This is a genomic window from Mesorhizobium sp. M1A.F.Ca.ET.072.01.1.1, from assembly GCF_004023325.1.
Lineage (GTDB): Bacteria > Pseudomonadota > Alphaproteobacteria > Rhizobiales > Rhizobiaceae > Mesorhizobium.
The window spans coordinates 1-41,204 of the sequence record NZ_RZSF01000021.1 but is presented as its reverse complement, the minus strand read 5'-3'; the positions used below and the strand labels follow the sequence as shown (position 1 = coordinate 41,204).

General features: G+C 58.8%; 32 protein-coding genes and 7 pseudogenes. 29 read left to right on the top strand and 10 right to left on the bottom strand.

What is annotated here, in order from left to right:
- Positions 1-292 precede the first annotated feature (292 nt).
- A complete protein-coding gene (locus EOA32_RS05555) occupies positions 293-1,090 on the bottom strand; it encodes a calcium-binding protein (protein ID WP_128371114.1) in 798 nt (265 codons plus the stop codon).
- Positions 1,091-1,746: 656 nt separating this feature from the next.
- Complete coding sequence (locus tag EOA32_RS05550) at positions 1,747-2,808, bottom strand: ChuX/HutX family heme-like substrate-binding protein (RefSeq protein WP_128371113.1); 1,062 nt, start codon at positions 2,806-2,808, stop codon at positions 1,747-1,749.
- 276 nt (positions 2,809-3,084) lie between these two features.
- Here EOA32_RS05550 and EOA32_RS38405 point away from each other — a divergent pair, with 276 nt between their 5' ends.
- The 13 genes and pseudogenes from EOA32_RS38405 to EOA32_RS05490 all read left to right on the top strand — a co-directional run.
- Positions 3,085-3,237: a hypothetical protein gene (locus EOA32_RS38405; RefSeq protein WP_189406925.1), complete on the top strand. Its 153-nt coding sequence runs from the start codon at positions 3,085-3,087 to the stop codon at positions 3,235-3,237.
- Between the two features lie 174 nt (positions 3,238-3,411).
- Positions 3,412-3,732, top strand: coding sequence for an iron-sulfur cluster assembly accessory protein (locus tag EOA32_RS05545; protein ID WP_071073088.1), 321 nt, complete (start codon positions 3,412-3,414; stop codon positions 3,730-3,732).
- A 15-nt stretch (positions 3,733-3,747) separates the two neighbouring features.
- Positions 3,748-4,965 (top strand): cysteine desulfurase NifS, encoded by a 1,218-nt coding sequence (gene nifS, locus EOA32_RS05540; protein WP_128371112.1) that lies wholly within the window; start codon positions 3,748-3,750, stop codon positions 4,963-4,965.
- Positions 4,962-6,170 (top strand): homocitrate synthase, encoded by a 1,209-nt coding sequence (gene nifV, locus EOA32_RS05535; RefSeq protein WP_128371111.1) that lies wholly within the window; start codon positions 4,962-4,964, stop codon positions 6,168-6,170. The genes nifS and nifV overlap by 4 nt, the downstream gene beginning before the upstream one ends.
- Positions 6,167-6,547 (top strand): nitrogenase stabilizing/protective protein NifW, encoded by a 381-nt coding sequence (gene nifW, locus EOA32_RS05530; protein WP_128371110.1) that lies wholly within the window; start codon positions 6,167-6,169, stop codon positions 6,545-6,547. The genes nifV and nifW overlap by 4 nt, the downstream gene beginning before the upstream one ends.
- A 184-nt stretch (positions 6,548-6,731) precedes the next feature.
- Complete coding sequence (locus EOA32_RS05525) at positions 6,732-7,580, top strand: electron transfer flavoprotein subunit beta/FixA family protein (protein ID WP_128371109.1); 849 nt, start codon at positions 6,732-6,734, stop codon at positions 7,578-7,580.
- Positions 7,581-7,595: 15 nt separating this feature from the next.
- The gene (locus EOA32_RS05520) at positions 7,596-8,705 is read left to right on the top strand and encodes an electron transfer flavoprotein subunit alpha/FixB family protein (RefSeq protein ID WP_128371108.1); all 1,110 of its coding nucleotides are present in this window, start codon (positions 7,596-7,598) and stop codon (positions 8,703-8,705) included.
- A gap of 10 nt (positions 8,706-8,715) precedes the next feature.
- Positions 8,716-10,023, top strand: a complete 1,308-nt coding sequence (locus EOA32_RS05515) for an FAD-dependent oxidoreductase (protein WP_128371107.1) — start codon at positions 8,716-8,718, stop codon at positions 10,021-10,023.
- 10 nt (positions 10,024-10,033) lie between these two features.
- Positions 10,034-10,327 (top strand): ferredoxin family protein, encoded by a 294-nt coding sequence (locus EOA32_RS05510; protein ID WP_128371106.1) that lies wholly within the window; start codon positions 10,034-10,036, stop codon positions 10,325-10,327.
- Between the two features lie 213 nt (positions 10,328-10,540).
- Positions 10,541-12,232 carry a nif-specific transcriptional activator NifA gene (nifA, locus tag EOA32_RS05505; RefSeq protein WP_245499168.1) on the top strand — a complete coding sequence of 564 codons (1,692 nt, stop codon included), beginning with the start codon at positions 10,541-10,543 and terminating at the stop codon, positions 12,230-12,232.
- Between the two features lie 76 nt (positions 12,233-12,308).
- Positions 12,309-12,476, top strand: a pseudogene (locus EOA32_RS05500) (glycine C-acetyltransferase); the annotation flags it as partial.
- Positions 12,477-12,521: 45 nt separating this feature from the next.
- Positions 12,522-13,556 carry an L-threonine 3-dehydrogenase gene (gene tdh, locus EOA32_RS05495; RefSeq protein ID WP_128371104.1) on the top strand — a complete coding sequence of 345 codons (1,035 nt, stop codon included), beginning with the start codon at positions 12,522-12,524 and terminating at the stop codon, positions 13,554-13,556.
- A gap of 354 nt (positions 13,557-13,910) precedes the next feature.
- Positions 13,911-14,248 (top strand): annotated as a pseudogene (locus EOA32_RS05490) (IS110 family transposase); the annotation flags it as partial.
- A 254-nt stretch (positions 14,249-14,502) separates the two neighbouring features.
- On the opposite strand, the gene EOA32_RS05485 reads toward EOA32_RS05490, so the two are convergent.
- Positions 14,503-15,459: an omptin family outer membrane protease gene (locus tag EOA32_RS05485; RefSeq protein WP_245499166.1), complete on the bottom strand. Its 957-nt coding sequence runs from the start codon at positions 15,457-15,459 to the stop codon at positions 14,503-14,505.
- A gap of 1,168 nt (positions 15,460-16,627) precedes the next feature.
- On the opposite strand from EOA32_RS05485, the pseudogene EOA32_RS40520 reads away from it, so the two are divergent.
- Together EOA32_RS40520 and EOA32_RS39650 are read left to right on the top strand one after the other, a co-directional pair.
- Positions 16,628-16,720 (top strand): annotated as a pseudogene (locus EOA32_RS40520) (nucleotidyl transferase AbiEii/AbiGii toxin family protein); the annotation flags it as partial.
- A gap of 44 nt (positions 16,721-16,764) precedes the next feature.
- Positions 16,765-17,421 carry a hypothetical protein gene (locus EOA32_RS39650; protein ID WP_245499169.1) on the top strand — a complete coding sequence of 219 codons (657 nt, stop codon included), beginning with the start codon at positions 16,765-16,767 and terminating at the stop codon, positions 17,419-17,421.
- A gap of 314 nt (positions 17,422-17,735) precedes the next feature.
- Here the strand turns inward: EOA32_RS39650 and EOA32_RS05470 are convergent.
- From EOA32_RS05470 to EOA32_RS05460, 3 genes and pseudogenes are all read right to left on the bottom strand, one after another.
- Positions 17,736-18,125 (bottom strand): annotated as a pseudogene (locus EOA32_RS05470) (DUF374 domain-containing protein); the annotation flags it as partial.
- A gap of 5 nt (positions 18,126-18,130) precedes the next feature.
- Positions 18,131-18,376 (bottom strand): DUF4170 domain-containing protein, encoded by a 246-nt coding sequence (locus tag EOA32_RS05465; protein ID WP_128371100.1) that lies wholly within the window; start codon positions 18,374-18,376, stop codon positions 18,131-18,133.
- A 75-nt stretch (positions 18,377-18,451) separates the two neighbouring features.
- Positions 18,452-18,781 (bottom strand): annotated as a pseudogene (locus EOA32_RS05460) (inositol monophosphatase family protein); the annotation flags it as partial.
- Positions 18,782-19,271: 490 nt separating this feature from the next.
- Between EOA32_RS05460 and EOA32_RS05455 the strand changes: the two are divergent.
- The 9 genes and pseudogenes from EOA32_RS05455 to EOA32_RS05415 all read left to right on the top strand — a co-directional run bounded on the left by EOA32_RS05455 (position 19,272) and on the right by EOA32_RS05415 (position 28,339).
- The gene (locus EOA32_RS05455; protein WP_128371099.1) at positions 19,272-20,630 is read left to right on the top strand and encodes a Fic family protein; all 1,359 of its coding nucleotides are present in this window, start codon (positions 19,272-19,274) and stop codon (positions 20,628-20,630) included.
- A 149-nt stretch (positions 20,631-20,779) separates the two neighbouring features.
- A pseudogene (locus EOA32_RS05450) lies at positions 20,780-20,995 on the top strand (homogentisate 1,2-dioxygenase); the annotation flags it as partial.
- A 156-nt stretch (positions 20,996-21,151) separates the two neighbouring features.
- Complete coding sequence (gene nifB / locus EOA32_RS05445) at positions 21,152-22,633, top strand: nitrogenase cofactor biosynthesis protein NifB (RefSeq protein WP_128371098.1); 1,482 nt, start codon at positions 21,152-21,154, stop codon at positions 22,631-22,633.
- 33 nt (positions 22,634-22,666) lie between these two features.
- Positions 22,667-22,861, top strand: coding sequence for a 4Fe-4S dicluster domain-containing protein (locus EOA32_RS05440; RefSeq protein WP_128371097.1), 195 nt, complete (start codon positions 22,667-22,669; stop codon positions 22,859-22,861).
- Between the two features lie 95 nt (positions 22,862-22,956).
- Positions 22,957-23,262: a nitrogen fixation protein NifZ gene (locus tag EOA32_RS05435; protein ID WP_128371096.1), complete on the top strand. Its 306-nt coding sequence runs from the start codon at positions 22,957-22,959 to the stop codon at positions 23,260-23,262.
- A gap of 15 nt (positions 23,263-23,277) precedes the next feature.
- A complete protein-coding gene (gene nifT, locus EOA32_RS05430; RefSeq protein WP_128371095.1) occupies positions 23,278-23,490 on the top strand; it encodes a putative nitrogen fixation protein NifT in 213 nt (70 codons plus the stop codon).
- Between the two features lie 42 nt (positions 23,491-23,532).
- A complete protein-coding gene (locus EOA32_RS05425) occupies positions 23,533-24,417 on the top strand; it encodes an SIR2 family protein (RefSeq protein WP_128371094.1) in 885 nt (294 codons plus the stop codon).
- Positions 24,418-24,620: 203 nt separating this feature from the next.
- The gene (locus tag EOA32_RS05420) at positions 24,621-26,381 is read left to right on the top strand and encodes an ABC transporter ATP-binding protein (RefSeq protein ID WP_245499167.1); all 1,761 of its coding nucleotides are present in this window, start codon (positions 24,621-24,623) and stop codon (positions 26,379-26,381) included.
- Entirely contained in the window at positions 26,381-28,339 is a 1,959-nt protein-coding gene (locus EOA32_RS05415; RefSeq protein WP_128371092.1) for an ABC transporter ATP-binding protein, read from the top strand. The genes EOA32_RS05420 and EOA32_RS05415 overlap by 1 nt, the downstream gene beginning before the upstream one ends.
- A gap of 367 nt (positions 28,340-28,706) precedes the next feature.
- Here the strand turns inward: EOA32_RS05415 and EOA32_RS05410 are convergent.
- Positions 28,707-30,309, bottom strand: a pseudogene (locus EOA32_RS05410) (MFS transporter).
- 511 nt (positions 30,310-30,820) lie between these two features.
- Here EOA32_RS05410 and EOA32_RS05400 point away from each other — a divergent pair.
- Together EOA32_RS05400 and EOA32_RS05395 are read left to right on the top strand one after the other, a co-directional pair.
- Positions 30,821-31,507: a transposase gene (locus EOA32_RS05400; protein WP_245499165.1), complete on the top strand. Its 687-nt coding sequence runs from the start codon at positions 30,821-30,823 to the stop codon at positions 31,505-31,507.
- Positions 31,508-31,825: 318 nt separating this feature from the next.
- Positions 31,826-32,128 (top strand): DUF982 domain-containing protein, encoded by a 303-nt coding sequence (locus tag EOA32_RS05395; RefSeq protein ID WP_041008960.1) that lies wholly within the window; start codon positions 31,826-31,828, stop codon positions 32,126-32,128.
- A 231-nt stretch (positions 32,129-32,359) separates the two neighbouring features.
- On the opposite strand, the gene EOA32_RS05390 is transcribed toward EOA32_RS05395, so the two are convergent.
- The 3 genes from EOA32_RS05390 to EOA32_RS05380 form a co-directional block, all read right to left on the bottom strand.
- Entirely contained in the window at positions 32,360-33,388 is a 1,029-nt protein-coding gene (locus EOA32_RS05390) for an LLM class flavin-dependent oxidoreductase (RefSeq protein ID WP_128371091.1), read from the bottom strand.
- Positions 33,389-33,521: 133 nt separating this feature from the next.
- On the bottom strand, positions 33,522-34,616 hold the full coding sequence (gene hisC, locus EOA32_RS05385; protein ID WP_128371090.1) for a histidinol-phosphate transaminase: 1,095 nt from the start codon (positions 34,614-34,616) through the stop codon (positions 33,522-33,524).
- Positions 34,617-35,175: 559 nt separating this feature from the next.
- The gene (locus EOA32_RS05380) at positions 35,176-36,606 is read right to left on the bottom strand and encodes a dicarboxylate/amino acid:cation symporter (protein WP_128371089.1); all 1,431 of its coding nucleotides are present in this window, start codon (positions 36,604-36,606) and stop codon (positions 35,176-35,178) included.
- Positions 36,607-36,810: 204 nt separating this feature from the next.
- Between EOA32_RS05380 and EOA32_RS05375 the strand changes: the two genes are divergently transcribed.
- From EOA32_RS05375 to EOA32_RS05365, 3 genes are all read left to right on the top strand, one after another.
- The gene (locus EOA32_RS05375) at positions 36,811-38,712 is read left to right on the top strand and encodes an ATP-binding protein (RefSeq protein ID WP_245499164.1); all 1,902 of its coding nucleotides are present in this window, start codon (positions 36,811-36,813) and stop codon (positions 38,710-38,712) included.
- Entirely contained in the window at positions 38,709-40,082 is a 1,374-nt protein-coding gene (locus tag EOA32_RS05370; RefSeq protein WP_128371088.1) for a sigma-54 dependent transcriptional regulator, read from the top strand. Before EOA32_RS05375 ends, EOA32_RS05370 begins: the two co-directional genes overlap by 4 nt.
- A 392-nt stretch (positions 40,083-40,474) precedes the next feature.
- Positions 40,475-41,204 (top strand): LacI family DNA-binding transcriptional regulator (locus EOA32_RS05365; RefSeq protein WP_128371087.1); only part of this gene is annotated, 730 nt, incomplete at its 3' end.

The following is a 41,204-nucleotide window of genomic DNA, read 5'->3' as shown; positions in this document are numbered from 1 at the left end:
GAGCACCGAGGTCGGCATCTTCCCCAATGAGGCCATCATGCGCCTCGTCGGCGCCGCTGCTGCTTGAGCAGAACGATGGGCCGTGCAAAGGCCAAGATAATAAACCTTCTCTTCAGCCCTTTCCGCACATCAGTCTGCAGGCAGTGGCACGCTGATCTTCCGGCCTTTGCAAGGGCAAGCGCGACAGCCGCGCCGTCATCTAACCACAGAGGCGATCCGCGCGAACCAAAGGGGCGGTTTATCTACGCGGTAGCGCATCGCGTCCTATCCGATCCAAAACGGTTCCCGCGGATCAGACGAAGTTAAAGTCCCACGCGCTCAACCCAAGCCCGGCCAGATCCGCGACACTGTGGACATTACCGAGATGAGCAAAATCCTCGGCATGGTTATTGGAGCTGACGTAGGCCAGATTCCCTGAACGGGTTAACGGATTATAGTAAACGATAATGTCGCCGGTATGCTCATTGGAGATCGCATCCGCAGCCTGGGAGCCGTTGCTGAACGAGTTGGTGAGCACGACGACATGCTCGCCGTTCGCGCCCGCGGCGTCGCCGCTGTAGAAGGTGTCAACTGGATGGCCAGACCGTGAGCTGGCGTGGTTGACGAAGTTCGCGCCAAAACCGTCGCTACCGAGGCCGACCGCATCGAAGGCCAAAGTGTCGTCCGCCGGGTTGAAATCCAAGATCGAGGTATTATCCGGGTCCGGCCCGAAAAGCGGGTCATATCCAGGGATCGGGTTGTGGAATTGGAACACAAACGTGTCGTTGCCTGTGCCCCCGGTCAGAAAATCCCTTCCGTCACCAACAAAGAGCGTGTCGTTACCCGGCCCCCCATAGAGCTTGTCATTATCCTCAGCAGTGATGTGCGGTCCGTCTCGCCCGCTGTCGCCGTAGAGGTAGTCATTGCCCTCCTCGCCAAAGACATGATCATTTCCTGTGCCACCGAAGACTCGATCATTGCCGGGCCCCGCCGAAATGGAATCGTTACCGGCAAGAGCGTCAATCCAGTCATTGCCGTCGGGATCTGTGATCACATCGTCACCATTGGTGCCGAAGAGGGTATTGTCGCGCGGACTACCATGGATAGCCATCAGAGACACTCCTTAATCATGCGTCCCCACGCCACCTGAACCTTTTCATATCTCTCCTCAGGTTATCGGCAAAATTGATTGTTCCGATTCAACATATTTACGCGATGGATGTATCATCCTCGGGTGCGCCATGGCGCCACCAGGTCGTGCGCGCAATGAGGCGAGGCGGGTGCCAGTGGATGCCGGAAAACACGCGCGGCCCGAGGGCGTCCTGCTCTCCCGCTCTGCCCACCGGGTGCTGTCGCCAGATTAAGAGTTGTTCCGCCTGCGGATCAGATCACAAGCAAGCAATGGCCTAACCAAGGACCTTAGTGCTTTGAGGACGGCACTTGAACGAAGCATGGACCTCGTTTTGCAGCACGGCCGCAATGTTGGACGGACTGACCGACAAAACAACCTTCGCCGACAGCTGACGCACGTGGCCGACATCGGTCAACCTTCAGCGGAATTCGGGTAGTATCTCGTCGAATTCGAGCGGCGACATGTCTTTCCCCGCCAAGCGCGCAGTCGATTGCGACGATCGAACGATCTGTGACAGTACGGAAGCAATAGCTACGCGCTCACTCGCTCCGCAGGCAAAGCGATGGCCAGCAGAATGCCGAGCTCCGGCGCGAGCGCCGAGCGAAAACGGAAAACAACATGCAATGGGTCTTGCCTCATGCAGCGGTCGGACCGGGAATGCGTGGCAGGGTCTCGGCCAGAAACCGCCAGTCCTCGCGCTCGCCTTCGCCTTCGCGGCGCTTACCAAAGAACTGGACGATCATCTTGCCATCGGCGTCGTAGGCTTCGAGCGAGGTGACGTGACCGTCCTTGGTCGGCTTGCGAACGGCCCAGATCTCGCGGACGTGGTGGGTCCCGAGATGCAGATGGAAGGTCTCGTCGAGCACATTGATCCACGGCCCGATTGTTTTGACCCACTTGATTGGACCGGAATGGATCTGGATGCAGCCACGATTGCCTACAAAGCACATGATCGGCATTTCATCTTCGGCCGCCTGTTGAAACATGGCGCCGATGGCGTCCTTTTCGAGCGCCCAAGCGTAAACCTCGCCGACCATACGCACCGCCTCGCGGCGGCTGAGCTTCAGTCGCTTCAACATGTCGAAGAACTGATGCACGTCCGTCAGCTGGCTCCAGCACTCGCGTAGATCCTGCACCGTGGTGGCTTGGTCAGGGACCTCTGCGTCATCGTTGGCTCCGCTCGCCTTGAATACTATGATCGGCTCCTGGTTCGAGGATTCCAGGTCAGCCACCAGCTTCTGATAAGCATCGAGATTTGAGGCGGGTCCGAGTTGCACCTTGTGCATCGCCTTGCCGGCGGCATCAAAGAATTGCAGGCTACGGCTAACGTCCTTGCCATTGCGCTTCTCGACAGCAAAGCCATGCGCCCACACTTTCGGGAAGATGCGCAAGTCGATGTCGTCGCCAAGGACCAGAGCATGCTTGTTGCCGGTGATCACCTTGTCGTAGACGCCGATCTTTTCGTGCACCGCACTTTCATTGCGGGTATGCGCCACCACCTCGCCGACCGCCTCGAGGCCGGTCAGCAGATCATTGACACGCGGCTCGACACGAATTGCGCCCTGACCGCAATGCGCGGCGACCAGTTCCGCTTCCGAAATGCCCAGTCGGGCGGCGAGATCGTGCTCACGGATCTTAGGATTGTCTTGCTGCGCCCGCCGGATTTCGTGCGGCGATGGTCTCTCGCGCTGGTCCATGTGTTAACGACCTTCATCTGCTTGTTGAGGATCAGCTGCCCTGCCGGGTGGTCGGTCGACTGAGCGCAGCGTGGTGCGCGATGCCGACCTCCTGCTCGTCCAGGAGCAGGGTGCTGCTGGCGAGAGTGCGTGATCGCCATCGAAACCGGGCGTGTCGTCTGAGCGGCGAGGAGCCGATTCCACCGGCGCAGAGCGGTTCTGACCCAGCTCTGACATGTTGCCCCAGCCCTGACATGTGGCTTGCTCCATTCGATCGATCGCGAGGGCACTCGCAGCATGATTGTTGTCTCGGCGGTTTTTGCCGCAACCGCCAATAAGCGCTTCAAAAGTCGTGCCAATTCGCCTGAACAAGCGCAAAAAAAGTTCCGCACGCTCATCAATGATTTATGTGAGAGTTCAGTGGGAACCGAGGCCGGACACTTTGTGTGACGTACTCGACAAACCCGACAGTGCGTGTCGGTTGCCCGACCTCTTTTCAGCCAACAAGATTGATAGCGCCTCTAGAGGGATCGCGCCGTGTTGAGACGGTTTTTTCCTCTTTGGCACGGTCCCTGCAGCGTGATCCGCAAAGACGTTCGTCACGGATTGAGGAGATATCTTGCTATGATCACGCTCACCGACAATGCTGTTGCCGCCGTCAAGACCGCTCTTTCCCGCACCAGCGAGCAAGCGGAGGGCTTTCGCATTATGGTCCAGACCGGCGGCTGCGCCGGGTTCAAATACATAATGGGCCTGGAGAGCGTCTCGCGCCAGGGCGATGTGATCACGGAGACAGATGGGATCAAGCTGTTTGTGGACGCAGACTCCCAACCCCATGTCGCCGGCATGACCGTCGACTTCGTCACCGGGCTCGACTCTTCCGGCTTTGTCTTCGACAACCCCAACGCGCGGGACAAGTGCGGCTGCGGCAAGTCCTTCAGTTAACTGAGGACTGTTCGTATGAGGCCTGTCTACCTCGACAACAACGCAACGACACGGGTCGATCCTGACGTTGTGCAAGCGATGTTGCCGTACTTCACGGATCAATTTGGCAACCCTTCGTCGACGCATGCTTTTGGCGCCTCAGTCGGTGCGGCGATAAAAAAGGCGCGGCGGCAGTTGCAGGCGCTGATCGGCGCGCAGTTCGACGATGAGATCACCTTCACCTCGGGCGGAACAGAAAGCGACAATGCAGCGATCCTTTCGGCGCTCGAGGTCACGCCCGACCGAACCGAGATCGTGACGTCCGCGGTCGAGCATCCCGCCGTATTGGCGCTGTGCGCGCATCTTGAGCAGACTCGCCGCGTCAAGGTCCACAGAATCCCCGTGGATCGTCGTGGCCGGCTTGACCTCGATGCCTACAAGGCAGCCCTCTCGCCCCGTGTGGCAATCGTCTCAGTAATGTGGGCGAACAACGAAACCGGTACGATCTTTCCCGTGGCCAAGCTCGCCGAGTTGGCCAAGGAAATTGGCGCCCTTTTCCATACCGATGCAGTGCAGACGGTCGGCAAGCTTCCGATGGACCTGAAATCGACCGCTATCGACATGCTGTCGCTCTCCGGCCACAAGCTTCATGGACCCAAAGGGATCGGCGCACTTTGGATAAAGCGTGGCGTGCACTTCCGCTCGATGATCAAGGGAGGGCACCAACAGCATGACCGGCGTGCCGGTACCGAGAACACGCCCGGCATAGTCGGGCTCGGCACGGCAGCCGAACTCGCCTTGAAATTCATGGATGACGCGACGACACGGGTAAAGTCGCTGCGCGACCGCCTGGAAGATGGCATCCTCCAGCGCATCCCAAACACCTGTGTCACTGGCGATCCGATGGAGCGGTTGCCAAACACCGCAAACATCTCCTTTGAGCATACCGAAAACGATGGAATCCCACATCTGCTCAGCCGCGTGGGCATCGCCTGTTCCTCCGGGTCCGCCTGCACCTCCGGCTCAATGGAACCCAGCCATGTCCTGAGCGCGATGAAGATGCCACACGGGGCAGTTCGCTTCTCGTTTGCGCGCGATAACAGCGAAGAAGACGTCGACCGGGTGCTTGAGGTCATGCCGGCAATCATGGAGAAGTTGCGTGACTCTCCCGGTCCTGGGCCGCGTGGGCGAAGTCCCGAAGACGTTCGATCCGGTCTATACCTGAGCGGCAGCAGAACAGGCTGCCATTCATGAGCCGTGATGTCTTCCTCAACGACACGACCTTGCGCGACGGGGAGCAGGCGCCCGGTGTCGCCTTTACGACGGCGGAAAAGCTGGAGCTCGCCGAGTCTCTTGTGGCCGCCGGCGTCCCAGAGATCGAGATCGGCACCCCGATCATGGGCGCCGACGAGATCGAAACAATTCGCGCCGCGGTCGCGCGGCGTCTCCCGGTTCGGCTCATGGCCTGGTGCCGGATGAAGGCGCGGGATCTCGACGCAGCGATCGAGAGCGGCGTCGGCGCCGTCAATCTGTCGCTGCCTGCATCGGACATTCAACTTGGCGCCAAGCTCGGCCTCGATCAGGCGGAAGCGCTCCAGCTCATTGAGGATATAGTGAGGCGGGCAGTCGCCGGTGGCTTCTTCGTCGCTGTGGGCTGCGAGGATGCCTCGCGGGCCGATCGGGATCATCTTGCCCGCGTCATCGAAACGGCTGCCCGCGCCGGCGCAAGCCGCGTTAGGCTGGCCGACACGGTCGGCATTCTCGACCCTTTCTCGACTTTCGAACTTGTCGCCCACCTCATGGCGAAGTCTGAAATCGACCTCGAATTTCATGCGCACAACGATCTCGGCCTTGCGGCCGCCAACACGCTGGCCGCGATCCGCGCAGGCGCACGCCATGCGTCCGTCACCGTCCTCGGGCTCGGCGAGCGTGCGGGTAATGCCGCGCTGGAAGAGGTGGCGGCCGCGATGGCCGTCATCGACGGCGCGGATACCGGCATCGAGCTGACCGCATTGCCCGACCTCGCCGCCCAGGTGGCTTGCGCCGCCCGCCGGCAGACGGCGGCTATTAAGCCTGTCGTCGGCGCCGATGTTTTCACCCACGAATCCGGCACTCACGTCGCAGGGCTGCTGAAGGACTCGCGCGCCTATCAGGGGCTCGACCCGGCACTCGTGGGCCGCTGCCGGCGTATCGTCATCGGTAAGCATTCCGGCGCCACCGCAATTGCCCGTGTGCTGAGCGAAAGCGGTCGCGATCTCGACCCGGATTTGGCAGCCGCAATCGTGGCTCGCGTCCGCCGCAAGGCGGCCGAGACCAAATCGATCGTGACAGCAACTCAACTGGTCGAGCTCTACGATGGAATGTGCAGCGAGGCACGCCTCGCGGATGTCACCGGTCCAGGCCAGTTCGGCGACGAACATGGCGACGCCACAGTTGTCCGACCAGCGAGATTGCAATGAATTGTTCCCCTGACGGCCGCCCCATCGACGTTACCGACATCCTCGCGCGACTGAAGGGCCTGTCGGCCGCGGAGGAGTTCTTCGCGCTCCTTGGGGTCTCTTATGATCCAAACGTGCTGAATGTCTCACGGCTTCATATCATGAAGCGCGTGGGCCAATACCTTGCCGAAGAAGATCTATCCGGTCTGCCCGACCAGGTGGTCGCCGCGCGGGTGCGCGCAACGCTGCAACGCGCTTACGAGGACTTCGCGACTTCCTCTCCGCTTACGCACCGGATCTTCAAGGTGCTCAAAGACCACGATCCGAACAAGCCTGCCAGGCCCGGCCGCACCTTCGTCCCGTTCGAGTCCGTACTGAAGCGGTTCGCAAAAGAATGAGCGCGACATGGTTGCGACGCGACAATGTCGAGAAGCCGACAAATCGTGTCATCACGAACGCCTCCCCTGGAAGGAACCAACCGAGCCTCGAGGAATAGGAGCACGCAGAACAGTTGGCACGAATGATGCTGCCAAGGATCAACTGCCAAGCCCGCATCCCGATAGAAGCCTAGCGAGACCGCCAATGCACATCGTCGTCTGTATCAAGCAGGTGCCGGACTCGGCACAGATACGGGTCCATCCCGTCACGAACACGATCATGCGCCAGGGTGTGCCTACCATCATCAATCCTTACGACCTATTCGCCCTCGAAGAAGCACTCAGACTGCGCGACGCTTATGGCGGCGAGGTCACCGTGCTCAGCATGGGCCCGCCCATGGCCGAGGACGCATTGCGCAAGGCGCTCGGTTACGGCGCCGACCGCGCGGTGCTCTTGACCGACCGCTATTTTGCCGGCTCCGACACGCTGGCGACCTCCTTCGCTCTTTCCCAGGCTATCGCGAAGGTTGGCGAGACGTTCGGCACGCCAGACATCGTCTTCACCGGTAAGCAGACGATCGATGGCGATACCGCCCAAGTCGGGCCCGGCATCGCCAAGCGTCTCGATCTCCTGCAACTCACCTATGTCGCGAAGATCCCCTCCGTTGACCTGGCTGCGCGCGAGATCAAGGTCGAGCGCCGCTGTGAAGGCGGCACGCAGATGCTGAAGAGCAGGCTCCCTTGTCTCATCACGATGCTGGAAGGCACCAACGAGCTCCGTCGGGGCTCCCTCGAGGACGCTCTATGCGCCGCACGCAGCCAGGTCTTGAAATGGAGTGCGGCCGACGCCGGCATTGATGACCTCACCAGATGCGGCCTGCGCGGCTCGCCGACGGTCGTCAAGCGCGTGTTCGCCCCTACTGCGCGCGCGGAAAAAGCAGCACTTATCGACACAGAGATGACCTTACGCGATCTCGCTGACGAACTCATCGCCGCGATCTTAACCCGCCAGCCGGCGCTGGAACAGGAGCTCGCCTTCAACGGCGGCGCGTGACGGCAAGGAGAGACGATGTCGACCGCGAACCGAGAACCCCCCCGCCCTGCCGCCGGCCGTGCCGGCACAAAGAAGGAGCTGCCCGAGCGTTTCAAGGACTACCGCCACGTCTGGGTCTTCATCGAGCTCGAGCGCGGCCAGGTCCATCCCGTATCATTCGAATTGCTCGGTGAAGGTCGCAAGCTCGCCGACAAGCTTGGCGTCGAGCTTGCGGGGATCGTGCTCGGACCGCCGGGAGAGACCACCCACTCTGCGGTAGCCGAGGCTTTCGCTTACGGCGCCGATCTTGTCTACTACGTCGAGGCGCCGCTGCTTGCAGACTATAGGAACGAGCCTTTCGCCAAGGCGATGACGGATCTGGTCGATACCCACAAACCCGAGATCCTGCTTCTCGGGGCGACCACTCTCGGCAGGGATCTTGCCGGTTCGGTCGCGACGACGTTGCAGACAGGGCTTACAGCCGACTGCACCGAACTCGATGTGGATACCGACGGTTCGCTCGCCGCGACCCGTCCGACTTTCGGCGGTTCCTTGTTGTGCACGATCTATACGCTCAATTACCGACCGCAGATGGCGACAGTGCGACCGAGGGTCATGCCCATGCCGCAGCGGGTGGATAAGCCGGTCGGGCGTGTTATCCGGCACCAGCTATCGGTAGTGGAGGACGACATCGTTACCAAAATCCTCGGCTTCTTGCCGGATAGCCAGTCGGCAAAGGTGAATCTTGCTTATGCCGACGTTGTGGTTGCGGGAGGTCTCGGTCTAGGCGCGGCGGAGAACCTGCAGCTTGTGAAGGATCTCGCGCGAGCAATTGGCGCAGAGCATGGCTGTTCGCGCCCGTTGGTCCAGAAGGGCTGGCTGTCGGCTGATCGGCAGATCGGCCAAACTGGCAAAACCATCCGGCCGAAGCTTTACATAGCGGCCGGAATTTCCGGCGCCATCCAGCACCGGGTTGGCGTCGAAGGGGCGGATCTCATCGTGGCCATCAACACCGACCCGAACGCGCCGATCTTCGATTTCGCCCACCTTGGGATCGTCACCGACGCGATCCGCTTCCTGCCCGCACTGACGGAAGCCTTCACCAGGCGGCTGTCGCCCCACAATCGCGATAAACTTGCGAGCTAGAGAACTGGACATGATCGAAGAAAAATTCGACGCCATTGTTGTTGGAGCCGGTATGTCCGGTAACGCTGCTGCTTACATCATGGCAAGCCAAGGCCTAAAGGTGCTGCAGTTGGAGCGAGGTGAATATCCGGGCTCCAAGAATGTCCAGGGTGCAATCATGTACGCGAACATGCTGGAGAAGATCATCCCGGATTTCCGGGATGATGCGCCTCTCGAGCGGCATTTGGTTGAACAGCGGCTTTGGGTGATGGACGACACATCCCACACCGGGATTCACTATCGGTCGGACGACTTCAATGAGGCCAAGCCCAACCGCTATACGATCATCCGCGCCCAGTTCGACAAATGGTTTTCGCGTAAGGTGCGCGAGGCCGGTGCGACGGTTCTGTGCGAGACGACCGTGACGGAACTCGTGCGCGATGCCAAGGACAAGGTGGTCGGCGTCCGCACCGACCGGACCGGCGGAGAGATTTTCGCCGACGTTGTCGTTCTTGCAGAAGGTGTCTCCGGACTGCTTGGCACGCGCGCCGGGCTTCGCGAGATGCCGAGGCCGAAATCCGTGGCGCTCGCGGTCAAGGAAATGCATTTCCTGCCTGAAGAGGTCATCGAGCAGCGGTTCGGCCTCAAGGCCGGTGAAGGCTGCGTGATCGAGGCCGTGGGTACAATCTCGCGCAGCATGGCCGGGCTCGGCTTCCTTTACACCAACAAGGAGTCGATCTCACTGGGCATCGGCTGCCTTGTTTCGGATTTCACTGCGACGATGGAGAGCCCATACGTCGTACTCGATACGTTAAAAAATCATCCTTCGATCCGGCCTCTAATCGCCGGCTCAGAGGTGAAAGAATATGCCGCGCATCTCATTCCCGAAGGTGGCTACAAGGCGATTCCGCAGCTTTTTGGCGACGGTTGGGTGGTGGTCGGCGATGCCGCACAATTGAACAACGCCGTCCACCGCGAGGGTTCGAACCTCGCCATGACCTCCGGCCGCATCGCCGCTGAGGCAATCGTGCAGGTCAAGAGCCGCAAGCGGCCCATGACCAGACAGAACCTTGCGCTCTACAAGACCATGTTAGACAAGTCTTTCGTAATCAAAGACCTGAAGAAATACAAGGACATGCCGGCCCTGCTCCACACCAATTCACGAAATTTCTTCACCACCTACCCGCAGCTGATGTCGCAGGCGGCCCAGAACTTCATGCGGGTCGACGGCACCCCGAAAATCGACAAGGAAAAGGCGACCACTACTGCCTTCATCAAGGCGCGTTCGCGCTGGGGGCTGCTGAGCGACGTGGTCCGCCTGACATTTGCCTGGCGCTAGGAGACACGAAATGACAATCCCAGCGTCACGCATCGAGGAGAAGCTCTACCAGAATCGCTACTTGGTCGATTCGGGGCGCCCGCATATCAAAGTGCGGCCACACCGGAAGCCAAGCGCCAACCTGCTCGCGTTGACCCGCGTCTGCCCGGCCCAATGCTATGAATTGACCGACGAGGGCCAAGTGGAGATCACCGCCGACGGCTGCATGGAGTGCGGCACCTGTCGGATACTGTGCGAGGCCAGTGGTGAGATCGAGTGGAATTATCCGCGCGGCGGCTTCGGTGTGCTCTTCAAGTTCGGATGACCCCGGCACGCGCGCGCCGTTGCCAGAGCCGATACCTGGAACTGTTGCGATTGCAACATGACAATTTGCAATTGAACAGGGGCTCGTGAATACTAGGATGTCGCGAGTCGAAAGAAAGGCGCTTTGGAAGGGGCACCTTACAACCCCTGAGGTGTTTCCATGGGTCAAGTAATGCGGGATGGGCTTCGCGCCGCTCCGCCACCTATCAAAGCCATGCACGAGCCGAACATCCCGCGCAGGGGAATCTATGAGATATCCGAGATCCTGACCGCCCCCACGCGGCTGGAGATCACGCTTGCCAATGTCGTCAACGTACTCTCCTCGTTTGTGCAAATGCGTCATGGAGCAATCGTCGTCCTGGACGCGGAAGGCGAGGTGGAGATTGCCGTAACCTCCGGCAACAACCACGCACCTCAATCGGACCGGCGGCGCGTCATACCGCAGGCCGTGGTAGACCGGATCGTCGCTACGGGGAGGCCGCTCGTCATACACGATGTCAGCAAGTCCGAACTATTTCAGGCTGATCTTCAAACGGCTTCGAGCCGCGCCACCATGCCGGTTACCTTTATCGGAGTGCCAGTAGAGGCTGAGGATGAAATGCTCGGGACATTGTCGATCGACCGTGTCGGGGACGGCGCCGCCAGCGTGTGTTGCGACGAAGACGTACGCTTCCTGACGATGGTCGGCAACCTTGTCGGCCGGACCATCCGCCTCCATCGCATCCTGAGCACAGATCGTCAGCGGCTTGTCGAGGAGCAACGGAAACCGGAGAAATCCCTTGATGAAAAGGAGACCCGCCCTGCCCGGCATTCGCATGTCAAAATCGACGGGATCATCGGGGAAAGTCTCGCACTCAAGCAGGTGCTTGAAACCGCCGCGGTCGTAGCAAGGACTAACTCCACCGTGCTTTTGCGGGGTGAAAGCGGCACCGGCAAGGAATTCTTTGCACAGGCCATCCATAAGCTTTCACCTCGCAGTAAGAAGGCTTTCGTCAAACTGAACTGTGCCGCGCTGCCTGAAAGCGTTCTGGAATCGGAGTTGTTTGGGCATGAAAAGGGCGCCTTCACCGGGGCTGTCGCGCAGCGCGCCGGCCGTTTCGAATTGGCGAATGGCGGAACCCTGTTGCTTGACGAAATCGGCGAGATTTCGCCTGCCTTCCAGGCAAAGCTGTTGCGCGTCTTGCAGGAAGGCGAGTTGGAGCGCGTCGGCGGCACCAGGACGCTAACGGTCGACGTCCGGCTCATATGCGCCACCAACAAGGACCTCGAGACGGCTGTCGTGAACGGAGAGTTCAGGGCCGATCTTTACTACCGCATCAATGTGGTGCCAATCATGCTGCCACCGCTCAGAGAGCGACCTGGCGATATTCCACACCTTGCGAAGGCCTTCCTCGATCGATTCAATAGGGAGAACCATTGCGAGCTCGCCTTCGCGCCGTCGGCGCTTGACCTGATCTCGCAATGCTACTTCCCTGGCAACGTCCGTGAGCTGGAAAACTGCGTGCGAAGGACGGCCACGCTTGCGCGTTCAAGCACGATCGGCACTTCAGATTTTGCCTGCCAGAATAGCCAGTGCCTGTCTTCCCTCCTCTGGAAAGGAGCTGCACGTGCAAATGACGGCAATGCCAGCGATGAGTTCGGCCGCAACAGGTTGCCGGTTGAATCGCCGCTGGGAGCCAGGCGCATCGGCGCCTCCGAGGGCGCTGCGGTGCCCGTCAACGGCCGCGGTCCGAGCGATCCTGCCTCGGGTACAACAGGCATGCGTGTGACCGATCGCGACCGGCTGATCGACGCGATGCAGAAGGCCGGCTGGGTTCAGGCGAAGGCTGGGCGTATCCTCGGCCTCACGCCGCGGCAAGTCGGCTATGCCCTGCGTCGGCATGGTATCGAGGTGAAGAAGTTCTAGACGCCCTGCGACGTCAAACGTCAGGCCTCCTCGCGCCGTGTGCTAGTGGTGGCCTTTCAGACGCGACTCGACGCAACGCATGCTGAAGTGCGGCATCTATGTCATCGGCTTTTCTTTCCCGGTGGTGCCGAAGGGCCAGGCGCGCATCCGCACGCAGATGTCGGCCGCCCATTCGAGCGCCGATATCGACCGCGCGGTCGAGGCGTTCGGCGCGATCGGCAAGGAACTGGGCGTGATTTCCTAACGGCCGAGAAACGGCTTCGGATCAAGATCTTCAAGGAACAAAAGAATGTCCAACATGATGAAGGCGCTGGTGAAGGCCAAGGCCGAGCCGGGCATCTGGATGGAAGAGGTGCCGGTGCCGGAGATCGGCCCCAACGACGTTCTGATCAAGGTCAAGAAGACCGCGATCTGCGGGACCGACGTCCACATCTACAATTGGGACCAGTGGGCGCAGAAGACGGTGCCGGTGCCGATGGTGACCGGCCATGAATTCGTCGGCACCGTCGCCGATTTCGGAGCCGCGGTCACCGAATACAAGGTCGGCCAGCGCGTCTCGGGCGAAGGCCATATCGTCTGCGGCCATTGCCGCAACTGCCGCGCGGGCAGAGGGCATCTCTGCCGCAACACGCTTGGCGTCGGCGTCAACCGTCCCGGCGCCTTTGGCGAATACATGGTGATCCCGCAGCACGATGTCGTGCCGATCCCCGATGACGTGCCCGACGAGATCGCGGCAATCTTCGATCCGCTGGGCAATGCCGTGCACACTGCACTCTCCTTCGATCTGGTCGGCGAGGACGTGCTGGTCACCGGCGCCGGACCGATCGGCATCATGGGCGCGCTGGTCGCCCAATGCGTCGGCGCGCGGAAAGTCGTCATCACCGACATCAACCCGGTCCGGCTGGACCTGGCGCGCAAGCTCGGCGTCCAGCATGTCGTCGATGCGTCGAAGGAGAAGCTGCGCGACGTCATGCCGAAGCTCGGTATGACCGAAGGCTTTGATGTCGGCCTGGAGATGTCGGGCGCGGCGCCCGCCTTCCGCGACATGATCGACATCATGAACAATGGCGGCAAGATCGCCATCCTCGGCATAGCGCCCAACGGCTTCGAGATCGACTGGAACAAGGTCATCTTCAAGATGCTGCACTTGAAGGGCATCTACGGCCGCGAGATGTTCGAGACCTGGTACAAGATGATCGCCCTCGTGCAGGGACCGCTGGATGTTTCGGGGTTGATCACGCACCGCATTGGGATCGATGATTTCCAGGTGGGCTTCGACGCGATGCGCAGCGGCAGTTCGGGCAAGGTGGTGATGGATTGGTAGGCGTTGTGCCTCCGTCAAGCCTTGGCGCTGCCAGCGCCACACACGTCAGACGTTCGTTTGGGATTGACTACTGTCGGATAGTGACGCTCGTCGAGCATTCGAGGAAGGGGGCCAACCCCGCCGTTCTGATGAACTCGTACTCCGCACAGGAGATCAAATGGACTGACCTGAGACCCTTGTCCCTCCGGTTCAATGGAGAGTCCAGAGTTTCATTTTCTGGCTTCATGCGGCCTGTTTTTCCAGCGCCATTTTCTTGGCGAATTCGGTGGGCGTGATGTTTCCCAGGGCTGAGTGCGGTCAGTTCCGGTTGTAGTCCTCCTTGCATAGATCGATTGTTGCCCGCGCTTGCGCAGTTGGGACAAGAACGATCCCAAGGATGCGCAGGTGATCCTGCACATGCTGAGAATCCAGGCGACGCAGCGCTATCACGATCCACTTCGCGCCGGAATCAACGACGTGCAGGAGCTGTCGAAGACGCATGAAGCGATCGCAAGAGCCAAGACCGAATCCAGCACCGTATCCTGACGCACTACCTGCCGCTTTATTTTCCCGAGATCGATCGCTTTCGTGGAAACAGCCGCAGCGATTGGTTCTTCGCGTTCCTCGATGTCTTTCCAACACCGGCAAGCATCACGGCGCTGACGAAGGAGGAGTTCGTCAAAGCAGCCTGGGATGTGGTCGGCTTCAGGGTCTCAGGTCATCGAGCATGTTGTGCTTAGGGGATTTTAATATTCTAGGCGCCACGACTGCCACGTATCGCTCGCCGGGTGGGTCAGTTATGCTGATGGTGTGGCCAATTAAACGGCGCAATGATCGCCGCCCCAAAATGACCGTTAGAGCAATTTTCAAGGAAAAGTGTGAGCGGTTTTCTGCCCGGAATTGCGTTGCCCAGCCGCCGATATGGGCGGCTAGCCTCGCAAGCCCCGGGCAACCTCTCGGCGATTGGTCAGAACGTCATCTTCAGGCCAGCCGAAAGCGTCAACGAGTAGAAGTCCATGCCAGCTGAGTTGACGTTCGGACCGCCCAACTGCGTCCCGGTCGGGATGTCGTAAGGCGTCATGTCACCCTTCGTCCTGAAGTAGCGGTCGTAACTGCCTCCCACGAAAAAGTCGGTGTTCGCGGCGACCTTGTAGCCGGCCTGTGCACCGAGGGAGACGAAGGGCGCGAGATCGTACCGGTCCTCAAAACGAATGTCACGGAGCCAGTGATGATCGGTATCGGAAGGGCTTACCGATACGCCGCCACGAAGAAGCCCGGTGAAGGTCCATAGGCCGCTGGTCCTCGCGGCCTGAGCGCCGAGGAAAATGGCAGGATATCGCTGCTCGAAGGTGATGCCAGGCACGTTCGCGAAAGTGCCAACGTCGTCGCGAAACCCTGCCGAGCGGTAGACGTGGGAACCGCCATGGTCGGTCCACTTGACATCGGTGTATTTGAAGCCGCCTTGGATGTTGACCTTGGTGGCGTCGTCGATGACGAAGTCGCGGCCCGCTGCGATGTCTACAGCGATATAACGGTCCAGATCGGCCGGGGAAAGGGATCGGCCCGACCAGTCGTTGAACGCGTAGCTTGGGCTGAGTGGCACAATCCAATCGTAGTCTGCACCATGGCTCTTGCCGGTGCCGGAGAAGCCGAACGTGCCATGCGCCATGATCCGCCAATTGTCAGTGACCTCGGCATCGGCACCAAGCGTCAGGACGGGCGCCTGCGTATCCCAGATGAGATGGCTGATCCGATTGCCTTGACCATCGTAGACCAGTTCGTTGCCTTCGAGCCAAGTGTAGCCAACTCCCGCCTGAAGACTGACACTTTGGCCCGGATGGGCATAAACGGCTTTGTCATTCGCATGCGCGACAGAAGACACCGTTGCCGAGATGCCAAGCGCGACGACCGATTGGTATTTCACTGATATTTCCCGTCTTTTTTCGAGCCGTAGCGATTTGCCGCCTATCTGGCTATGGCATTCATGTAACAGATATTTGATACGTTGCATTGCTCGGGTGGGCCGATGCTGGCACCACCATATATCAGCCTCAGCGGCCCGTTTGAGAGCGAGGACAACGCTCGCGAGTCGAGTATTAGGGTCGATGAGGGTTCTCGGCAGATCGATGGACCTCAGCGGCGTCGATGGCGTTACCATTTCTGGGGACTAATATGAAGCTTTAGCCACTCTCGATCGCGGCATTGAAGGCCTTCGACCTTTGACGGCCTCCAGCGAAGAAGACGGTGTAATCGGCGTGGCAATGGCACGTTCTCCACGAGCGACATTGCCGCGCGCACCGGGGCCGTCAGGAGCCAACCTCCAAGCGGCGCTCATGCGTCATGCCAAAACTGGCGCCATCACGCGGATTTCCCGCAAGGCTGACTTCTTCGTCATCGTACCGCCGGAATACCGTACGCTGGGGGCGCCACCTATTGATTGGTGGATCAGCGATCTTATGGAACATCTCCACTTGCCTTACTACTTGGGCCTCCTGTCTGCGGCAGAGGCACACGGATCGGGCCCATTTCGCCATCATGGAAACGCAAGTGGTGACCTCCCGGTGGCTCCGCCCTCTGGAAGTAGGACGTACGCGACTGCGGTTTTTCGCCAAGTCCGATATTTCAGGTGTCCAGACAGGGAGCCGCCATAATCCGTGGGGCACCGTCGCCATCAGTGAGCCTGAACCGACCATCCTCGACTTGTTGCGTTACCGCCCCTGCGGCATCGACCGAACGGCGATGATCCTAGCTGACCTGGCAAGGGCGTTCCGGAGAGATCGACTGGTCCAAGCGTTGAACGCTACCGATGATACACCGTCGGCCCAGCGTCTCGGATATCTTCTTGATCGAAGTGGACCGTCTCGATCATCGTCCGCCGTAAAGGAGTGGCTGGTCGGACGCCATCCGAGGAAAGTGGAACTGGAGGTCGGCGGGCCTTCACCCTGGGAGGACGACATGGCTTGGCACATCAGGGTGAACTCGAACCTGGAGGCGACCTCGTGATTCCACAGAGAGACATCATCACATGGCGAGAGCACGCGCCTTGGCCCGAGGACACCCAGGTCGAGCAGGACCTTTTGCTCACCCGAGCGATGGTCGCAATCTTCTCCGACCCATTTCTGTCCGAGCAGGTCGCCATGCGCGGAGGCACCGTCCTCCACAAAGTGCATCTCGCTCCAGCCGCACGATACTCCGAGGATATTGACTTGGTACTGGTTGGCGACCGCTATTGCAGCGCAATCAGGGGCGCGACCTGTTCGATCTTTGGTGGGCGCTCACCGCGCCGACTCCCGAGGCCGCCCATCGTCTTGATCCGCAACGAGCCGTCGCTGCATTCGCGGACTACATGCAACGTGAAGGATCCGTCATCACCTTTGCCGAGTATGCGGAGGAATTGGCGAAGAAGGGGAAAGGCCGAAGTTTCGCTCCGACATGGACACCATGCTCCGAATGGGTCCGCATCCCTACGAAACGGATGCTGCCGCCCATGTCGTTACCGAGCGATTGCTCACGCTTCTTGATCAGAAATAGGAAATTCTCTTTTTTGCATTGCTTGTCGACAATGAAAAATGTAGGCAGAACTACTACTTGGCTGGGTATTGGTGGCGTTTGCTGGCGTTTGCTACCTAATGCCGCGAAGATCGCCGATCTTCCCGAATTGGCCGAAGCGCTCAACGATCATCGGTTCACCGAGTATTTCGAAAAGCTCGAAACCGCTTACAGGAAACTTTGGGATCGGCTCGGCGAATGGGATGAGCGGGCAGAGTTCGATCCAATCGCAGACATCGCGGTCGACGTTCTCGAAAGGGGCGGAATGAAGCTGATCAAGACTTCCCCTGACAACACCAAGATCGAGATTCCTTTTCGAGCATGGAACCCCCGTTAGGCGGCGGCCTGCTAATGGGGCAGCTCTAGGTTGAGGACTGACAAAGGCGAAACGACGATCTAATCGTCGTCGAGGCCATGTTCGACAGGCAGGCGCCGTTGAATCGGAGCGGCGAAAGAGGGACAGTGATGACCGCTGATTGGGGTCACGACGACCTTGCTAGGCTCCGGGCGCTCGAACACGCTTTCTGCGCGCTCGCCTGATTTCGGCCAGCAACTTCGCCTACCTTGCCGAGACGACGCCAAGCGCGGCCGTCAAACAGTTTCGGGAAGCGATCGAAGGTTCGGTCTACGATACCGGACAGGCCTCGAAAGATTGCGGCCGCCGGAACCGCGCACCGCCTCGATGCCGAATTTCTCGAGCATCAGTGCCTGGAGGTCGGCGTCGGCGCTGCGCGAGACCATGGCGACCAGCGGCCGGCCCTTGGGGTAATAGGCAGGGGTCAGGAGTTGCTGGCCGTGCCAGAGCGCGATGATGCCGGGCTCGAGATGCGCATAAGCGCCGCCGGCAACCTTCGTCGAGCCTTCGACAAGCGGGCTGGTGAGCCGAATCAGCCGCAGGAACCAGGCGAACAGGCTGGCGATGAAATTCTTGACGAAACTCGACTGCGCCAACGGCTCGCGGATGCGCCGCCACAGCGTACGCGTTCCGCCACGTCTGGCGGCGCGCCGCCTGGTCGCCCCTTTCACCGCTTCATGCTCCATCGACGTCAACCGCCGACCTTTGATTCTGGGTCGAGCAGACGGTGCAGATGGACAACGAAATAACGCATATGGGCATTGTCGACACTGGCCTGCGCCTTGGCTTCCCAGGCGCCAAGCGCGGTTTGATAGTCGGGATAGATGCCGACAATGTCGAGGGTGTCGAGATCACGGAACTCGGTTCCACCCAGCTTTTTCAGCTCGCCGCCGAAAACCAGGTGCAAAAGCTGCTTCTTTCCGTCTTCCACGGCCATGCCGATCCTTCGCAGATTCATGAATTTTGTGAAACGTTTAGCCCAAAGAAACCGATTTTGGAACTGCGGGCCGACTCACCCTTGATCAATCTCCGCGATGACCCTGGCGAGGACGCCGAGCAGTTCACCGCTGCCGGCGGCGAGCGCGCCGTGATTGATCACCTCGCCGGCATAGCGCGGCGGCTTGCCGTGGCGGTCGAGCAACGCGCCGCCAGCCTCGGTGAGGATGAGATCGGCGGCGGCAATGTCCCAGTCATGCGCGCTCGGCTTGACGAAGGTCGCGTCGAGCTTGCCGGTGGCAATCATCGCCAGCCGGTAGGCGAGCGAAGGAATGTAGGCCGTCCGCCGCAGCCTGTCGTGCCAGGCTTGCGGCATCCGATCGACCAGCGGCTTGGGTCCGCCGATAAATCAGCCGCCTCGACCTCAACATCCTCATCACTCTCGACAACGACGTTGACGGCGCCGGTATGCTTCGCTCGAAGCAGCGCGGCGGTGGCATACAGGTGCTGGCATAGGAACCCCTCCTGTACAGCTTCAATCCGAGTAAGTTGAGCCCTGTCGATAGCGGCCGGGCCATCTGATCTTGTTCAGTCACAAAAATCCCCGCTTGGTCAGGTTGTTGGTCGCTCCTGCAGGCACGAAGGTGGCCGATCGTCCCGGAGAATTCGCTGCAGCTCCCGATCGGCATCGCGCTGGCTGATCCGCCTTTACATAGGCCTTCAGGAGAATGCCTCCAATGGTCAACCTTGTTTTATGCAGCTTTTATGCTGGCAATCCAATACCCTAAAGATTCGTTTATTATCAGATGCTTGCGATAACAATTTATGCATTCCGCGCCCTTTCTAGGACAGGTGCTTGAAATTATGCAGATTTTATGCATTAATTGGATGAAACGATGAGAGGCAGCGCTATTATGCATCCCGTACTTCGCGTCCCGGAACTCCAGGGCCTGGAAAAGAACATCTACGAGACCCTCGTTCGGCGCGGCGGTAACGGACTCTCGCAGGCCAAGATAATCCAGTTCTTAGAGCTTGCCCCATCCAGTCAGTCTTCGGTCTCAAGAGCTCTTGCCAAACTCGGCGCAGCCGGGCTCGTCGAGAAGTCAGGAACCACGAGAGATGCATCGTTCAGCCTAACGGCGGAAGCGAAGTGGTTTGCGATTCCGGGCCACCTTCGACCGCAGGTGAAATACGATCCAGACCGCTTTAGATCCTACGACCCCAACATTGCACCCTGGCTTGATCCTGCTTCGCATGCGCTCATGTCGGAGTCCGTCGGAAAGGGTAGCCTAGAGCTCGACCCTTCCACCTACACGCGTGAAATCGCCGAAAGATTCTTGATCGAGATGTCCTGGGCTTCTTCGGCGCTTGAAGGAAATACTTATTCCCTGCCTGAGACCGAGGCGCTCATCAAATACGCGGAGGTCGCGGGCGGAAAGTCTGAAATCGAAGTCCAAATGATCTTGAACCACAAGCAGGCGATTGGCTGGGTCATCGACAATATTGCGACAGTGGAGATCGCTCCGGAGACGGTGATGAGACTGAACGCGATGCTCATGCGCACTCTGGTCAGGCAGAACAATCTCGGCGCGGTTCGACGCGACCCGGTTAGCATCACGACCAGTTCATACGTTCCGTCGTCCGACCACACCGAGTTATCAATGGGACTTTCGGAGCTCTGCTGGAAGGCGTCCACAGCGAAAGATCCGTTCGAGGCCTCCTTCGCTTTGCTTGCAGGCATCGCTTACCTGGAGCCCTTCGTCGATGGCAACAAGAGGACCGGGCGACTGCTCAGCAACATCCCGCTACTGAAAGCAGGACTGCCTCCCATCTCCTTCATCGGAGTGGGTAGAGCCGCTTACGGGATCGGCATGACGACATGGTACGAACTGGCTGATACAAGCCACCTCGGTAAAGCGATCGCCGAAGGCTATGCGATCACAGCGCCGTCCTACCTCGTGGCAACGACCGCCAAGAGGGTGCCGCGCTCAGTGGAGATCAGAATGCGACGGCGCCTTGACGACGCCGTCGCTGAGTATCTCAGCCAGGCAGTCGCCAGTTCCGATTTGATGCCAAGCGATTTCGCGAGAGACGCATTCAGGGAGCTCGAGGGAGAAGACCTGGATGTCATAGTTCAGTCCTTCGCTGACATCATCGTGTCGATCAATGAGTTGAACTGCGTCGCATACGGTGTCGCGCCTGACCTTGTCGAAAAATATCACAGGGTGAAACCCGGCGGAGGCGCACACGTTTGACCGTAGGCCTGCTGCATAAATCGCAGCGGCAAACACTGATATAATCGTATATTTTTCGGCCAAAGCAATGTTGCATGAAAGATGCATAAATTGACGCCTGTCAATGGGTCCGCCGTCTCCGTCATCAATCCGACCGAGCAGATTGCTCGCGGCCGGCCAAAGGCCTCTATGCCGAGCAGTTTTCGGGCTCGCTCTTCCGCCCCGCGGCACCAACGAGCTGGCTCTACCGCATCCGGCCGAGATTCCGGCACCCCGGCCGCTTAACGGCCGCGCACTATCCGCTTTGGAAGACCGCGCCCAATCTCGGCGACCATAAGCCGGCGCTCGGCCAGTATCGCTGGAACCCGGTGCCGCTGTGGAGCGAGCCGGCCTGTTCAAGTCGCAAGCCCGACAAAAATGTGACGTAACGAACAGACGGAATCGCGCATGAAAGCCGACATATTGAACTGAAAACCGCGTTTTTGAGCTGGCACAACTTTTGCGCTTCGAACTGCAACGTCCACCCAGGAACGGAGCCGTTCATGTCTTTACCGACGATTTCGCTTGAGAGTTTGGTCAGCACCAAATCCTTCGACCAGTTGCTGACGATGGCGAAATCCGCCGGCTGCGCATCTTCATCCTGCGGCTCGTCCGCAAAACCGGACGAGATGGACTCCGCTGTCTGGGAGAAGATCAAGGACCATCCATGCTATTCCGAAGAGGCGCACCACTATTTCGCGCGCATGCATGTGGCGGTCGCTCCAGCCTGCAACATCCAGTGCAACTACTGCAATCGCAAATATGACTGTGCCAATGAAAGCCGGCCCGGGGTCGTCTCGGAAAAGCTTACTCCAGACCAGGCACGACGCAAGGTAATCGCGGTCGCCAACGAAGTGCCCCAGTTCTCGGTGCTCGGGATCGCCGGGCCGGGCGACGCCTGTTACGACTGGAAGAAGACAAAGGCAACTTTCGAACGCGTCGCCACGGAAATCAGCGACATCAAGCTGTGCATCTCCACCAACGGTCTCGCGTTGCCGGATCATGTTGCCGAGCTTGCTGACATGAATGTCGATCATGTGACAATCACCATCAACATGGTCGACCCCGAAATCGGCGCAAAGATCTATCCTTGGATCTTTTACAACAATCGCCGCCACACCGGCATCGACGCTGCCAGGATCCTGCACGAGCGGCAGATGTTGGGCCTGGAGATGCTGACCGCGCGCGGCATCCTCACCAAGATCAATTCGGTGATGATCCCCGGCGTCAACTGCGAACACCTGATCGAGGTCAATAAATGGGTAAAGGAGCGCGGCGCGTTCCTGCACAATGTCATGCCACTGATTTCCGACCCGGCGCACGGTACGCATTTCGGGCTGAGCGGGCAGCGCGGCCCAACTGCGTTGGAACTGAAGACGCTTCAGGATCGCCTTGAAGATGGCGTCAAGCTGATGCGCCATTGCCGGCAGTGCCGGGCCGACGCTGTCGGCCTGCTTGGCGAGGATCGTGGCCAGGAGTTCACGATCGACCAGATTTCGGACGACATCACCTACGACGCCAGCAAACGCAACGCCTATCGGGAGGTGGTCGCGCGCGAGCGCGGCGATCACGTGGCAGCCAAAAGCCAAGCGGTCGCGACGGTCAAGGCAACGGGTTCGGGCAAATCGCTCCACATCGCTGTGGCGACCAAGGGCGGCGGCCGGATCAACGAACATTTCGGCCATTCGAAAGAATTCCAGGTTTATGAGGCCTCTCACAGGGGGATCAGCTTCATCGGGCATCGCAAGGTCGAGCAGTATTGCCTGGGCGGCCGGGGCGCGGACGCCACCCTCGAAGGCGTCATAGCTGCGCTCAAAGGCATCGATATCGTGCTGTGCGCCAAGATCGGAGATTGCCCCAAGGATCAGCTCGCGGAAGCTGGAATCCGGGCAATGGATGTTTATGGCTACGACTACATCGAGACCGCTATCAGCGCGCTTTACGCCGCCGAGTTTGGGAGCGAACCACTGGCGGCGACGGCTTGAGCGTCTCGTCCCAACCGAATCAGGAGTTGAGAAATGGCCTTCAAGATCATCGCCTCGCAATGCACGCAATGCGGTGCCTGCGAGTTCGAATGTCCATCGAGCGCGATCAAATTCAAGGGCGAGACCTATGTGGTCGATCCGAAGCAGTGCACCGAGTGCAAGGAGGCCTTCGACACCCAGCAATGCGCCTCGGTATGCCCGGTGCCGGGGACCTGCATTCCCGCCTAACCCACTCGGGTTAGCGGCACGGTCGAGGTCGCTTGCGGACCACGCCATGACCTCCTTTATTAACGAACTGAAGCCGCAAGGAAGGAAGAAAGGGGATGGGCCTCGGACGCGAACAGGAGGTCGAGATCCGCAAGCCTCCGCGATTTATGCCGGGCGAGCGGGTCCGTGCCACACGCCACATAAAGAATGACGGCACCTATCCCGGTAGGGAGATAGGCGCAAACCTCGTGCGGAAGGGCGATGAAGGCTATGTGCGCGACATCGGCACCTTTCTCCAGCAGTTCTACATCTATGCGGTCGAATGGTTCGATCGCGGCACCGTCGTTGGCATGCGCGCCCACGAACTGATCAGCCTCGACAAATCCAGCGATCCTTGTGCCGAAATCACTTGTGGTCACTAGAAAGGGAACAGCCCGATGAAGGTTATGATCCGCAAGACCGGCGCCGGCCTGTCGGCGTATGTGCCCAAGAAGGATCTCGAAGAGCCGATCATCGGCGTCGAGAATGAAGAGCTATGGGGAGGGTCTATAACGCTCAGGAACGGCTGGCGGCTCGTTCTGCCCGACCTTCCGCGAGATACACCTTTGCCGATCACCGTCGAGGCAAGAAAGATCTCCGAGGAGGATTGATGCCGCAGGTCGGCAACCTGAGAGCGTCAACGGGAACCGAGCATGAATAACATCCTGACCTTGGGCCATCTCATGATCAATCGGGACAGTCATGCCGCAAAGCAGCTTAAACTGCTGAAGAAGGCTCTCTGCGCCGATGAGATCATCCCGTATCTGGGGCCCGACCTGCTTCGGCTTAGGTGTGAGGAACCGCCGGTACCGCACACGCCGCAAGCCGTTGCCGCAGCATTCAACGCGCGGGCGCCCGCTCCTTCCAAGATTCGCACCAATATGTGGTCGGTCGCTCAATTCATTGAGCAGCGCCGGCAGCGGCGGACGCTCCAAGCCTGGATGGCTGAGATATTCGCAGGCCCGGTGGCGCCGACCGTTTTCCATGCATGGCTCGCGACACTTCCCCTCTCGCTGATCGTCGATAGCTGGTACGACGGCGCCATGCGCGCGGCCTTCATAGACACCGGCCGCACTGATGTCGTCGAAATTCAAGGCGTCACGCGGGCGCACGCAGTTGGCGACGTTTGGACGAAAACGTACGATTTGTCTGGAACGGAACTCCAACCAGACTTGGCGGCAACGACAGTCCTCTATACCCCGCACGGCAGCATCAAGCCGGCGGCAAACTTCCTTATCGCAGATTCGGATTACGTCGAAGCGCTAACCGAAATCGATATCCAGACTCCGATCCCGCGCGCCGTGAAGGAACGGCGCACCAAGCGCGGCTTCTTCTTCTTCGGCTGCCGGTTCGACGACCAAATGCTGCGCACCTACGCCAGACAGGTCATCAAGCGCTCAAGCGGCCCGCACTTCGCGGCTATGGAGTCGGCAACGCTGACCAAAAACGAACGCCGCTTCCTTGCAGCAAACGCAATCACGGTCATAGACATGCCGGCAGGCGAAGCCGCGGCTCAACTGGTTGGAACAGGCGTTTAGCAGATGATAACCAGCTTTGCATGTCCTGGGCATTTGACGGGGCAGTCGGGCGTGCCAAGGCCCCCCAAACCGCCCGATATCACTGGAATGCACCCCCGAACAGTAAGGCTATCGGCGGCGTGACGAAGCCCGGGAATTCGCTCGCCAATGGAGAAGCGGCCGGTCCGGTCCAGGGCTTGAGCACGATCGCCCGCATTACCCGGATGAATTTGCGGCACTCCTGGCAGGTCACCGTGGCTATTAGTTCGACACTCGTTGCGGCATCGCTCCAATTGCTCATCCCCGAGCTCCTCGGCCAGGCCATAGACCAGACCCAGACAGCCATCGGCGGGGGTGTCAGCGGAGCGGCAGCGCAAGAGGGGCTGCGGACCTCGGCGCTGCTGCTGCTTGCCATTTGCGTGCTGCGCGGCCTCTTCACGCTGGCTCAAAACTATTTTGCCGAAGCGGTCGGACATCACGTCGCGTATGAACTGCGGGTCGCATTTTATGAGAAGATCCAGCGGCTCAGCTTTTCTTTTCACGACCAGGCGCATTCAGCCGATCTGATCACGATCGGCATGCTCGATCTGGAAGGCGTGCGTGTGTACTTCTCTGCCGCTCTGGTTCGCGCCGTGCTCCTCGTCATGTTGATCGGGGTCGGCGCCCACATGCTGATCTCCATCAACCTGGTTCTTGGTCTCCTCGCGCTGAGCTTTGTGCCCTTCGTCGGATGGCGCTCATCAATCACACAGATCAAGCTGCGCGCCACCTGGCTTGACCTGCAGGAGCGGCTTTGCGACCTCAGCCGTGTAATGGAAGAAAATCTCACCGGCGTCCGGGTTGTCCGCGCGTTTTCAGCGCAGGCCTACGAGATGCTGAAGTTCGACCGCGCATCGATGAGTGCGCTTGGCCTCATGCACAAACGGGCCGAGATTTACGTGCGCAATATTTCCGCGATGAATTTCTCGTTCTTTTTCGCCATGGGGTTAGTTCTGTGGATCGGCGGCAACAAAGTCATCGCAGGCGAAATCAGCGTCGGAAAACTTGCCACGTTCCTTACCTTTATGACCATCCTCCAGATGCCGGTTCGCCAGATAGGCTTGATAGTCGATGGCTTTGCCCGAGCCTCGACATGTGGTTCGCGCCTGTTCGGGTTACTTGACCTGGATATCGCGCTCAAGGACGCAGCAGACGCCAAACCGCTCGAAATCAGCGAGGGCACCTTGCGGTTCGAGGATGTTTCGTTCGCCTATTCGGACGCCGAGAACCGCCCAATTCTGAAGAATATCAGTTTTGAAGCCCGCAAGAGCGAAACCATTGCAATTGTCGGCCCGCCCGGCGCGGGTAAGTCGACGATTGCTCATCTGATCCCTCGTTTTTACGACGTCGCCAGCGGCGTCATCACGCTTGACGGTCAGGATATCCGCGAGGTCACCCTGGCGACGCTTCGCAGAGCCGTCGCGGTCGTGCAGCAGGATGCATTCATCTTCACCACGACGATCGAAAACAACATCGCCTATGGTGATCCCTGGGCCAACGCGCAGCGGATCGAGCGCGCGAGCGAGTCGGCTCAGCTTCATGACTACATTCTCCGGTTGCCGGCCGGTTACAAAACGGTGGTGCGCGAACGCGGCATATCTCTGTCGGGCGGCCAGCGTCAGCGCCTTACGATCGCTCGCACGATGATGCTGCGCCCGTCGGTCATCATATTCGACGACTCGACTGCCGCGATCGATGCCGCCACAGAACAGCGCATTCGCTCCGCGATGCGGCACTTTGCCAAGGACCGCGTAACCATCATCATCGGCCACCGGCTGAGTTCGCTCATGGATGCCGACGTAATCCTGTTTATCGAGAACGGCGAGATTGTCGAGCGTGGCACTCATGAGGACCTTCTGGCGAAGGGCGGACGCTACAAGGCCCTCTACGATCTCCAAGCGCGCGCTTTTGATGACATGCTGCCCAACCAAGAGGGGGTGAGCTGATGCTCCAGGGTAGCGAAGTCGAGACGCACCGCGACGATGCCCACGAAGACCGACGTCCGCCCCATGCGGTCGTCGGTTCGCATCGCATCGAAGAGGAGATGTTCGGGCAGGCATTTGACAAGAATATTGTCCGACGCATTTGGGGGTTCGTGCGACCCTACCGCACCAACTTGATAGTCTCGGTTGCCGCGATGTTGATCCTCACCGGCACGCAGCTTCTCGTCCCGCTGATCATCCGCTTTGCTATCGACCATGGCATGCAGCCGGGAAGCGGCGATCGTTCGGCTCTGCTCGGAGCCGCCTGCGCCTTCCTTTTCACCATTTCGGTCAATTTCAGCGCCAGCTGCACGCAAGAGATCATGGTCTACAAAATGGCGGAGAAAGTTCTGTTCGATATTCGGCGCGCCACGTTCGGCCATCTGCAAGACGTGGCGCTTTCCTTTATGGACAAGACAGAGGTGGGACGGCTGATGTCGCGTCTGCAGGGCGACGTCAATTCCATGCAGGAATTCCTCGAAACCTCGGTGTTTTGCCTGGGCGACATCATTCTTGTCTTTGGCATCGTCTTCGTCATGCTGTGGCTCGATGTTCGCTTGGGGATCCTTACGTTTTCACTGGTGCCTGTTCTCCTCATCGTGCGCATCTTCTGGCTGCCGCGCGCCCGCGGCGCCTTCATGGCTGCCAACGAGGCCAATTCGGTTTCCAACGGCGCGCTGGCCGAGGCCATTCATGGCGTAAGGGCAGTGCAGTCCCTGGACCGCCAGCAGGTCAATCTAACGCTCTATGACGACAAAGCCCGCGCCAATCTCAAGACAAACCTGGCCGCCGCCAAATACGGCCAGATCATGGTGCCGATCGTCGATAGCCTGACGGGCGTCGCCATGGCCGTCGTCATCGTCGTCGGCGGCTCAATGGTGATGAGCGATCGCATCGATGTGGGTGTGATGGTCGCGTTCCTCTTCTACATCCAGCGCTTCTTCGATCCGATCCGCTCCCTCACCTTGCAATATTCGATCATGCAAAGGGCGATGGCGTCGGGAAAGCGACTGACAGACGTTCTTGACGTCAAGATTGAGGTCCAGGACAAACCGAATGCCACGGTGCTTTCCCCCGAGATGGACGGCTCGATCGAGTTCAGGAACGTTACTTTCGGATATGATCCCAAGCATCCGGTATTGAAGAACGTGTCGTTTCGGGTCAATCCCGGCGAAACCGTCGCCCTGGTGGGGCCGACCGGTTCAGGTAAATCCAGTGCAATGGCTCTCGTCCACCGCTTTTATGATGTCCAGGAGGGCCAGGTGCTGGTCGGCGGGTATGATGTGCGCGATCTCACCCAGAAATCGCTTGGCGGTCAGATCGCCATGGTGCTCCAGGAGCCGTTCCTCTTTACCGGCACGATTTTCGAGAACATCCGCTACCACAAGGCTGAAGCCACGCGGGAAGAGGTTATCGAGGCCGCTATGGCGGTCGGCGCGCACAGCTTCATTGTGCGCCTTCCTGGTGGATACGATGCCGATCTGTGTGAAGGCGGCGGCAATCTCTCGCTGGGCCAGCGCCAGCTTATCAGCTTTGCCCGTGCGCTTGTCGCAAACACCAAGATTCTGGTACTCGACGAGGCAACCGCCAATATCGATAGCTATACGGAAATGCTGATTCAGAAGGCTATGGTCAGGCTCCTCGAAGGCCGCACTGGCCTCGTCATCGCCCATCGCCTTGCCACAGTCCGAGGCGCCGACCGCCTTATCGTTCTTCAGAATGGCAAAGTCGCCGAATCCGGAAAGCACGACCAGTTGATCGAAATGGGCGGTCTCTATTCCAAACTCTACATGCTCAACCACGCCTCGTTCGACGACACGCCCGATGAGCAACCCGAAACCTCCGAAGCAGCGGGCTACAGATCTGAGGCGCGAAGTTCTGAGGAGCCAGCGCATTGGTGCAAGCGCTTTGCCGAACGGTGATACCCGACGCATTGCCGGCCTTGCACAAGCAGATCGAGCGCCTGTGCGATGTCGAGATCGCCACCACACATGACGGGCGTTTGATTTTCACGAAAAAAGGCTCGCGATAGATCCCGTGACTTTTGTCCAAGCCTCGCGGCGTCTCAGAAAATCACGCGTCATTGACTTGCTGAAGCCCGACGAGGATCGCTTATTCATTGGCTAGCATAGATCGCCGAAATCTGACCGGGCCTTAGCCTCATGGACGAAGACGAGAAACGCTACGCGCTTGGCGCATCGCTGGCCCAAGATCTGCTCCATCGTTTTGAGCAAACGGGGCTTCCGGCGCCGCCTTATCTTGAGCCAAGCTATTGGTTTGCGGTTTCGCTCAAGTCCTGTCGAAATGGGGCCGGAGCGGCATATCGTCATGTACGCTCACGGTTTGCCGTTCGATCTTGTGGTGAATTCTGGGCGGGCAGTCGCCACAGTGCAGGGCTTCAAGGCGCGCAACGATTTCGGCGTCATCTTGGGTCTGCCTGTTGTTGTGGCGAACATACTCGACCCAAGTTGGCACATGATAACATTCGGTCCACAGTTCGGGCTTTTCCAGGTCACGCAGCAGCGCCCATTGCCTGGCCCCGTCTCGCAGTCGGGCTTTTCGCCATGATGCCATCACATTGAGAAATTCTGGAACGTCGTTCTGGTGAATACGATAATCGACCATTATCATGATCGGACCGCTTCGTGGTCGAAGGTCAAGCTACAGGGTTGGTTCGCAGAAGGTGTTGGTCGGATCCAGTTTGAGCGTTTCAAGATCCGGAAGACGCAAAATAACGCCGAGCAGTCCGCCAAATACAAGAACCAGGCTTGCGACGAGCAAGGCTCCCGAGACGCCTTGCAGATCCGCTAACTGGCCCCAGAGCCAACTTCCCGCTGCCATGCCGCCATATGCGGCCGTCTGATAGAGAGAGAGGGCTCGTCCCACCACCCAGCGAGGCGCCGAAAGCTGAACGGTGACGTTAAACAGCGAGAATGACTGGATCCATGCCGCACCGGCTGGCATGACGAGGAGGCAGCTCAGCCAAACGTGCTCGCTCCACGACAGAAGCAAGCAGCTGATCGCCAGTGTAAAGAACGCACCGCGAACAACCCATTCGTTGGAGAGAACTTCGCGGGCTCGTCCGATGAGGAGCGCGCCACAGATTGCTCCCAGGCGTGACCGCAGTGCCCTTAACCTGTTCGCGAACAACCAACGGCAGGAGGGCCAAAATGACGACTGCAGTGAGGCCGAAAATGAAACTCCGGCACATCAGTTTGAGAAGGTTTGGCGACATAAGCACATAGCGGAATCCTGCCGCCATCGCGCTTCCGAAAGCCTCCCGCGGCAGCGCTCGTCGCGCCGGCACAGTTTTCCAGCCCAAGAGGGCGGCGATCAGCGCGACATAGCAAAATACATTGAAGAGAAACGCGAAGGCTGCCCCGGCGGTCGCCACGATTATGCCGCCAATCGCCGGTCCGATGCTGCGCATGAGGTTGTAGCTCATGCCGTTGAGCGCAACTGCGCTTGGGAGGTCTTCGCGAGGCAGGATATCTCCCATCGAGGCTTGCCACGACGGATCGTGCAATGCCCAACCACAGCCGATCAGGAAGGTGAGACCCAGAAGCGTCCAGGGTGTGATTTCCCCGGCGTAGGTCAAGAGCGCCAGGGACGCTGATACGCAAACCATCAGCAGTTGCGCCATTAGCATGATCCGGCGACGGTCAAAGTTATCGGCGAGCGCTCCGGCTGCGAGCGAGAAGATCATGTAGGGCAAGGTGGTCGATGCTTGTACAAGCGCCACCATTCCATGGGAGCTGGCAATACTCGTCATCAGCCACGCAGCCGCCACACCTTCAACTAGCGTCCCAAGATTCGAAACAAGGGCCGCCGACCACAGAGAACGGAATGTCTTGTGCTGAAAGGGTACGAGTGCAGATGTTCTCTTCGCCATTATTGGAAAGCTTCGGAATCGGCCGCGAGGCTGGATCTCTTCAGCTCACTCAACCACGGCCTCGCGGCTCAAGCCAAGCTGCCACAGTGAGCGCGCCTGCTAACCCAGGCAGATGATTGTGGGCAGACGCTAAACCGCTGGCGAGGTCCGGCCTTATCATCTGCTGGCGAGTTCTTCATGCGCGCTGAACACAATCGAGATGCCGCAGTTTTTCAATTTCAACAAGAGTTCCCGAGTTCGCCGACGGCAAGATGCGACATTTGATCCGATACTGCACCGCCCTGCAGCTTCGGACGCTCAAGCATTTCCGAGCCGAATGCACCCACTCCCGTAGCTTGCAGCCATTCTTCTGGCGCCGAGGCCTGCGCTCGGCCCGCTTGCGAACACTGGCTCGACCGGTGTCACTTGCTCGTCGAGGGACTTTTACGATAAAGCTCCGCGCGAACCAGGAACCGCCAGGAGTCTCGAGCGGCGACTTCATTCTTTTATTCGTTCTCACCAGGAAGGAACTATGAGGCGGCAAACGCGACCATTCACCGTGGAAGTCAAACAGAAGCGCCGTTATCAAAAAACCACCCGATCCATCTGGGGTGATTTTGACATCGCCGCGGCGATGGCCGAAACTTCAGAGGGACTCCAGAAGATTCAACCGTCAAATCGTCAGCTTGTTGACTCTACTGCCGTGGCCATTGATGCTGAACCTTTGCACAAACCGCAAATGGAGAATTTCATGGCAAATCGCATGGAAACCGAAACAGCAGTAATTCCTACCGAACCGGCAGCCGGAGCGGAGACGTCAAAATCGAGGGCAAGAACACCGCGGTCGAGAAAGCCAAACGCTGAGCCGAGCGCGCCTGGCCGCAAGAACGGCGCCAAGCCGACCTCCGCGACCACTGAAGCACCGCCATCGGCACGGACAGGCCGCAAGGTCTACTCCGTAAGGGAGCGCGGCCAGAAGCTCGCTCAGATCGAGACGTCGATCGGCGGCGGCACCACTCTCAAGAGCGCGGTAAAGCAGGCCGGCATCTCGGAACAGACATATTATCTTTGGAAGAAAGCGGCGACGCCTGCAAGGGACAGCGACGAGCTGAAGGATCTTGTCGCGCTCGAGGAAGAAAACAAGCGGCTGAAGAGCCTGCTTGCGGATCGTCTGCGCAAGGAAAATGCGGAACTGAAGAAAAGGCTTGGGCTGGATTAATCCAGCCCCGAGCTTGCAGCTTCCTATATCGGCGCGCTGCCAGGCGATGTCGTGCTGTCTTTCGCTTCGTTGCGGTGAAAGACCGGTTTGGGCGACTGGGTTCGCCGTTCATCGGCGGCCGCCAGAACGATCGAAATTTGTCGACGCGGCCAATTCTGCGGCATAGATCGGTGATCGATCCAGTTCCTCCCGAGGATGAATTGCCGCCTTTTCCTCTTGAAGCGTCATCGGGCTGACAACACATTCTGCAATGGTCGGCGGGTTGTCGATGAGGTCCGCCTCGCAAGTGGCCGTTCAGCAGGGTTGGGAGGAAACGAAATGAAGGCGCAGGTCTTCGGCAGTCCTATTTTCGTGAAGCGTGCCGCCTATGTCGTGCAAGAGATTGCGAACCTCGAGGACGCCATCGATTTTCTCGATGAGTGGCCCGAAGATCGCAGGGACCTGATCCACGAGACTGCCCTTAAAGCATGTTGTGACGCTTACGATGGGAACAAGCCCTTAAGCGCAGCCCGCGCTGCCTTTTACGGCTTTGCGAAACGGGCCGCCATATTGGAAGATCCAACCTCGGCGATGCAGTGGATTGCCGCCTGCAAGACGGGCAGTGGCAAACGGTCTGTGTGAACAGCGATGTTGAGCGAGGGGGTGTAACGTGGGGCAATGTGGTCCCGTGGAGTATCGCGTCCCCAGAAACCAGTTCTAATCATCGTCCGGAAACGGCGTCCGACCTAGGCAGGCATAGCGATGGAATCCCACGTCGGCCACGCGCTGCAAGCCTATGGTCGGCAGCGCGCTAGTTACTGGTAAGACGCCGCGGGCGACTCCTTCGAGCCGCCCTACGCCACGGGTTCATGGTCAGTCAAATCGGGTCATGATTTCAGAATGAATCGTCACTGCAGTGTATAGAGACGCTTCCAATGGCAAATCCCCAAACGCGAGCTGGCAAAGAAGATAGTTGGCCCCAGCAACTTCCAACTGACCAAGAAGAGCGTCCCGCACAAAAGCTGCCGTTCCCGCTATGCACAGTTCACTTTCAATCGCTGCTTCGAAGGTCAGCGGCAGGTTTGGTGGAGTCGGAATGCCATTGAGGTCGTAAAGAAACTTGAAGCTCTTGAGCCATGTTTCATAAGCAGGTGCCGCGATCGAATAGGCATGCGTGTCAGAACGCCCAATCACGATCATGCGCACCAATCCTAGCAATGGCGACGGATTACCTTTGTCAGTGGTTTCCTCCCGCTTGGCGCGGAAGGCGTCGGTAACTTTGCGGACGGAGGAGCTATGTCCCACGCAGGCGAGATTTGCGCCGTTCGCGGCGGCCCAACCTGCCGACTCGGGTCGATTGGTGGCGACCCATGTCGGAGGACGCGGGCGCTGACGGGGTCTCAGCGTCAAGGGAACGCTATTCAGCTCAAAGTGGCGGCCTCGATAGGATAACTTCCCGCCTTTCATGGCGGCGATTACGATTTCGCTGGCTTCCAAATAACGGCCTGGCACTGCGTCCGCGCCAATCCCAAAATAACCTAATTCGGCCGCGAGTGAGCCTCGCCCTATGCCGAGCTCCACCCTGCCACCACTCAATTGGTCGAGCATACAGATCTCTTCGAACGCCCGAAGCGGATGGTAAAGGGTAAGGAGCATCACCAGCGGGCCCACACGCAGTTGGCGGGTGCGCTGTGCGACGCTCGATAAGAAGAGATTTGGCGACGCACCTCTCCCATGGGCGGTGCAGTGGTGCTCTGCAAGATGATATGCATAAAAGCCGAGGTGATCGCAGGCCTCCGCCAGCTTGAGGCGATCGGCGTATTGTAGGCCGATGTCGCGACCGTCCTCATCCAAGTGATCGAAGATTCCGAAGGTCGGCTTCCAAGGCAAGACGTTGTTCACTCTATTGTCTCCGGCGTTTTGACGCAGAATGTCCTTGCTTCGGACCGGGCTCGAAGCGATCAGAGCAACGACATATTTCTGCGAAGCAACCGCTTTCCGCGGGATATAAAAATGATTTTTACAGGCGACCGGATTACTGCTTCGGTCTTCCCAGAATTTCGGAAGCCTCAGACAACAGTATGTCCATTTGTTCTCTTGTGCCTATGCTTACTCTTATATGGTTTTTCAAAAATGACTCTGGAAACGCGGCGACTAGTACTTTCCGCCGCTTCAACGCTTTTTGCCACCACCTACCGTCTTGTCCTGCCGGCACGCGGGCTAGCAAGAAATTTGCATGCGAGGGCGTTACGGAAAATCCCAGTTGCGAGAGCGCGACGGATACGCGCTCCCGTTCCTGCTTGATGTGTCTGTGGTTCTCTTCATAGGCGTCGCGATGCGCAAGGATGCTGACGCCAACCGCATGGCCGATCACGTTCATGTTGAAAACATTTTGGATGTTGCGCAACCGTCCAATGATTTCGGGATGACCAAATCCAAAGCCGATACGGATACCGGCGGCGGCGTAGCTTTTTGAAAATGTCCGTAGGAGCAGAATATTGGGATAATGATCGATAAGGCGCAGGCCATTATCCGGGGCGAAGTCGACATAGGCCTCATCCAGAACAATCAGGCGATCCGACTGCGCCGCGAGGCGTTCGATATCGGCCACCGAAACGAATGTTCCAGTTGGATTGTTCGGGTTAGCTAGAAGAATGAACTTGGCGCCTTCTGCGGGACCAGAGAGCAATTCTTCTACCGGCAGGACATCAGATTGACCGCATCCGATTTCAAGAATTTGAGCCCCCTGCAACATGGCGAGTTTGCGGTTGAACGAAAAGCCTGGCGATAGCATCGCCACGCTGTCGCCAGGGGCGAGGAAGGCTCTGTAGATGAGTCCCAGCAGTTCGGAGGATCCGTTTCCGGCAATCACTTGATCCTTGGTGAGGCCGTAGGCATCAGCCGCCGCTTCTCTCAAGCCGATGTTGTCGTGTTCTGGATATAGATACTGCTGCTCGAGGGCGGCAATTGCACTTTGCATTACGACTTCCGGCATCGGAAATGGATTCTCGGTCGTATGCAACCGGACGCAGCTATCGTCCAATGAATGGCGATCGGAGGGCAAAGGCTTTAGTTCCCCTGGCACCTGCGAAAACGACGAAAGCACGCTTTTTAGTTTTGTTCCCGACATATCCTCTCCAGTTGACATGAGGGCTTAATCATCCGCCCTCAACTTTCTAGTGTTTTGCTCCCCCGCCAATTTCGCTACCTCCGATTTATAAGTTGAAATGTCACCTTTTATCTGATGTCATTCAAAACCCGATTAGCTCGTATAAGCAAAATTCTTTTTCTTCTATTGTTAGCAAAATTGTGCCATCGACTTCATCTTGATCCGCGCGATTGTTTTAAAGGTGGCACGATGATACCGTCTGTTTCTAAGGCTATGCTTCGCTTACGCATGCTTCGCCATTTGTTCATCGACAAATTGGAGGCTGGTTGCGAACCGGCGTTTAACTGCTCCAGATTGCTTTTCGACGACGGCTAACGCGGCGCCACAGTATTTCTACCGCTCGCGCCAATAGCCGGCCAGGACCTCCCGATCCTCGTACTGGATTTCCCGGGTCGACTCGTTTGAATCGCTATGATCGACACGGTGCCGGTGAAGGGTGTTCCACGCAAAAACTCGGCGCACATTGATGAACGTTGTTTGCTCAAGCGCGATTGGTCTGCCGTCAGCGCGTTTGTTTTCATCAATCCGTGAGTCCTCGCTTGGTGTCTGCGGCTCGCCCGTGCTGTGGTGGTGAGCGATCCGGCGACGAGACGAGTCGCAACGAGGCGGCCTCACTTGGCGGCTGCGGGACGGGTGGCTGGCCGGCCAATGTCTCGGCAAGATGATGCCCTGCAAACGCGGCTTCCAACTGCGCCTGATCCAATTCGCCTTCCCAACGGGCGACCACGAGCGTTGCCACGGCATTGCCGATGATGTTCGTAAGGGCCCGGCACTCGGACATGAAGCGGTCGATGCCGAGGATCAATGCCATGCCAGCCACCGGAACGGACGGCACCGCAGAAAGAGTAGCGGCCAGTGTGACGAATCCGGCGCCGGTAACCCCCGCCGCCCCCTTAGAGGAAAGCATAGCAACGAGCAGCAATAGGATCTGATCGCCGATCGAGAGATCCGTATTCGTCGCCTGGGCGATAAAGAGGGCCGCGAGCGTCATATAAATGTTGGTGCCGTCCAGATTGAAGGAATATCCCGTCGGAATGACCAGACCCACGACTGAACGCTTGGCGCCAGCCTTCTCCATCTTCTCCATGAGAGTGGGCAGCGCGGCCTCCGAGGAGGACGTTCCAAGAACCAATAGGAGCTCTTCTTTGATGTACCGGATGAGAGAAACGATCGAGAAGCCATTGAAACGGCAGACGGCGCCGAGAACGACAAACACAAAGAGAAAGGCCGTGAGGTAGAACGTCCCGACAAGCATCGCGAGATTGACGACGGAGCCGATGCCGTACTTGCCGATTGTGAATGCCATGGCGCCGAACGCGCCGATCGGGGCAGCCTTCATCAGGATCCCAACGAGTGCAAAGATCGGCACGGTGAGAGCCTGGAGCAAGGAAGTGATCGGCTTGCCCATCTCTCCAACCATCGCGAGCGCAATGCCAAACAGGACCGAGAAGAAAAGGACCTGAAGGATGTCGCCATCTGCAAAGGCCGCCACAATCGTGGTCGGAATGATGTTCATCAGAAAGCCCGTCACGGACTGCTCGTGGGCCTTTGCGGCATAGGGATTGACGGCTTGGATATCGAGCGAGGCCGGATCAATGTTGAGGCCGGCGCCTGGTTGAACGACATTGGACACGATGAGGCCGACGATCAGTGCCAGCGTCGAAAAGGTGAGGAAATAGACCATCGCCTTGCTGGCTACCCGGCCGACCTTTTGAAGGCTGTGCATGCCGGCGATCCCGGTCGCGACGGTCAAAAAGATTACCGGTGCGATGATCATCTTGACGAGCTTGATGAAGGCGTCACCAAGCGGCTTCATGTTTTCGCCGATTTCGGGGTTGAAATGGCCGAGCACGACGCCCAGGCCGATGGCGGCAATCACCTGCACATAAAGCCGTGCATAGAAAGGCTTGCGAGGCGCGACATTTGCGTTGGGGCCTTTTGGGGTCAACATAAATCTCTCTCCCAGACCGGATCTCGGCACTGCCTCTCCTCCCCGGGTTATTCCCGGCCGCTGCGCTCCGGTCGAACGCTGCTGCGCTGTTCGTCGCAAGACATATGCCAAACGGATAGGCCGAGCGGATCGCGCAATTTCGGATGTTTTCAGGGAGGTTGAGCCCCATCCACATGTGTGAATTTCCGCACTTGGTGGTTCCATTTGGCGAAATCCAGCACTAAGGTGGCGAACGCGGTAGTAAACGACGGCATCAGCGAGGGTGGCTTGCATAGGGCCCCGTTCAACTTCCCTGGCAGATTGGGCACCGGCAGATTTCTCTGGCCTGCGGTTTTGTTTGCACTTCTTGGTGCCGGGCTCGGCTTTTTTGTTTTTGCAGCCGGCCGTATTGCCGGCACCAAAGCTGAGTCAGACCTACGCGATCGTGCTCTTGCAGCGCGCCCACTTGCAGCCGACACTTTGAAAGGAGATGTCGAGAAGCAGCGATTGATTCCGCGCGTCTTGGCTCGTGATGGTGCGGTCCAGGAGATGCTTCGCAGCCCGGGCGCCGATGGGAAAGCTGCCCTGGATGAAAAGCTTCGAGCCATCGCGCGCGAGGCCGCCTCTTCAGTCATCTACGTCATCAACAGTGAGGGAACGGCGGTTGCTGCGAGCAATGCCGGCGAGCCCACCAGTTTTGTCGGCCGCGATTACCGTTTCCGTCATTACTTCGTTGAAGCCATGGCGACCGGCATGGCCACGCAATACGCACTTGGTACCGTTAGCAAGCGCCCTGGCCTCTTCTTGTCGAGCCGGATCGATGGACCGGAGGGGCCACTCGGCGTCGTCGTCGTGAAGGTCGAGCTCGACCGTGTGGAGTCGAGCTGGCGCAAGAGCGGGTTCGTGGTCTTCACGAGCGACGAGCGCGGCGTCGTCCTTTCAACCAGCGTGCCTCAATGGCGTTTTGGCGCTCTCTCCCCGCTTTCCAAAAAAGACGCAAAAATCGCGCGCGATCAGCTGCAGCTGCCTGGCGCGGCGTTCGAGCCAGTTCCGCTTTCGCACCGCGGCGGCAACCTGGTCACCGCAAGTACCGTCGACAAGGCAGCCGGCTTTGTCACGGTTTCGCAGGATCTCGGCAAAGTGGTCCCAGGTTGGCGGCTGTCACTGCTCATTCCTGCCGATGCAGAGATTTCCGCGGCGATGATGACAGCCCGCGCGACAGCACTGCTTGCCCTCGTGCTCGTGGCATTTGCGGTTGCCGTTATTGTTCGACGGCGCCGGGCGATCCGACAACGACAGCAGGCGCTTGCGCAGATGAACGCGGAACTGGAACATCGCGTCAACTTGCGTACGGCAGAGCTCCGCCGCTCGAACGAAGCGCTCGCAGCTCAGATAGCCGAGCGCGAGAATGCCGAGGCAAGGGTGCGCCGGTTATGTGAAGAACTCTCTCAGGCAAATCGCCTGTCAATTCTTGGACAGATCGCAGCCGGAGTTGCTCACGAGATTAACCAGCCGGTCACAGCAATTCGCACCTATGCCGAAAATGCATCGCGTCTTCTCCGGGGCGACAGGCCGCAAGAAACCGCCAGGAATTTGAAATCGATCATCGCTATAACGGGACGTATCGGGGCGATCACCGAAACGCTGCGGTCGTTCTCTCGCCGCGCAACCGGTCCCGTGGGGCCAATATCGGCGGAGGACGCGATCGACGGGGCGCTTTCGCTCCTTTCGGGCCGCATCCGCGAATCTGGCGTGACGATCGAACGGCAACGGACAGATCCGTCTCCGACGGTGATAGCAAGTTGCGTTCGGCTTGAGCAAATCCTGGTCAATCTCTTGCAGAATTCGCTCGATGCCCTGAAGGGCCTGCCGGAGCCGCGGATCGAGATAGCACTTGCCCAGAACAAGGAAATAGTCACCATTTCGGTTCGAGACAACGGTACCGGCCTCGCCCCTGAAATTCGCAAGAGCCTCTTCATTCCATTTACCACAAGCAAGGAAAAGGGGCTCGGCCTTGGCCTGCTTATTTCAGAGGAAATCGCCCGTGAGCTTGGCGGCTCGTTGCGACTCGATGCCAGCGACGAGAAGGGGACTTCCTTCACCATCGAATTGAGGCGTGCCGAATGAGTGGCGAAAAAGGGCCTGTCATCTTCGTTGACGACGACGATGATCTGCTGCCGGCTGCAGGGCAGATGCTGGAACTTGCCGGCTTTAGCCCTATCGTCGTCAATTCCGCCGAGGCCGCACTCGCCAGAATCGACGAGAACTTCAATGGTCCCGTCGTCAGCGATATCCGCATGCCCAGAATGAACGGGCTTCAGCTCTTTGACCGAGTGAAAGCAATCGATCCGGACATCCCTTTTGTCCTGATCACTGGGCACGGCGATGTCGAACTTGCCGTTGCCGCCATCAAGGACGGCGCTTACGACTTCATCTCCAAGCCATATGACACCGACCGGCTTTTGGTGACGCTGTATCGCGCTTCCGAAAGCCGGCACCTGGTCCTAGAAAACAGGCGCCTCAGAGATGCGGTCGTCCGATCCGCGGGCGATATGCCTCTCCTAGGGAACGCGCCGAGTATGACATGGCTGCGAGAAACGATTCGACAGATCGCCGATACGGATGTGGACGTCCTTGTGGAGGGTGAAACCGGCACGGGTAAGGAGGTGGTCGCGGATTTGCTTCACCGCTGGAGCAGACGAAGCACCAAGCCGTTCGTGGCTTTGAACTGCGGGGCACTGCCCGAAAGTGTCATCGAAAGCGAACTTTTCGGCCACGAAGCAGGCGCGTTTACCGGTGCGCACAGGCGCAGGATCGGTCGCCTCGAATACGCGAATGGCGGCACGCTATTCCTCGACGAAATTGAGTCGATGCCGCCTGCACTCCAGATAAAACTCCTAAGGGTACTCGAGACCCGCCAGGTCACACCACTCGGAACCAACGAAACCCGCAGCATCAATGTTCGTGTCGTAGCTGCGACAAAGGTCGATCTGAGCGATCCGGCCGCCCGCGGTGACTTCAGGGAAGATCTATATTTCCGTCTGAACGTCGTGACGATCAATATTCCGCCTCTTCGCGAGCGGCGTGAGGACATCCCGATCCTCTTTGCGCATTTCCTGGAACGAGCGTGCAAACGCTTCGGCAAGCCAGAGTGGGAGATAACCGCGGCCGTGCGTAATCATCTCATGGGCCATGATTGGCCCGGCAATGTGCGCGAACTCGCGCATTTCGCCGATCGGGTTGCATTGGGACTTGAAGGGGCGCGGAATTCGCTCCCTGGAAAAAGAGGCGATGAATTAAGTCTCTCTCTTTCTGAAAAGGTTAGTCTTTATGAGGCGGCCGTTATCCGCAACGCATTGCGGGAATGCGATGGCGACGTGAGGAGGACGACCGAGTTTCTGCAGGTGCCCCGCAAAACCTTCTACGACAAGCTGAAACGCTATGGAATAATTCCGGGCGTATATCGAAGCAGCCGCGATTGTTCGAAATCTTCTTGAACTCGCCCGTCGCCGAAAGGCTGCTATGGTATGTGGGCGCCGGGAAAGTTAAGCTGCTTGCGCCCAACAAAACACTTGCCGGTGCGGATACGTCAGGGGCGCGCTTTGACGGATCGTCTCGTGAGAGGGGGGCGCCTGATGATCGGGCAGTTTGGAGGGGCAATCCCTTTTGGCTCCGAGACCTGAAAGACCTCGTGCTGCATATCTGTTCTTTCGGTCGATGCGTGATCAGCAGTTGCGTCGAACTGCCAACGAGCATGCACCGTAATCGCCGAATCCGGCCAAGAAGGAGTCTACTGCGACATCGCCGGCATCAACGCAGACTGACACATTCTGTCAAATTCCGTGACCCGTCCTCTATGTTCCCCATGACTTCCTGTTAGACTCGAATCATGACCAAGCGCCCCACAATTGCAGATCTCGCCCGCGAAGCCGGGGTTAGCGTAGCGACCGTCGATCGGGTTTTGAACGGCCGTCGACTGGTGAGGGAACAGACCGCACGACGGGTCTGCGAGGCGGCCCGCGCCATCGGCTACAACGCAGCTGGTCTGATGCAGCAGCGCGCGCAGCGGATTTTGCCGGAGTACCGATTAGGCTTTATTCTCAGAATGCCGGCCGAGCATTTCTATCAGGATTTCGCGCGAGAGATCAAAGCTGCTGTCAGCGCGGCACAGTCCTTCCGGGGCGTTCCAGTCGTAGAATTCGCGCCGTCGCATAGGCCTGGCGACCTGGTCGAGCTGCTCGAGGACATGGGTGAACGCTGCCACGCGATCGCGATGATGGCACCGGATCATCCAACCGTCACGGCAGCTGTCGAAGAACTCAAATCGAACGGAACCCCGGTTTTTTCGCTGCTTTCCGATTTTGCCGCCGGCGTGCGCGAGGGCTATCTGGGCCTCAACAACCGCAAGGTTGGACGGACGGCCGCCTGGATGTTTTCCAAGGTTGCAAAAAGGCCGGGCAAGGTGGCGGTCTTGGTCGTCAGCCATCGTTTTCAGGGTCCCGAATTGCGAGAAACCGGCTTTCGGTCATACTTTCGTGAGAAAGCACCGATGTTCGAGGTGCTGGACACGCGCGTGAACGTCGATACGCGGCAAACCACGTACGAGGCCACTCGCGATA

Excerpts from the sequence above, each read along its gene's own strand:
- EOA32_RS05555 (WP_128371114.1), bottom strand. The coding sequence starts at position 1,090 with ATGGCTATCCATGGTAGTCCGCGCGACAATACCCTCTTCGGCACCAAT.
- EOA32_RS05550 (WP_128371113.1), bottom strand. The coding sequence starts at position 2,808 with ATGGACCAGCGCGAGAGACCATCGCCGCACGAAATCCGGCGGGCGCAG.
- EOA32_RS38405 (WP_189406925.1), top strand. The coding sequence starts at position 3,085 with ATGATTGTTGTCTCGGCGGTTTTTGCCGCAACCGCCAATAAGCGCTTC.
- EOA32_RS05545 (WP_071073088.1), top strand. The coding sequence starts at position 3,412 with ATGATCACGCTCACCGACAATGCTGTTGCCGCCGTCAAGACCGCTCTT.
- nifS (WP_128371112.1), top strand. The coding sequence starts at position 3,748 with ATGAGGCCTGTCTACCTCGACAACAACGCAACGACACGGGTCGATCCT.
- nifV (WP_128371111.1), top strand. The coding sequence starts at position 4,962 with ATGAGCCGTGATGTCTTCCTCAACGACACGACCTTGCGCGACGGGGAG.
- nifW (WP_128371110.1), top strand. The coding sequence starts at position 6,167 with ATGAATTGTTCCCCTGACGGCCGCCCCATCGACGTTACCGACATCCTC.
- EOA32_RS05525 (WP_128371109.1), top strand. The coding sequence starts at position 6,732 with ATGCACATCGTCGTCTGTATCAAGCAGGTGCCGGACTCGGCACAGATA.
- EOA32_RS05520 (WP_128371108.1), top strand. The coding sequence starts at position 7,596 with ATGTCGACCGCGAACCGAGAACCCCCCCGCCCTGCCGCCGGCCGTGCC.
- EOA32_RS05515 (WP_128371107.1), top strand. The coding sequence starts at position 8,716 with ATGATCGAAGAAAAATTCGACGCCATTGTTGTTGGAGCCGGTATGTCC.
- EOA32_RS05510 (WP_128371106.1), top strand. The coding sequence starts at position 10,034 with ATGACAATCCCAGCGTCACGCATCGAGGAGAAGCTCTACCAGAATCGC.
- nifA (WP_245499168.1), top strand. The coding sequence starts at position 10,541 with ATGCACGAGCCGAACATCCCGCGCAGGGGAATCTATGAGATATCCGAG.
- tdh (WP_128371104.1), top strand. The coding sequence starts at position 12,522 with ATGTCCAACATGATGAAGGCGCTGGTGAAGGCCAAGGCCGAGCCGGGC.
- EOA32_RS05465 (WP_128371100.1), bottom strand. The coding sequence starts at position 18,376 with ATGGCCGTGGAAGACGGAAAGAAGCAGCTTTTGCACCTGGTTTTCGGC.
- EOA32_RS05455 (WP_128371099.1), top strand. The coding sequence starts at position 19,272 with ATGAGAGGCAGCGCTATTATGCATCCCGTACTTCGCGTCCCGGAACTC.
- nifB (WP_128371098.1), top strand. The coding sequence starts at position 21,152 with ATGTCTTTACCGACGATTTCGCTTGAGAGTTTGGTCAGCACCAAATCC.
- EOA32_RS05440 (WP_128371097.1), top strand. The coding sequence starts at position 22,667 with ATGGCCTTCAAGATCATCGCCTCGCAATGCACGCAATGCGGTGCCTGC.
- EOA32_RS05435 (WP_128371096.1), top strand. The coding sequence starts at position 22,957 with ATGGGCCTCGGACGCGAACAGGAGGTCGAGATCCGCAAGCCTCCGCGA.
- nifT (WP_128371095.1), top strand. The coding sequence starts at position 23,278 with ATGAAGGTTATGATCCGCAAGACCGGCGCCGGCCTGTCGGCGTATGTG.
- EOA32_RS05425 (WP_128371094.1), top strand. The coding sequence starts at position 23,533 with ATGAATAACATCCTGACCTTGGGCCATCTCATGATCAATCGGGACAGT.
- EOA32_RS05420 (WP_245499167.1), top strand. The coding sequence starts at position 24,621 with ATGAATTTGCGGCACTCCTGGCAGGTCACCGTGGCTATTAGTTCGACA.
- EOA32_RS05415 (WP_128371092.1), top strand. The coding sequence starts at position 26,381 with ATGCTCCAGGGTAGCGAAGTCGAGACGCACCGCGACGATGCCCACGAA.
- EOA32_RS05400 (WP_245499165.1), top strand. The coding sequence starts at position 30,821 with ATGAGGCGGCAAACGCGACCATTCACCGTGGAAGTCAAACAGAAGCGC.
- EOA32_RS05395 (WP_041008960.1), top strand. The coding sequence starts at position 31,826 with ATGAAGGCGCAGGTCTTCGGCAGTCCTATTTTCGTGAAGCGTGCCGCC.
- hisC (WP_128371090.1), bottom strand. The coding sequence starts at position 34,616 with ATGTCGGGAACAAAACTAAAAAGCGTGCTTTCGTCGTTTTCGCAGGTG.
- EOA32_RS05380 (WP_128371089.1), bottom strand. The coding sequence starts at position 36,606 with ATGTTGACCCCAAAAGGCCCCAACGCAAATGTCGCGCCTCGCAAGCCT.
- EOA32_RS05370 (WP_128371088.1), top strand. The coding sequence starts at position 38,709 with ATGAGTGGCGAAAAAGGGCCTGTCATCTTCGTTGACGACGACGATGAT.